This window comes from Ramlibacter sp. (assembly GCF_035554825.1).
Lineage (GTDB): Bacteria > Pseudomonadota > Gammaproteobacteria > Burkholderiales > Burkholderiaceae_C > Ramlibacter.
In genome coordinates this window covers 1-52,430 of sequence record NZ_DATMHS010000063.1, presented here as the reverse complement: position 1 = coordinate 52,430, position 52,430 = coordinate 1, and the positions used below count along the sequence as shown (strand labels likewise).

Genomic DNA, 52,430 nt, shown 5'->3' with positions numbered 1-52,430 from the left:
CCTGCAGCGCGTCGCCCGCGAGCAGGGCCTGCGCCTGGCCGAACTTCACGTGCACCGTGGGCTTGCCGCGGCGCAGGACGTCATCGTCCATGCACGGCATGTCGTCGTGCACCAGCGAATACGCGTGGATCAGTTCCACCGCGCAGGCGGCGCGCACGGCGGCATCGGCGTTGCCCCGCACCGCTTCGCAGGCGGCGAGCACCAGCAGCGGCCGCAGCCGCTTGCCGCCATCGAGCACCGCGTAGCGCATCGCCTCGCCCAGGCCGGCCGGCGCATCCGCGACGACCCACCGCGACAGGGCGTCCTCCACGCGCTGCAGCCGCTGCGCGCTCCACGAGCGCAGATCGAAAGTTTCGAGCGGCGCGTTGTCGCCCGCGGCGGTACGGAGGCGCGCGCTCACTCTTGCAGCCACGGCTTGAGCGTGCCTTCGTCCAGGACCTTGATCTGGTCTTCCACGGCCTGCAGCTTGTCGCGGCAGAACTGCAGCAGCTGGGCGCCGCGCTGGTAGCCGGCCAGCAACTGCTCGAGCGGCAGCTGGCCGGATTCGATGCGGCCGATCAGCTGTTCGAGCTCTTCCAGCGCGGCTTCGTAGGTGGCGGGCGTCGGTGCGGGCTGGGACATCTTGGAGACTGGGGGGAAACACACGATTCTAGGCCGTCCGCCATGGCCGGGCCGCGATCGGGACACTGCGGCGCGGCACGGCCTTGAGAGCCCGTCCGCAGCCCCCAAATATGACCCCGAGGGTACAATCCGTCTCCCTTCCTTCCGGGCCCGCGCCCGGGTTCCCGTCCCTTTCACTTTCGCGCGCTCCCTCTCCGGACGAAGCGCTTCCCTGCCCCTTCATAGGGGGAGTCTCTAGGTCAGGACACCATGTCTGATTTAAGTCTTCAACTGCAGCAGGCCGCAAGCCAACTTCCAGTTTCCAGCTATTTCGACGAGGCGCTGTTCAAGCGCGAGATGGAGATCATCTTCCAGCGCGGGCCCCGCTACGTGGGGCACCAGCTTGCCGTTCCGAACGTGGGCGACTATCACGCCCTGCCCCAGGAGGGCGGCGGCCGCGCGCTGCTGCGCACGGCCAACGGGGTCGAACTGATCTCGAACGTCTGCCGCCACCGGCAGGCCGTGATCCTCAAGGACCGCGGCTCGATCCAGACCGGCGCCTCCGGCGGCAACATCGTGTGCCCGCTGCACCGCTGGACCTACAGCGGCGGCAGCGGCGCGAAGGCCGGCACGCTGCTGGGCGCGCCGCACTTTCCGCAGGACCCGTGCCTGAACCTGAACAACTACCCGTTGCAGGACTGGAACGGTCTGCTGTTCGAACGGACCCCGGGCAGCCCGGACGTGGCAGCCGACCTGGCCGGCATGGGCCCGCGCGCGGAACTCGATTTCACCGGCATGGTGCTGGATCGCGTCGAGCTGCACGAGTGCAACTACAACTGGAAGACCTTCATCGAGGTCTACCTGGAGGACTACCACGTCGGCCCGTTCCACCCGGGCCTGGGCAGCTTCGTCACGTGCGAGGACCTGCGCTGGGAGTTCAAGGAGAACTTTTCGGTGCAGACGGTGGGCATCGCCAACCGCCTGGGCAAGGCCGGCAGCCCGGTGTACGAGCGCTGGCAGAAGGCGCTGCTGGCCTATCGCGAAGGGCGGCAGCCGAAGTACGGCGCGATCTGGCTCACCTACTACCCGCACATCATGGTGGAGTGGTATCCGCACGTGCTCACCGTGTCGACGCTGCATCCGGTCTCGCCGCAGAAGACGCTCAACATGGTGGAGTTCTACTATCCCGAGGAGATCGCCGCTTTCGAGCGCGAGTTCGTCGAGGCGCAGCAGGCCGCCTACATGGAGACCTGCGTCGAGGACGACGAGATCGCCCTGCGCATGGACGCCGGTCGCCACGCGCTGTGGAAGCGCGGCGACGACGAGTTCGGCCCCTACCAGAGCCCGATGGAAGACGGCATGCAGCACTTCCACGAGTGGTACCGCGGCCGCATCGGCGCGAACGCGGCGCGGTTCCTGGTGTGACGCCCGACCTGCCATGAGGGCCCGCTGATGCAGGCCCTCTGGATGGTGCTCGCGTCGTTCTTCTTCGCCGCGATGGCGGTGTGCGTGAAGTACGCCTCCGCCTGGTTCAACGCGGCCGAACTCGTCTTCTACCGGGGCCTGCTCGGCATCGTCTTCATGTGGGCGTTCGCGCGGCACCACCGCGTCGCGCTGCGCACCTCGCATCCCGGCATGCACGCCTGGCGCTCGGTCGTCGGCGTGCTGTCGCTCGGCGCCTGGTTCTACGCCATCGCCAAGCTGCCGCTCGCCACCTCGATGACCCTCAACTACATGAGCAGCGTCTGGGTCGCGCTGTTCCTGGTGGGCGCCATGCTGCTGTCGTGGCGGCCGGGCAGCGGCGAGCGCGGCCCCCGCCAGGGACCGCTGCTGCTGAGCGTGCTCGCGGGGTTCGCCGGGGTGCTGCTGCTGCTGCGCCCGACGATCGAGCAGAACCAGCTGTTCGCGGGCGTCGTCGGGTTGCTGTCGGGCCTGACGGCGGCGTTCGTCTATCTGCAGCTCATCGCCCTGGGGCGGATCGGCGAGCCCGACACCCGCACGGTCTTCTACTTCGCCGTCGGCTCCACCATCGCCGGCGCGCTGGCGATGCTGGCCACCGGGGTCTCGCCCTGGAGCTGGCGCGGCGCGGCCTGGCTCGCTCCCATGGGCCTCCTGGCGTCGCTCGGCCAGCTGTGCATGACGCGCGCCTACAGCCGGGGTTCGACGCTGGTCGTGGCCAGCCTGCAATACACGGGGTTGCTGTTCGGCGCGTTCTTCGGCGTGACGCTGTTCGGCGACCGCATCACGGCCTCCGGCTGGGCCGGCATGGCGCTCATCGTCGCCAGCGGCGTCGGCGCGACCATCCTGCGTGCCCGCGCCGCGCCCGAGGCGGACCCGGCGCCACTGCTCCCCGACAATTTCCCGCACGCAGAGGTCGCGGAGGGTTCGCGGAGAACGCAGAGAAGAACCTGAAGGCCGTTGGTTTGCCTTCCTCTGCGTCCTCTGCGTCATCGTTGCGCGCTCTGCGTTCAAAATTCGGGGCGCGCACCGCCGCTCCGATTCGGCCACGCGCGGGATAATCGCCCTCTCATGGACGCAAGGGCCAACGCATGTACACCACGCTGATCTCCGTCGACGAACTCAAGCGCCTGCAGGCGAGCGGGGCGCCGCTGATGATCTTCGACTGCAGCTTCGACCTGATGAACCCGGCCGCCGGCGAGGAGCAGTACCGCCAGGCCCATATTCCCGGCGCCGTCTACGCCAACCTCGACACCGCGCTCAGCGACCAGGGCGTCGTCGCGCCGGACGGCACGCATCACCCGCATCCCGACGCCGCCTCCGGCGGCCGGCACCCGCTGCCCAGCCGGGAGCGATTCGCGATGTGGCTGTCCAGCGTCGGCTTCGCCAACGAGATGCAGGCAGTGGTCTACGACCGCAACAACGCCAATTACTGCGGCCGCCTGTGGTGGATGCTCAAATGGGCCGGCCACGAGGCCGTGGCCGCGCTCGACGGCGGCCTGCAGGCCTGGCAGGCGGCGGGCGGCGCGGTGACCGACCGCGAGGAGCCGTCGCACTTCCAGTCCAATTTCAAGCTCGGCCCCGAGCTGCGCCGGCTCGCCACCACGCGCGAGGTGCAGGCGGGACTGGGCCAGGCGACGCAGACGCTGATCGATGCCCGGGCGCCGGCGCGTTATCGCGGCGAGACCGAGCCGCTCGATCCGGTGGCCGGCCACATCCCCGGCGCGCTGAACCGGCCGTTCGGCCAGAACCTGGGGCCCGACGGCAGGTTCAAGCCGGCTGCGCAGCTGCGCGAGGAGTTCGACGGGTTGCTGCGGGGGCGCGATCCGCGCGGCGTGGTGCACCACTGCGGCAGCGGCGTGAGCGCCGTGCCGAACGTGCTTGCCATGGAAATCGCGGGCTACGGCCCCACGGCGTTGTATGCCGGGAGCTGGAGCGAGTGGTGCCGCGATGCGTCGCGGCCGGTGGAAAGGGGCTGACGCCGCCTCTCATGCCGCGGGTCGCCCCGGTGCGAGGGCCGCCCGCGCGTTCGCGCGCCCGGACTGCCGCCCGGAAGGATAAGCCGGCCACCGGCGAGACGCCATGGCCGGCCCGCATCACTTGGTCGTCGTGGTGGACGTCGTCGTGGTGGTGGTCGAGCCGGTCACGCCACCGGTGCTGGACGAATCGGTGCTGCCGGTGGTGCCCGTCGCGCCCATCGAGCTGGTGCTGCCCGGGGCCGTCGTGCCGGTCGAGGAGCCGCTCGCGCCAGCCGTGGTATCGGTGCTGGACGTGCCGCCGGTCGTGCCGGCGGTGGAGGGGGCCGTCGAGGGCGCCGTGGAAGGAGCCGCCGGCGTGGTCGTCGTGCTCGACGTCGTGCTGCTTTCGGTTGTTTCCTTCTTGGTGCAGGCGCCCAGCGACAGGGCGGCGACGATCGCGAGCGCGGCGGCCGCGCTTTGGGTCAGAGACGTTTTCATCAGGGAAACTCCTTGAGGGTCATGTTCGAGGGAAAGTGGAAGGGGCAGCCTGCGCTGCCCTATGCCGAACTTTAGGCAAGCGCCGAGCCCAGCTTGTCGGTACCTGATGATGGTCGGTGTAGGACAAGCGCAGAGGCACGGGCGGCCGCCGGGACGGCCGCGCTGGCGGCCATCGCCGAGGCAGCTCAGCGCTGGCTGCCCCGCTCGCGGTCGGTCTTCTGTTCCTGCTTCATCGCGGACTGGGCCGCGTTGCCGCGCCCGCCGGTGCCGCTGGCCGCGGTGCCGGCATCTTCGTCCTGCATGTCCGCATTCGGCGTTTGCTTGTTCCTGGTGTCGACTTCCCTGGCGCTGGCGGGTGCCTCGCGGCCGCCCGAGCGGGATGAGCTGGCTGGTTTCATGTCGGTCTCCTTGAGAAGGGTTCCACTCTAGGCACGGCAGCGGCGTGCGCTGTCATCCCTGGCGCGGCCCGCCTGTAGGAGAGCTGCCACTGCCGCGCTCGCGCCCGGCAGCGGGGTCGCGCCTGGTCGCCGACCGCCGCCCGCGCAGGGCGCGCTCGTAGCCGGCCATCAGCGGCGTGACCGAGACCCCGTGGACGACGATCGAGGCCACGACCACCGACAAGGTGAGCGCCGTCAGCGCATCCACCAGTTCCGGGGACAAGCCCCGGTTGATGGCGAACATGAGGTAGTAGAGCGAGCCGATGCCGCGGATGCCGAACCAACCGATCAGCCAGCGCTGGCGCCGCGAGCTTGACGAGCCCACCAGCCCGAGCGCGGCGCACAGCGGCCGGATGCCCGCCAGCAGCAGCGGCACGAACCACCACACGGCATGCTCCCACCGCACCGCCCACAGCAGCGCGCCGATGGTCACGACCATCGCCAGTTCGCCGATGCGTTCGAGCTGCTGGTTGAAACCGAGGACGGCCTGCGCCATGTAGGCCGGCGCGTGCCGGGGGTCGACCGCGATCGCGTCCGCCACCGAGCGGTCGGGATCGGCCTGGGCCTGCTCGACCGCCGGCTGCACGCTGCCGCCGCGGGTCTGCGATTGCTCCAGGTGGCGCAGCGCCACGCCGGCCGCGAACACGGCCAGGAAGCCCGAGCCGTGCAACGCCAGCGCCGCGCCGTAGGACAGCGCGATCAGCCCCAGGGCCAGGAAATCGTCCAGGCCGACCGCCTCCTTGTGCTCGCGCCTGAGGTAGAGCACCAGGCGGCCGGTCGCCACGCCGAGGCCGGCGCCGACCGCGATGCCGGCGGCGACCGCCCACACCACGTCGACCGCCAGCCAGCGCCAGCCCCAGGTCCCGATGTCGTGCAACCCGAGCAGCCCGAGGCCCAGCATGACGAACGGGAACGCCGAGCCGTCGTTGAGGCCGCCCTCGCCGGTCAAGGCGAAGCGCAGCTTGTCGCGGTCGCCGGGCCGGTGCAACTGCACGTCCGAGGCCAGCACCGGATCGGTCGGCGCCAGGATGCCGCCCAGCAGGACGGCCGCGCCCAGCGGCAGCCCCAGCAGCAGCCAGGCGACGGCGGCGATCGCCAGCACCGTCAGCACCATCGAGGTCAGCGCCAGTCGCAGCGGCAGCAGCCAGCGCCGGTCGCGCAGGCCGGGACTGAGCTTGAGCCCGGCCGTGAACAGCGAGGCCAGCACCACCACTTCGGTCAGCCGCTCCAGCAGATGGGTGTGGGCCCGCGGATCGACGGCGAGCAGCCCCAGCCACAGCGGGCTCACCGCCAGGCCGACCAGCAGGTAGAGGATGGCCGTCGACAGCGGCAGCCGCGACAGCACCGTGCCGCTGAGCGCGACGAAGATGAGCAGGAGACCGACGACGACGGACCAGAGGGCGAAGGACATGCCGGACATTGTCGGCAGCGCCCGGCCGCTCGTGCGGCCGAGCCGCGACCGTTACACGAAGGAACGCCGCGGCGCTGCGGGATCAGGCGGGCTGCCTACAGGCAGCCCAGGGCGCCGTGCAGCGCCTTGCGGAAGCTCGGGAACTTGTGCACGTCGCCGTGGCCAGCCCCCTCCACGCACAGCAGCTGGGCGCTCGGCGCCGCCGTGCGCAGGGCGTGGCTGTGGTGGATGCCGATCAGCTCGTCCTTGTCGCCGTGGATCAGCATCAGCGGGCCCTTCAGCTGCGCGGCATGTTCGGCGGTGTGCAAGGGATAGCGCAGGACCTGCCGCGGCACCCAGGGATACAGCTCGTCGGCCAGCGCCCGCATGCTGCTGTAGGGCGACACCAGCATGGTCAGGTCGGGCGCGCGCCCGCTGGCGCACAGTTCGGCGGACAGCCCGGCCGCCAGCGCGGTGCCCAGCGACTGGCCGGCGATGACCACGCGCTTGCCTTCGTACTGCGAGCCGTAGTGCTCCCAGACGGCGCGCACGTCCGAGCGCAGCTGGGCCTCGCTGGCGATGCGGCCGCTGCTCTTGCCGTAGCCGCGATAGTCGAACATCACGACGTCGAAATTGACCGACCGGAAAGCGTCCAGGTCGACCAGGCAGTCGCGCAGGTTGCCCGAGTTGCCGTGCAGGAAGAACACGACGCCGCGCGGCTGCGGCAATCGCAGCTGCGCGGCCGACAGGCGCGCGCCGGGCACGTCGATCCACTGCTCGTGCACGTCGGGATCGTCGATCAGCGCCTCGTCGGCCGGCAGCGGCGTCGGCTCGAACAGCAGGCGTTCCTGGCGGAACCAGAGCCAGCCGATGGCGGCGGTGTAGACCGCGCCGACCGCGGCCAGCACGCCCAGGGAGAACAACGCGTAGACCATGGTGCCCTCCCTTTTCATGATCACTGCTTCTTGCCGTCCGGATCGGACGGGCCGTTGCGGTCGGACAGGCCGGCGCCCGGCGGACCCAGGGGCGCGCTGTCGCCGCCCTGCGCCTTCCAGGTGCCGCCGGCGCCCGTGGCCTTGCCGCGCGGATGCACCATGTCGTCATCGTCGAGGTTCACGGAACCGCCGGCCATGGGCTTGTCGTCCGCCACGCCGTGGTCGCGCTCATTGACCCCGCTGGGCGCGACCAAGTCCGGCTGGTCGTCGCTCGTCAGGCCGATCTTGCCGGGGCCGTCGCCGCGCTCGTCCCGGCGGGCCGGATCGGAAGCGCGCGCGCCGCTCTTGTCCGGCGCGCCATCGGCGCCGGGGCGCTCGCGGTCCGCGGGCGCGGCGCCGTTGGGAGACTGGGTCTGGTTCGCCATCGCGTGTCCTTTGCTTGGTTCGCCTTGGAGCGGCGTTGACCAAAGCATGCGCCCGCGCGGCAGCTCAGCGCTGTAGGAACCGGACGTCGCGCGGCGTAGGAACCCCGCGCCGGCCGAGGCAGGCGCGCGGCTAGAGAAAATGCCCGAATGCCGCCAGCGCGTGCTCGTGCAGCTTCTCGGTGAAGGGCCGCGATTGCCAGGCCTGCAAGGTGACGCGGCGCGACTGCCGCAGGTCGGCCTCGAACACCTGCGTCTGCCGCGCCGCGAAGCCGGCGTCGTAGATGTTCAGGTTGGCCTCGTCGTTCAGGCGGAACGAACGCACGTCGAAGTTGGTGGAGCCGACCGAGGTCATCAGGCCGTCGATGACCATCACCTTGCAGTGGAACATCGTCGGCTGGTACTCGTGGATCGCGACGCCGGCTTCCAGCAGCTCGCCCCACAGGCCGCGCGACGCGCGCCGCACGGTGGCCGTGTCGATGTGCTCGCCCGGCACCAGGATGCGCACCCGCACGCCGCGCTTGGCGGCGGTGACCAGCGCGCGCCGCGTGATGTCGTCGGGCACGAAGTAGGCGTTGGCGATGTCGATGCTGCGGGTGGCCGCGGTGATCGCCAGCAGCATCATCATCAACATGCTTTCGCTGCCGCCGTTGGGCGAGCTGGCGAACATCTGCGCGTGCTGGTTGCCCACCGGCTGCAGCGCCGGGAAGTAGTCGGCGCCGTGCAGCACCTTGCCGGTGGTCTTGGCCCAGTTATCGAGCATCACGCTCTGCATCTGCGCCACCACCGGCCCCTCGACCCGGAAATGCGAGTCGCGCCAGTGCTGCGGGTCCTGCGCGTTGCCGGTCCAGGGCGGCGCGATGCCGACCCCGCCGGTGAAGCCCACCTGGCCGTCCACGATCAGCAGCTTGCGGTGGGTGCGGTTGTTCAGCCGGTCCAGCGTGTACCAGCGCAGCGGGTGGTACTTGCGCACCTCGACCCCGGCCGACTTCATCTTTTCCACCAGCGCGTCGTCCACCTTGGCGCTGCCGACCCAGTCCAGCAGCACGTGGACCTTGACGCCGCTGCGCGCCCGCTCCGACAGCGCCTCGGCGAACTCGTTGCCGATCTCGCCCGACCAGTAGATGAAGGTCTCGAACAGCACGGTGCGCTTGGCGCCGCGGATCGCCTGCAGCATCGCCGGGAAGATCTGGTCGCCGTTGATCAGCTCGGTGGCCGTGTTGCCGGGCACGATCGACGGGCCCATCAGCAGGCCCATCGCCCGCAGGAACTGCGGATCGTCGACCGTGTAGAGATGCTGGATGTCCGTTTCGACCTTTCGCTCGGGCCCGCTGAAGTTGATGAAGATCAGGCCGACGAGGAGCGTCGCGAGAACGGTGGCGAGGATCACTTGTTTTCTGGTCACGTGTTTGGGCTGGAGCGCATGCCGCGGATGCTACCCGGCGGCGGCCGGTTCGTGTGGTCCCGGCCGGCCCGCTGCTGAGTCGGGCCGCGGCGCCGCGCCACAATGCGGGTTGCAACCACCGGGAGCCGAGCATGAGCAGCGATCCGTCCGTTTCCGCGTACCTGATCTCCAGCAGCGACGCCGGCGTCAGCGCCGCGTTCACGCGGTTGGCGCAGGCCGACCTCGATCCGGGCGAGGTCACGGTGCGCGTGCAGTACGCGAGCGTGAACTACAAGGATGCGCTGGCGGCGACCGGCAAGGGCCGGATCATCCGGCGCTTTCCGTGCGTCGGCGGCATCGATGCCAGCGGCGTGGTGGTGGCCTCGGACGCGCCGCAGTTCAAGCCCGGCGACGAGGTGATCGTGCACGGCCACGGCTTCGGCGTGTCGCACCACGGCGGGTACGCGACGCTGGCGCGCGCGCCGGCCGCCTGGGTGAACCGGCTGCCCGCCGGCATGAGCCTGCTCGACGCCATCACGCTGGGCGTGGCCGGCTACACCGCGGCCCTGGGCATCGACGCGATGGAATTGAACGGGCTGCATCCGTCCAAGGGCAAGGTGCTGGTGAACGGCGCCACCGGCGGCGTCGCCAGCGTCAGCATCGACCTGCTGGCGCAGCGCGGCTACGAGGTGGTGGCCGTCACCGGCAAGCCGGCGCAGGCGCCCTATCTGCGCGAGCTCGGCGCCAGCGAGGTGATCGCGAGCGCCGACCTGCCGTCGGGCACCAGGCCCCTGGAGCCGGCGCTGTGGCAGGGCGCCGTCGATTCGCTGGGCGGCGCGCCGCTGTCGATGCTGACGCGCAGCGTGCGCAAGGACGGCGTGATCGCGGCCATCGGCAACGCGGCGGGGCTGGAGTTCACCACCAGCGTGATGCCATTCATCCTGCGCGGCGTGCGCCTGCTGGGCATCAATTCGGACAACGACCCGCCGCTGCGCGAACACGTCTGGCAGCGGCTGGCGACCGACCTGCGGCCCCGGCACCTGGCGCGGATCGCGCACGTGGTCCCGTTCGAGCAGCTGCCGCAGGCGATCGACGCCGTGATCGGCGGCCAGGCGCGCGGGCGTACCGTGATCCGCATCGGCGGCTGACGGTCAGCGCCGCGGGCCGGACTGCCCGGGTTCCAGGTAGAGCTCCCGCAGCCGCTCGCGCTGCGGCTCGCGCAGGTTCAGGCCGTCGCGGAAGTAGCCTTCGATGTCGCCGTAATCCGCCGCCACGGCCTCGAACGCCGCCTGCAGGAAGTCCGGCTGCACTCGCCACAGCACCATCTGCACCTCGGGCGCGAGGCCGTGGGGCGAGGCCTGCATCGGCTTCAGCCGCTCGTTGGTCAGCAGGTAGTCGCGCATGACCTCGTCGTGCGGCACGCCCAGGCTGCGCAGCACCAGCGCCGCGGCAAAGCCGGTGCGGTCCTTGCCCGCGGTGCAGTGGAAGACCGTGGGCACGTCGGACGCCAGCAGGTGGGCGAACAGCTGCGCGAACCGGTGCGTGTTGTGCCGCACGAAGCCGCGGTAGGTGTCCTGCATGTGCGCCACCACCTCCCCCGGGGTGAGGCGGTGACCGGCGGCGATCAGGTCGCCGAGCTTGCGCACGATGGTCGGCTCGATCGACAGCGCGTGCACCGCGACGTCGTCGAGCGCGCAGGGCGCCGTGGTTCGCTCTTGCTCGCCGCGCAGGTCGAGCACCCGCCGCACGCCCAGCGCGCGAAGGCGCGCCATGTCCTGCGCCGTGAGCGCGCCGAGGTGGTCGGCGCGGAACAGGCGGCCGGCCACGACCGTGGCTCCGGACGCGGTGCGATGGCGGCCCAGGTCGCGGAAATTCGTCGCACCCGACAATCGATCGCTCAAGCCGGACTCCTTGCCGAAGACGACCTGCCCGGCCGGGCAGGATCGTTCCGGCTGGCATTGTCGGCGATCAGGCCTTCACGCCGGCGATGCTGCCCAGGTAGCGTTCCAGCACCGTCATTTCGTCGCCGCTGGGCACCCCCTTGCCGGCGATCACGGCAAAGACGTTGCCGCCGAACCCGTCGTTCGGGTAGTAGTTGCGGAAGCCCCAGCCGATCAGCAGCTGGTTGAACTGGCTCTTGGCCAGCTGGTCCCCGGCGCTGCCGGCCTCGCTGCCGTTCACGCGCAGGCGCTGCGCCCCCGGCTGGGAGCTGAACGCCAGCACCGCCGGCTGGTTGGCCGCGAGGGCCTGGGCCGCCGTCAACTCCACGGTGTGGCCGTTCGCGTCGATCCAGCGCGCCTGCGGCCGCCCGCCGCTGAGCGCCAGTTCCGCAGTCTGGTTGTCCTCGGCTTTCGATGCCTGGAACACCACGCCGGTGTTGCCGGCCGCGGGGACGCTGACGGCGGCCAGCGCGAAGTGGCCCTCCTCGATGCCGAAGGCGATCCTGTTCTTCGGCTTCTCCTGGATGCCCGGCTGGCTTTCCGACTTCTTGCACCAGAAGCCGAAGGTGTTCTCGGCCGAGTGGTCGCTGGTCTTGCGGCCGTTGACGACGCGCATGACCGGCACCTTCATCGTGCCGCTGGGCCCCATCTCCTTGTTGATCCAGTTGATCATCTCCATCGCGTTGCCGGGGCTCGAGCCGTAGCCCGAATCCGCCACGGCCCGCACCGCCGCGCCCTCGCCGGCCGGCCCGCCCAGCATGTAGTCGGTGTGGCCGTCGGCCAGGTCCCATTTCGAGGCCCCGTACTTGGCCAGGATCGCCATGGCCGCATCGGCCAGGCTGGTCGCGGCGTAGGCCACCGGGTCGGTCAGCGAAAACACCTTGCGCGGCGGCGGCACCTGCCCGCCCAGCTGGCCACCGTCCTCGACGGTATAGGTGAGCGTCGCGACCGAGTTGGCGGCCGGCGTGAACGTGAAGCTGTCCTGCCCGTTGGCGCCGGCCGGGATCGTCAGCACCGTCTTGCTGAACGTGCCGCCGTTGCTCGACGCGACCGTCACCCGCACCGGCGCGCCCAGGCTGCCGCGGGCATAGACCGTGATCTCCACCGGCGCGCCCGGCGCCGCGGCGCCGCCGGCGTCGTCGAACAAGGCGGCCTGGGTCAGGCCGGCGGCCGCCTTCAGCACGCCGGCCACGGCCGGCTCGAGCGTCCGGTTCTGGTGCCAGCCGGGCACGTTGTTGATGGCGTAGTTGCGGATCGGCCAGTGATTGCCGCCCATCCAGGTGTAGATCTCCACGCCTTCCTGGCGCGCCAGCGCGACGGTGCGGCGGAACATCTCCTCCCAGCGCGGATCGTCGATCGGCATGCCGATCTCGGTCAACGCCAGCTTGACGCCCTTGCTCTTGGCCCAGTCGGTCGCCATCCGCAGCCGCTCGGCCCCGGTGTCCATGTCGATCGCGCGGCCGCCCTGGCCGGCGCTGAAGTTCTTGCCCTGCTCGGTGTCGAAATCGAAGGCGAAGCCGTTGCTGTGCGAATCCAGGTACAGGTGCACCTCGTAGACCAGGTTGGCGCCTTCCAGCGGCCAGCCCGGATTGAGCTTGCCGAGCGTCATCGCCGCTTGCCACTCGTTGCCCGCCACGTAGATCGGATTGACCGTGTCCACCGCCCGGATGGCGGCGATCGCCGCCTTGGCGAAGGTCGGCCAGATGGTCAGGTCCTCGCCCCCGGCCGAAGCCACGGTGCCGCCGGGCACGGGCAGGTCGTGCGGCTCGTTCATCAGGCCGTAGCCGCCGAAGCCCGGGTGGTCCTTCAGCTTCCTGGCCGCGCGGGTCCAGAAGTCGGTGTAGTTGGCCACCTTGAGCGTGGCGCCCGGCGCCAGCGCAAAGATGCGCTCCTGCACCTGGCTGGCGTCGGTGGTCCACGGCCGCACCAGGCCGTCCTTGGCCACCGTGAGGCCGACCACGGAGCCGTCTTCCTGGTACACGAAGTCCTGGTAGCGGCAGTAGTTGTGCAGGTCGACGATGCAGGTGATGCCGGCCGCCGCGTGGGCGTCGAGGACGCCCATGATGTAGGCCTCGTAGCCGGCGTGGAATTCGCCGGGCTGGCCGATGGCGGCCCGGGCGGCGTCGTTGGCCACGGTGTCGTGCAGCATCGGCTGGAGCAGTTCCCACTGGATCGGCAGCCGGTTCCTGGTGTAGCCGATCGATGCCAGGTAGGCGGCGTCGGCCGCGCGCGGCACCGTGAAGTTCAGGTTGGGCATGCTGCTCTGGCCGTAGCGCAGCACCGGGCGCGCCCACTCCATGCCCGAGAGATTGGTGCCGATCGTCGGGCCGCTCGCCCGCACCCCGGCCGGCGCATCGCGCTGCGCGGCGGCCGCAGTGGGGGCCGCATTGGCTGCCGGGCCATCGGCTGCCGCGCCGGCGTCGGACGAGCCGCCACCGCCACCGCCGCATCCGGTCAGGGCCAAGGCAGCGGCAGCAGAGGCTGCCTGCGAAAACTCGCGTCGTTTCATTCGTTCATCCCCAGTGTTGATTCGGGCAACCCATCGCCCGGATGGGTGCCGCTCGCCGGGCGGCGCCGCGACGAGTCGCGGGGCCCGGCAGGCTGTGCAGGTCGGCGTCCCGTCCTGCGGCGTGGCTGAGGTGTGGCCTCAGCAGTGACGCGGATGTTAGTAGGACTGCGCCGACAAACGAGCGGGCAAGGGGACTACGAAACGTAAGGCAGGGGGCGCGACTTTTACCACCGTAAATTGTCACGGAATGAAGCTGATGCACGGGCGCAACAGTCCCGGCGCGGCCGCCGGCAAGCACAACCGTGCGGGTTCCGTATGGATGAGGCAGCTCACCGGCCACCGGATCCGTGAACTATTCGCAGCGGGTTTTCCCTGGCACGACGGCAGCTCGGCTGTCACGAACGACATTGCTTGTGACAGTCGTCTACGTCTGATTACGGGATGGGGTGTCGCGGAACCGCGCCGGGCGGCGCGGCGGCGGACTTCAGGGATCGTTGTACTTGCGGCTGCTGCCGCGCGCGCGCTCGACGGGGTACTTCTGCGCGTTCAGCTCGAGCTTCTCGCGCGCGGCCTGCGCGAGGTCGATCTGCAGCTTGTCGGTCAGCTGCAGCAGGTACAGCAGGACGTCGGCCGCTTCGTGGCTGACGGCGGCCAGCTTGTCGGCCGGCAGCTGCCGGCTCTGGTCCTCGGTCAGCCACTGGAAGTGTTCGAGCAGTTCCGCGGCTTCGACCGCCAGCGCCGAAGCCAGGTTCTTGGGCGAATGGAATTGCTCCCAGTCGCGGGCCGCGGCGAACTCGCGCAGGGCCCGGCTCAGCGATTCGATGGTGGCGTCCATGGGCAGATTCTGCCCCGGGGTCTGCCGCTTGGCGGCGGCGGTGGCGGCCCGCCGGCGGCGGGCCCGGCGCCGGTCGTGCGGTGCCGGGGATGAAAACAAGGATGCCTGGCGGCTTGCGCGCGCCAGGCATCCCTGGATCGGGCCGGCCTTACTTGCTGCTCTTGCTGCCGCTGGACTTCTTCTCGCCGCCCTGGCTGCTGCGCTTGCTGGTGCCGCGAGCGCTGGCGCGCTCGCCTGGCGCGGCGCTGTGCTGGCTGCCGGCCTTGCCGCCCTTGCCGGCGGGTTCCGAGCGGCTCATGCCGCTGCCGGAGGACTTGGATTCACGCGATGCCATAGAAGATGCTCCTTGGTGTGGCGCGGACGCGGCGAATGCGCGCGGCCGCAGGGCGACTCTAGAAGCGGCCCGGCACGTTTCTGTCGGCTGTGTTTGCGCCTGCATGTAGGAAGATTGACGACGCGGCTGCTTCATCCCGCGAGCTGCTGCGCCGACTGCAGGTCGCGGCGCAGCACCGGCAGCGTGCGGTCGATCCACAGGGCCAGCTCGCCGTCGCGCGTGGCACGGCGGGTGCGTTCGAGCAGCGCGATGTGCGCGGCCTGGTCCTCGATGCCGACCACGCGCACGTAGGCCGCGTCGAAATCCGGGCTCGGCTTGAGGGCAGCGAGCCGCCGCAGCTTGGTGGCCTTGTCGGCCGCGAGCTGCCCGGGCACGGCGATGCCGCGGGCGCGCATCAGCGCGGCCAGCTGCTCGCGCGACTGCCGCCGGTGGTCGACCACGGCTTGCGCGAAGCTGCGCACCCGCGGGCTGGTGGCGCGGCTGGCGGCCAGCCGCGAGACCTCGATGTCGTACAGCCCCGCGGCGGCGACGCGCGCCATGACGCTGCGCTCGCTGGACGGCGGCTGGCTCGCCACGACGGCGTGCGGCACCGGTTGCTCGGGCATCGGCGCGCAGCCGGCGACGAAGGCGCCAGCGGCGAGCCAGCACGCGAGGAACCGTGGACGGTGGGTTCTGGCGGGCATCGGGGCCGGCGCGGGCGGCCGTCCTGCCTGGGTCATGGGCTGCTCCGGATCGAAGACGTGGACGACAACCACTGTAGGGCGGCGCGCCGCGGCGCGTGTAGTCGCGGCGTGGCCGCAGCCGTAGGACGGCGTCGGCAGGTGACCGGCGCCGCGTCAGCGCCAGGCGGCGCGGGCGCGGGCGCGAACCTGCATCAGCGGCGCGCCGGCGACCGGACTGCCGGCCGTGCCGGGGGCGGCTTCCGGCCAGGTCGTGCGCTCGAACTGCTCCGCCATCGCGTCGGTGATGAACCGGCTGCGCGCGGCGTAGACATGCCGGTCGCCGCCGCCGGCCTGCTGCGTGACGTAGAAGCGATGCGGCACGATCAGGTGCAGATGTTCCCTGGCGCGGGTCATCGCCACGTACAGCAGCCGCCGCTCCTCCTCGAGCTCCTCGGCCGTGCCGGTGGCCATGTCGCTCGGGATGCAGCCGTCCACCACGTTCAGCAGGTGCACGCAGCGCCACTCCTGGCCCTTGGCGCTGTGGATGGTCGACAGGATCAGGTAGTCCTCGTCGAGCAAGGGCACCCCGGCTTCGTCGCTGGTCGCCTGCGGCGGGTCCAGCGTCAGCTCCGTCAGGAAGCGCTCGCGGGTGGCATAGCCGGCCGCCAGCCGCACCAGCTGGTCCAGGTCGAGCTTGCGCACGTGCGCGTCGTCGTGGATGCGCTCCAGCTGCGGCAGGTACCAGTCCCTGGCCAGTTCGAGGTCGGCCGGCCAGGTCGACGCCGGATCGCGCAGCCGCGCGTAGAGTTGCGCGAAGCCCTCCCAATCGTCGCGCGCGGCCGGCGGCGGCACGAAGTTGCGCAGCGTCTCGCCCGGCGCCGCGGACTGCGCCATCGCATCGAGCAGGCGCGTCGCCGTCGCCTGGCCGACGCCGGGAATGAGCTGGGTGACGCGGAATCCGGCCAGCCGCCCGCGCGGGTTCTGGGCGAACCGCAGCACGGCCAGCAGGTCCTTCACGTGCGCCGCTTCCAGGAACTTGAGGCCGCCGAACTTCACGAACGGGACGTTGCGGCGCGCCAGCTCCAGTTCCAGGGCCGCGCTGTGGCTGCTGGTGCGGAACAGCACCGCCTGGCTCTTGAGCTTGTGGCCGGCCTCGCGCTGGCGCAGCACCTGGTCGGCCACCCAGCGCGCCTGGGCCGCCTCGTCGGGCACCAGCAGCAGTTGGGCGCGCGGGCCGCCGGCGCGGTCGGTCCAGAGATTCTTGGTGTGCCGCTCGCGGGCCGCGCCGATCACGGCGTTGCTGGCGTCGAGGATCGCCTGGGTGCTGCGGTAGTTGCGCTCCAGCGTCACGATGCGCACCGGCTCGCCGCCCGCCGCGTCCGCCGGCGCGAACTGCCGCGGAAAGTCGAGGATGTTGCGCACGGTGGCGCCGCGAAACGAGTAGATGCTCTGCGCATCGTCGCCGACCACGGTGACGCCCTCCCCGCCCGGCTTCATGGCCAGCAGGATCCGCGCCTGCAGCGCGTTGGTGTCCTGGTACTCGTCGACCAGCACGTGGTCGAAGCGCGCGCCGACTTCGGCGGCCAGCGCCGGCTCGCCCAGCATCTCGGCCCAGAACAGCAGCAGGTCGTCGTAATCGAGCACGTTCTGCTGCTGCTTGGCTTCGACATAGGCGCCGAACAGGCGCTTGAGTTCGGCCTCCCACTGGCTGCACCACGGATACAGCTGCTGCAGCACGCGATCGAGCGGATCGCCGGTGTTGAGGACGCGCGAATAGATCCCCAGGCAGGTGCCCTTGAGCGGAAAACGGCTCCTGGTTTCGGCCAGCCCGATCTCGTGCCGCACCAGGCCCATCAGGTCCTCGGCGTCGCCCCGGTCGTGGATGGTGAAGGATTCGTCCAAGCCGATGCGCTGCGCGTATTCGCGCAGCAGCCGCGCACCGATGCCGTGGAAGGTCCCGCTCCACGGCAGCTGCGGCAGCGCCTGCGACGGCGCCATCCGCAGGGCCCGCTGCAGCACGCTGGCCACGCGCCGCTCCATCTCCTGCGCCGCCCGCCGGCTGAACGTGAGCAGCATCATCCGCTGCGGGTCGGCCCCGTGCCGGATCAGGTTGGCGACGCGATGCGCCAGCGTGTTGGTCTTGCCGGAGCCGGCGCCGGCGATCACCAGCAGCGCGCGCCGGTCGTGCGCCTGCTCGCCGGTGCCGTGGCACACGGCGGCGAGCTGCTGCGGGTTCAGTTCGGCGAGCGGATCGCCGTCGGCGGCGGGAGAATGATCGGACTGCATGGCGGGTGACCGCTGTATATTAATCCAGTGAGCAACATCCTCGTCGGCACGGCCTCCTGGACCGACAAGACCCTGATCGACTGCGGCCGCTTCTATCCGCCGGGCTGCAGGAGCGCCGAGGCGCGGCTGCGCCACTACGCCACCCGGTTTCCGATGGTGGAGGTCGACTCCAGCTATTACGGCATGCCCACGCCGGCCAACGCGCAGCTGTGGGCCCAGCGCACGCCGGCGGACTTCGTGTTCAACGTGAAGGCGTTCCGGCTGTTCACCGGCCACCAGACCGATCCCGGCGTGCTGCACAAGGACCTGCAGGAGGCGCTCGGCCCGAACCGGCCCCGGGTGCTGTACTGGCGCGACACGCCGGCCGAGATCCGCGAGGAGCTGTGGAAGCGCTTCATCGAGGCGCTGGCGCCGCTGAAGGCGGCGGGCAAGCTCGGCGCCGTCCACTTCCAGTTCGCGCCGTGGCTGCTGCGCAACCGCGAAGGCATGGCCCACGTGCGCCACTGCGCCGAGCGCATGCCGGACCACCTGCTGGCCGTGGAGTTCCGCAACCGGAGCTGGTTCGAGGAGCGGCACGCGGACGCCACGCTCGCCTTCGAGCGCGAGCTGGGCCTGGTGCACACCGTCGTCGACTCGCCCCAGGGCTTCGCCAACTGCGTGCCCTGCGTCTGGGCGGTGACGAATCCCGCGCTGGCCATCGTCCGGCTCCACGGCCGCAACGCCGCGACCTGGAACATCAAGGGGGCGGCCAGCGCATCCAGCCGCTTCGACTACTGGTATTCGCGCGAGGAGCTCGGCGCGATGGTGCCGGAGATCCGGCACCTGGCGGGCCTCGCGCGCCACGTGCACGTCGTCTTCAACACCAACTACGAGGACCAGGGCCAGGCGAGCGGGCGGATGATGCAGGAGCTGCTGGCGTAAAGCCGAGGTCAACGGAGGTAAGCAGACCTTGCCCGGCCGCCGGCGACTAGACTCTGCCCGATGAAATTGCTTTCCTCCTCGACGAAACGGTCCGTGGCGGCCGCCCTCATCCTGTCGGCGGCTGCCTTCGGCGCGACCGCGGCGGCGCAACTGCGGGCCCCGCGCGGTGCGGCGTCGGCGCCGGCGCCGGCCGCTTCCCAGCCGGCCGGCGCCAGCGCCGAGGACGCCGCGGCGAATGCGCAGAAGGCGGCGGGCGGCGCGCTGGCCGCCGCCGGGTGGCTGGTGCTGCTCGACCGGCGCGATTGGGGCCGCGCCTGGGAAACCTCCAGCGGCGTCTTCCGCAGCACGGTGCCGCTGGCGACGTGGATGGACGGCATCCCCAAGGTGCGCGAGCCGCTGGGCAAGCTGGTGGAGCGCTCCCAGGCCGAAGCCGTCTACAAGACCACGCTGCAGGGCCGTCCCGACGGCGAATACGCCAGCGTCATCTTCGACTGCAAGTTCGAGAACAAGCAGGTGCAGGAGATCGTCACCACCGTGCGCGAGCCGGACGGCAAGTGGCGCGTCACCGGCTACTCCACCCGCTGACCCCGCCCGGCCGCGGCGCTGCCGGGTGGCGCCCGCCGCGCGGCGGCGGCGCGGCGGCGCGTGCCCGCGGACAGCCGCTGCGCCTCGGCGAGCTGGTAGCGCAGGGCCGGCAGCGTCCGCGCGATCCACGCGCCCAGGGCCGGGTCCTGCACGGCGCCGCCGGCTTTCTCGAACACCTCGACTTCGTCCTGCTGCGCGCCGACGGCGACGGCCTCCAGGAATTCGCGATCGAACTTCGCGCCTTGCAGCCGTCCCAGGCGCGAGAGCGCGCGCCGCTGCGTGTTCTCCAGCATGGGCGCGGCCATGCCGCGCTGGTGCAGCAGGCGCAGCAACTCGTCGGCGGCGGCGCCGTGATGGGCCATCAGGTTGGTGGCCAGGGAGCGCACGTGCGGATCGCCCGAGCGGGCCAGCGCCAGGCGCGCGGCCTCGGCCTGGAACCGGCTGGCCGCCGAGGCGTCGCGCAGGAAGCGGCGCTCTTCGCGCTCGTGCGGCTCGAGCCGGCGCGCGCCGGCCACGGCGCCCGGCGCGAACATCGGACGCGCCTTGGCGGGGGGCGAGCCGGGGCCGCCGGCGCCGCGCGGCGCAGCCGGCACCGGACGGCCGTATTCGGCTTCCGTTTCGGCGCGCGCGGCCACTGCCCACAGCAACGCCGCCGCGGCGGCTCCCAGGCACCAACCCACACGCTTCATGACTGCCCCTCCGCGGCATGGCCGGCGTCGTCGCACCTGGCCCAGCCGTATCGTCGGCCACCGGGACGGCGGCGCGCTGTCGGCGCAGGCGCCGCCGCTCCGTAGGACAGCCGGCCCCGCGCTCAGCTGCCGGTCTTGTTGCCGGTCTGCGTGCCGGTGGCTGCGCCCTTGGGCGTCGCGGTGCCGACGTCGGGCGCTGCGCCAGCGGCCTTGCCGGCGTCCGGCCGGTCCGCGCCGCGATGGCCCATGGCCGCGCCACCGCCTTTGCCACCAGCGGGGGGCAGCTGCTGCGCGGCGGCCAGGTGCTCGCGCAGGTGCGGCAGCGTCTTGTCGACCCAGGCCTTGAGCTCGGGATCCTTCACGGTCTTGCTGGCCTTCTCGAATTTCCTGATGTCCTGCTGGTGGTCCTTGATGCCGATCTCGCGCACGTAGTGCCGGTCGAATTCGCTGCCGCTCAGCTTGGCAAGCTTCGCGATGTCGCGCCGCTTGGCGCGCGGCGGCGCCGCCGGCAGCTCCACCTTCTTGCCGTTGGCCAGCTGCACCAGCTCGTTGTTGGCGGCCGAGTGCTGGTCGACCAGCATGCCGGCGAAGCTCTTGACGTTCGGATCGCTCGCCTTGCTCGCCGCCAGCTGCGACGCCTGCACTTCGAACATGCCGCCCTCGGCGGCCTCCTGGATGAACTTGCGGTCGGCCCGAGCGAGCCGGTCGTCCTTGCGGGTCTCCGCGTTCCTGGTGCCGGTGCCCGCCTGCGCCGCGGGTGCGGAGCGGCCCGCGGTCGCCGACGAGCCGGTGCCGGTGCTGCCGCCGGTCTGCGCGACCGCGAGGCCGAACGGCAGGGCGATCGAAGCGGCCAGCGCAAGGGTGCGCATCGAAGATGTCTTCATTGGATCTCCTGGGGATGAAAAAGGGCGGTGCCGCAAGCGGCCCGCCCCGGAGCACGAACTGCCGTCAGCGCCTATTTCTTCGTCGACGACGAGCTGCCGGTGCTGCTGCCACTGGTTCCACTGCTGCTGCCACCCAGCCCGCTGCTGCCGGTACTGCCGGTACTGCCGCTGCTGCCGGCGCTCATCGCACTGCCGGTGCTGCCCATGCCGCTGGAGCCGCTGCTGCCCGCGGTGCCGGTGCTGCCGCCGGTGCCCATCGTCGACGACCCGGTGTTCTGGCCCTGGCCGCCGCTGCGGCTGTTGCGCCAGCTGTTGAATTCGTCGGAGAATTTCTTGTAGCGATCCTGGCGCCACGAGTGGTAGTCGTTGTCCAGGTTGCGCATCTGCTCCTCGCGCCACTGCTGGTAGTCGTGATCGTGGTGGCCGGGGCTGCCGGCGCCGTAGCTGCCGCCCTGCTGCTGGCCGGCGCCCTGGCTGCCGCTCCAGGTCCCCGAGGCCCCTTGCCCGTAGCTGGTGCCGCCTTGTCCGTAACCGGCGCCGCCGTAGCCGCCCTGGGAGCCCATGTGCTGGCCACCGCCATAGCCGCCCTGCGAGCCCATGGACTGGCCGCCATAGCCGCCCTGCGAGCCCGTGTACTGGCCGCCGTAGCCGCCCTGCGAGCCCATGTGCTGGCCGCCGCCATAGCCGCCTTGCGAGCCCATGTGCTGGCCGCCGCCGTAGCCGCCCTGCGTCCCGCCCATCTGCTGGCCATACGGGTCGTGGCCACCCATGCCGCCCTGCCCGCCGTAGCCGCCCTGCATGCCGCCATAGCCGCCGGTCTGCTGGCCGCCGCCCCAGCTGCCTTGCTGGCGCTGGCCGCCCCACTCGCCGCCGCCCGCGCCGCCCCAGGTGCCGCCCTGGCCACCCCAGCTGCCCTGGCCGCTCTGGCCCGACTGGCTGCCATAGCCCTGGCCGCCGCTGCCGTAGCCCTGGCTGCCGTAGCCCTGGCCGCCGCTGCCGTAGCCCTGGCTGCCGTAGCTGCTGCCACCGGCGCCGCCGAAGCCGGACGACTGCATGCCGCCGGCATTGCGGTTCCAGCCGCCCTGGCTGCCGAATTCGCCGCCCTGGCCGCCGTATTCGCCGCCGCGGCCCTGGCCTTGCCCGTACTCGCCGCCGCTGCTGGTGCCACGCCCGTAGCCGTGGCTCTCGCCGCCCCCGCCATAGCCGCCGTAACCGCCGGACTGCTGCGAGCCGAACTCGGACCCGCCGCCGCGCTGGCCGTAGCCCTGCGAGCCGCTGTGCTGCGAGCCGCCCTGGCTCCAGCTGCCGCGCGATTCGCCGCCCGCGCCCTGGCCGCCCTGGCCGCCCTGCCCGCCCTGGTGGCCTTGCTGGCCCTGCTGGTCACTGCCGCCACGGCCCTGCCGCTGGTTGTCGTCGTAGTCGTGTGATGCCATGTACTGCTCTCCTTGTTGACGTCGCTTGTGTCTGAACCGGTGGACAACGCGCCCTGCCGGGCCGTCGCCCCGACACGGTAGGCCGGCGCGATGAGCCTCCGTGTCGGACGACGGCGACATCGTGTAGGACTGCTCGGCATTGCCCGCGGCGCATTTCTTCACCCGGGCTTCGCACTGGGCACAAGCGCCGTTTACGCGGCCGCACAACGATGAGCCATCCCGAACAACAGGAGGTACCCGATGAACAAGACAGTCTGGATCGCGGCCGCCCTCGCCTCGGCCGGCGCGCTGACCGCCACGCCCGCCGCGGCCGCCACGTCGGTCGACGTGCAGATCGGTATGCCGGCGCAGGTGTATGTCGCCCCGCCGCCGCCGGCACCGCTGGTGCAGTACACGCCGGCGCCGCGGCGCGGCCATGTGTGGGTGCCGGCGCACTGGGAATGGCAAGGGCGCCGCCACGTGTGGGTGGACGGGTACTTCCTGCGCGAGCGCGCCGGCTACGTCTACCAGCAGCCGCAATGGGTGCGGTACGGGGATCGCTGGGGCTATCGCGACGGCAGCTGGCATCGCCGCGGCGACCGCGACCACGACGGCATTCCCGATCGCTACGACCGCGACCGCGATGGCGACGGCGTGCCGAACCGGTTCGATCGGGCGCCCGGCAATCCGTATCGCCGCTGACGCGCGGCGCGCTCAGGCGGGCTGCTCGCGCTCGCCCGGCGCGGCGGCCGCCGCCTGGTCGCGCAGCCGCCTGAGGTGATCGTGCTGCCGCTGGGACTGCTGGTACTCCCGCTGCACGGCGGCGTGCAGGTCCGCCGGCAGGTTGCGCTGCAGCGCGCCCCGCAGCCGATCGACGACCTCGTCTGCCCCGCGCTCGCATTCGGCCAGCAGCGTGGCGTTGCTGGCGCCGCCGAACAGTCCGCGGATCTGCAGCCAGACGCGCTGCGCGGCCCCGGCGACGGTGCCGCCTTCGGCCACCGTGCCACCGAGCTGCTCGATCCGCCCCTGCCACTGGACGGCGGCGGCGTCGCATTGCCGCGCCAGCTCCTCGAACAGCGCCACCAGCTCCGGCGAGCCGGCATGCGCCGCCGCTTCGCGGAAACCGAGCTGCGCGTCGCGGGCGGATTCGAACAATCCCTCCAGCGTCGCACGCACGTCCTCGGCCGCAGCCGTGCCGTCGGTCACGAACTTCGCCGACTCGGCCCGCTGCCAGGAGGCGCGCGCGGCGGGCCGCGCCTGCTCCCAGGACAGCTGCGAGATGCCCTTGCGGACCAGCCATTCGTTGGCGAGCACGCGCTCGGCCGTGTCGAATTCGCCGCCGTACAGGTGATAACTGACCCACCCGAGCTCATACGCGGTGCTGTAGTCGGCGAAGCTGCGCGATGGATCCCAGTACGGTTCGCCCGCGTGGGCCGCGAGCCAGTACTCGCCTTCGCTGAGCGGATACGCCGCATGGCCGGGATCGCCCGGGCGCACCTGCGCGCCCGCCACGACGTCAGCCGGCGGCGCCCGCTCCGGGACCGCCCCGCCGCCTGCTCGCGACGCGGCTGCGTCTGTGTGTTCGGCCATTGCAACTCCTCGCACCGTTGGGGATGCACGGATCGTGGCCGGGCCTGCAGCCGGGCGCGTCGGCGGCCGCCAGCCAAGCGCGTAGGAGGAGGCCGACGATGGCGCTTCACGCGCAGGCGCCGAATCGCGCGCCGGGACCTCAGTGCGAGTGGAACAGGCTGCTGAGGCCCGTTACGAGGGCGATGCCCACCAGCAGCCAGAAAATCTGCGCCAGCGTCTCGCGGGCCGTCAGCCGCTTCTGCAATTGCGGAATCAGGTCGGCCAGCGCAACGTAGATGAAGCTGCTGCTGGCCACGGCCAGGAAGTACGGCAGCCACCCGTGCAGCCGGTCGACCAGCCACCAGCCGACCAGCCCGCCCAGCGGCGTGACGGCGCCCGCCAGCGACACCTTGATCAGGGCGACGCGCCGGTTGCCGCTGCTGGCGCGCAGCACCGCCAGGTCGCCGATGTGGTGCGGCACCTCGTGCGCGAGCACCGCCACCGCCGCGACCAGCCCCAGCCGCAGGTCCGCGACGAAGGCCGAGGCGATCAGCACTCCGTCGCCGAAGCAGTGAACGCTGTCGCCGGTGAGCACGGCCCAGCCGCCCGAGCGCAACGGCCGCGGCTCGTCATGGTGCTCGTGCGCGCCGTGCTCGTGGTCGTGGTCGTGGTCGTGGTCGTGGTGGTGCTCGTGCCCGTGGTGCCACAGTTCCGCCTTGTCCAGGAGGAAGAAGAACACCAGTCCGAACAGCAGCACGGAAAACAGCGCCTGCGGCCCGGCCTCGCTCTCGAAGGCCTCGGGCAGCAGGTGCATGAAGGACGTGGCGAGCAGCGCGCCGGCGGCGAGACTCAGGAGGTGCTGCGGTCCCACGTGCGTGGCGGCACCGGCGCCGCCCTGGACGCGAAAGCCCAGGCGCATCAGCCCGGCGGCCAGCCACACGCTGCCGATGCCCGCGGCCAGCGTCGCGATCAGGATGGAAATCAAGGTCATGGCGAACGGGCGGGCGCGCTGCGCGGGCCGCCCCGGGATCCCTCATGGGCCGGCATTGCAGGTTGCCGGTTCTGCGGCGATCTTAACAACGGCCGCCGCGGCCGCCCCCGGCCCGCTCAGCGCAGTTCGTCGAGGTGCCGGGTGGCGTAGGCGTACAGGTCCAGCCGGTTCGAGAGTCCGAGCTTGCTGTAGATCGACGTGAGATGGTTGCGCAGCGTGTGCTCGCTGATGCACAGGCGGTCGGCGATCACCTTGCCCGGCGCCGCCGCGTCGCTGGCCACGGCGGCGATCGTCTGGCGTTCGCGCAGCGTGAGCGTCGCGATCTTCGAGCGTTCGGGATCGTCTCGGGCGGCGGCCTTCTGGCGCGCCATCTCCATGAAGATGCGGCTGGTGGCGCCGCGGTCGATCCACAGCTCGCCGTCATGCACTTTCACGATCGCCTTGAGCAGCGCCTCGGGCGGCTCGCCGGTGCGGATCACCCCGCGCACGCCGGCCATCACCGCGCTGTCCACCCAGGCGTGGTCCGCCGACCCCGTGATCAGCAGCACCTTGGCCGCCGATTTGGCGCAGAAGCTGGCCATGTCCTCGGTCCGAAGCCCGTCCGCCACCAGGACGACGACTTCCACCGGTCGTCGTTCGAGCTGCATGAGCGCCTCCTCGATCCGCGAGGCGCTTCCGACGACCTCGAACTTCGGATGCGCCGACTCGAGGAGTCGCTCGAGGCCCCACCCGACAAGGGGCAGGGCGACCACGAACACGGGGATGGAACGAGCACCGTTGTTGTTCATTGGCAGGCTCAGTCGTGGTAACGGGAAGCGTCATGGTATGGACGAACACCTTGGTTCGTCAGTTCGTGTCACGAGATGTTGCAACTTCGTACGCAAGCATGCGGTTTGGGCGCCACTCAGCCGTGCGCGGGTGCAGCGCGCGGCAGCGCGGTCCCGGGAGCTTTGTCCCACCGGCAGCCCCCACCGGCGGGCACGGGCAACCAGAAAAAAGGGCGAAACCACCCGCGACCGCGAGCCGGTGGCGCTGCAGACTTGGTCGCATGTTCGAAGAGCAACGCATCGACCCCCGTGAACGGCTGGCGCTGCCGCTCACGCTCGGGGACGGCTCGTCAGCCGTCACGCGCGACATCAGCGCCACCGGGCTGTTCTTCGAAATCGACGGCGAGCACGCGATGCAGGGCCCGGTCGACTTCGAGCTCGAGCTGCCCGAGGTCTCGATGCGGTTCACCTCATCCGGCGTGATCGTCCGGCTGGAACGCCGCGACGGCAAGACCGGGGTCGCCGTCCGGCTGATCGACCCCCGCCTGGAATACGTGGACCCCGGCGGATAGCGAACTTGTCCCGGCCGGGCGCGGCGTTTGTCCTGCCGAAATCGGGAGAACGAACCCATAGGCAAACCGCCGGCCCTGCGCCCATATTTTTCCTCCACGCACCCGACCACCAACCAACGAGAAAGGCTTGTCGATGAATACCGCATCCGCCGACTGGCTTTGGCATCTCACGGGGCCCGACCTCGGCGACGTGCGCAACGTCGTGCTGCTGCTGCTGCTGCTCGTGGCGGCGGTGATCGACGTGCGCACGCTGCGCATTCCGAACTGGCTGACCGTCACCGGCGCCCTGATCGGCCTGGCGCTGAGCGCGGCGGTGCAGTGGCAGGTGCTCGGGGTGGCGTGGGCGGTCGACGGCGCGCTCTGGTCGCTGGCGGGCCTGGCCGCCGGGCTGGCACTGATGCTGCCGTTCTACGCGCTGCGCGTGATGGGCGCCGGCGACGTGAAGCTGATGGCGATGGTCGGGGCGTTCCTGGGGCTGCCGCAGATCGTCCCGGCGGTCATCTGCGTGTTCATCGCCGGCGGCGTTGTCGCACTGGCGGCGGCCGCCTGGCGGCACTCGCTGGGGCGGGTGGCCTCGAACGTCTTCGGGATCGTGCAGTCGATGGCATTCGCCGTCCTGGCGGGAGTACGCCCCGCCCCCGCCATGCCGCCGGCCGGCTCGGTGGGGCGCCTGCCATACGGCATCAGCATCTGCGCCGGAACGTTGGCATGGCTGATCGCCAGCCACCTGCGCCTGGCCTGACGATTTTTTTGGGGAGAGTTTCCATGAGGAACATGAAGGCAATCGGTTTGTTGATCCTCGCGCTCGTCACGGGACTCGCGGCGGCCGTCTATGCGGCCGGCTGGGTGGCCCAACGCGGCAGCCTCGCATCGACCAAGGTCGTCGTCGCCGCCGTCGACATCGAACTGGGCAGCCGGGTTCTTCCGCAAATGCTCACGGTGGCCGACTGGCCGACGGGCTCGGTCCCCGCCGGCACGTTCAAGGATGCCAAGGAGTTGCAGGACCGCGTCGTGAAGACCAGCGTGCTGCGCGGCGAGGCCATCCTCGAGCGCAAGCTGTCGCCGGCCGGCACCAAGGGCGGCCTCTCGGCGGTGATCGCCGAGGGCAAGCGCGCCATGACCGTGCGCGTCAACGACGTGGTGGGCGTGGCTGGCTTCGCCCTGCCGGGCAATTACGTGGACGTGATGGTCAACACGCAGAAGGAACACGGCAAGGATGGCCAGGTCAGCATGACCGTGCTCGAGCAGGTGCTGGTGCTCGCCGTGGCCCAGGAAGCCGGGCGCGACGAGACCAAGCCGAAGGTGGTCAGCGCCGTGACGCTGGAGCTCACCCCGGCCGACGCCGAAAAGCTGGACCTCGCGCGCAGCGTCGGCAGCCTGTCGCTGGTGCTGCGCAACCAGCTCGACAAGCAGCCCATCATGACGACCGGCGTCACCCGCGCCGAACTGCTCGGGATCAAGCAGCCGGCCGCCCCCATGGTCGTCAAGGCACCGCCGGCCGTGATCCGGACCCGGGTCATGGGCGCCCCTGCCGCCATGCCGCGACCCGAGCCGGCGCCGATCTGCGTGGAGGTCATCCGCAACGGGACACGCGCGAACAACTGCTTCTGACGCACCTGCGCCAAGAACAAGAACATGTCCAGGGAGAAAACAATGAAGAACCCCCCATCGGGCCGAGCGGCGCTGTGCGCCGCCGTGCTCCTCGCCCTCGCCACCTCGGCCGCGCCCGCAGCCGCCCAGTCCGGCCCGACCGCGGCCGCAAGCAGCCCGGGCCCAGCGGCCAGCCAGCCGGCGCGCCAGGCCCGCACCGGTCCGGCCCGCGGCGCCACCGGCAGCTCGCTCGCCGGCGCGCCGCCCGGCCAGCCCGCGGGCCGGCCGTGCACTTCGGTCAGCGTCGACCCGCCGACCTATCTCACGCTCGGCAAGTCGCGCGTGGTGCGGCTGGAAGCGCCCGCCGCGCGGCTGGTGGTCGGCGGCCAGTCGGCCAGCCGGGCCGGCATGCCGCTGCCGGTCAACCCCGAACAGGCCGGCGCCGCGCCCCGTGGTTCCGCCGGCGCTGCCGCCGCCGCTCGCGGCACGGCGCACGACGGGGTGGCCGACACCGAAATCACGCTGCTCAGTCCGCACGAACTCTTCCTGCTGGGCCGGCGCACGGGCTCGATGAACGTGGTGGTGCAAAGCACCGACGGCCGCTGCGTGGTCAAGGACATCGTGGTGGCGATCGATCCGGACACGCTGCAGGCCAAGCTCGCGGAACTGATGCCCGAAGAAACCGCCGTCAAGGTCCGTGGCGCCGACACCTCGCTGGTGCTCACCGGCATGGTCAGCGACTCGGTCAAGCTCGACCAGGTCCTCACGGTGGCGAACTCGTACGCCGACAGCAAGAAGGTGGTCAACCTGCTGCGCGTCACGGCGCCGCAGCAGGTGATGCTGGAAGTGAAGATCGCCGAGGTCAGCAAGAGCCTGCTCGACCGCCTGGGCCTGGACTTCTCCCGCGCGTTCACCACCGGCGCCGGCGTCACCAACGTCATCTCCGGGATCATCGGCGGCGGCCTGTCGGTCCTGAGCCACTCCCACGGCCTGCCGCCCGGCGCGGCCGGCACCAGCAGCAACACCACGCTGGGCATCGATGCCAACAAGAAGGACGGGGTGGTCCGGATCCTGGCGGAGCCCAACATCGTGGCGATCAGCGGCCAGTCGGCCAGCTTCCTGTCCGGCGGGAAGATCTTCATCCCCGTGGCACAGGACCGCAACGGCGGCGGCACCACGATCACGCTGGAAGAAAAGGAATTCGGCGTCGGGCTGAAGTTCACCCCCACGGTGCTCGACGGCCGGGTCAACCTGAAGATCCTCTCGGAGGTCTCCGAGCTGTCGCAGACCGGCACCCCGTTCACCGCGATCGGCGGCGCCGTCGCCATCCTGCCTTCGATGGCCACGCGCAAGGTCGACACCACCGTGCAACTGGCGGACGGCCAGAGCTTCGCGGTCGCCGGCCTCATCAAGAACAACTTCACCGAGGCCCTCAACAAGTTTCCGGGCCTGGGCGAAGCGCCCGTGCTCGGCGCGCTGTTCCGCTCGTCCGAGTTCCAGAGCGACCAGACCGAGCTGATGTTCGTCGTGACGCCGCGCCTGGTGAAGCCGTTCATGGCGCCCGTGGCGTTGCCCACCGACAACCATGTGACCCCGAGCCGCTCCGACGTGATGCTGATGGGAACAGGCGAAGGCCAGCCCCTGCCGCAAGCGCCGGCTGTCATCGCACCCGCACCGGCCGTCGCGCCGGCGCCCGCCACCCGCTGAAGGAACCGCCATGAAATACGCCTGGCTACCCATCGTGGCGCTGCTCGGGGGCTGCGCCGCCTCCGTGACGCCCAACTACGACCTGCGCTTCGGCGACGCCGTGCGCGCCGCGCGGCTGGCGCAGACCATCAATCCCGCCGGCGTCAGCGACCCGAACGCGGTCGCCGGCATGGACGGCAAGAGCGCGCGCGAGGCCGCGATCCGCTACCAGGACTCGTTCAAGGCGCCGCCGCCCGTGGTCAACGTCATCAACATCGGCGGCGCGATCAGCGGCGGCCAGTAGCCGCCGCGGCGCCGAGACGATCGCACCAGCCATCCTGTTTCACAACGCAGTGCCGGCACGGCCGGCGGAAAGGAGCGACTGACCATGTCCTAGCCCAGACCTTCCGACGATCCAAGCAGTCGCCAATTTTTTTCAACCATTCATTTTTTTCGAGGTGAATCATGGACAAATTGATGCAAAGCCTGAAGACGTTCGCACGGGAAGACGATGGCTCCCAGGTGATCGAGTACGCGCTCATCATCGCCGTCGTTTCGATCACGCTCGTGGTTGCCCTGCGCAACCTGACCGGCTCGAACTTCAGCGCGTTCATCGGCCGCGTCGGCACCTGCCTGACCGACGGCGCGAACTGCGTGTGACGTGCGCGTGAGGGGAGAGGCGTGGCGCGGTGCGCCGCCTTTCCCCGCACGAGCGAAGAGCTTGCCATGGGCAGCGTCATCCGGCTCCAACGGCAGCGGGGCGCCATCATTCTCACGGTCTGCATGGCCCTGCTGTTCCTGCTCGGGTTCATGGGGATCGCCGTGGACCTGGGCCGCCTCTTCATCGTCCGCAGCGAACTGCAGACCGCCATGGACAGTTGCGCCCTGGCGGCCGCCCAGGAGCTCGACGGCGTCGGCTCCTCGATCAACGGCGTCAGCGATTCGATCTCGCGCGCCCGCAGCGCCGGCATCACCGCCGGCAACCTGAACCGCGTCAACCTGCAGTCGCCCGACTGGAGCGCGCAGGGACAGATCACCGAGGCCGACCTGACCTTCATGGCCGCCGACCTGACGCCGACCACCGTGCCGTCGTCCGCACGCTACGTGGAGTGCCGCCACCAGCAGCCCAATGTCAGGATGTTCCTGCTGCAGGCCATGGGTGCGTTCATTCGCGACGCGAGCGCCTTCCCGGCGACCCGCAACGTCCTGGCCCGCGCCATCGCCACCCGCGGCAGCTCGCAGACCACCTGTCCCCTGCCCCTGGCCCTGAGACCCAAGACGGGCGGCGTCGCGCCCGACTACGGTTTCGCGGTCGGCGAATGGGTCACCCTGCTGATGGGGCCGGGGGAGGCCGGCAACGGCGAGATCGGCTGGGCCAACCTCGACGGCAGCAATGCGGCAAACGAGACCGTCGCGGAAATGAACGGCAAGTGCGGGACCCGCGTCGGTGACCACCTCGGCACGCCCGGCGTGCAGGCCAACGTCGTCGACGTCTGGAACGAGCGGTTCGGCATCTACAAGAACACCGTGGATCCGGCCACGCATCGGCCCGACATGACGGGCTATGCCTACACCACCCACAACTGGCCGGACGCGCGCAACGCATACGACGGCACGCCGAGCTCGGACCCGACCGGGACGGCGGGCAACTTCGTCGCCAAACGGCTGGCCTTCGCCTCCTGCGCCAACACCGACACCCGCACCAACGTGCAGGGGCTGCACGTGTGCGAGACGATCATGGCGCTCTCCCTGAACAGCTTCCAGAAGATCGCCGCCCCCGGGCCGACGGCGAGCGGCGGCCACCGCGACTACGGCATCAGCCGGCGCATCGCGCTGGTGCCGGTGGTCAACGGCAGCAACGACGTCATGGATTACGCCTGCATGCTGATGCTGCAGCCGCTGAGCATCCCGATGGCGCCGGTGCAGCTGGAATACCGGGGCAATGCCGGCACGCCCGGCAGCCCGTGCGTGACCACCGGCTTTCCCGGCGGCGTGGCCGGCCCGCTGGTTCCGGTGCTCGTTCGATGAGGAGCAGGCCGATGAAGAACCAACGCGGTGTCGCCCTGGTCGAATTCGCACTGGTGCTGCCGTTCCTGCTGCTGCTCACGTTCATCGTCACGGAGTTCGGCCGGGCCATGTACCAGTACAACGCGCTCACCAAATCGGTGCGCGACGCCACCCGCTATCTCTCCACCCAGATGCCGGGCACCCATGTGACCGAGGCGAAGAACCTGGCCGTGTACGGCAACCTCACCGGCAGCGGGACGCCCCTCGTGCCCGGCCTCACGATCGCGAAGGTGCAGGATCCGACGTGGCAGACGGTCAGCGGCACACCGACGATCAACACGGTTCGCATCACGATCAGCGGCTACACGTTCCAGCCGCTGTTCTCGGGGGCGTTCGGCGCCACCTTCTTCGGCGGGGAATCGATCACCTTCTCGCCGATCAGCGCCACGATGAGGACCTACCTATGAAATCCCGGCAACGCGGCGCGACGGCGATCGAGTTCGCGCTCGTGATCCTCATCTTCTTCACGTTCTTCCTGGGACTGCTCGATTTCGCGCGGCTGCTCTTCACCTGGAACGCGGCCAGCGAAGCAGCCCGCGCCGGCGCCCGGTACGCCGTCGTGTGCGGCGCGACCGGCGGCGCCGGCGATGCGCAGGTGCTCGCGCGAATGAAGGTTCTCCTGCCGGAGATCACCGACATCGACGTGACCTGGAGCCCGCCCAGCTGCGACCCCACGACGTGCATCGGGGTCACCGTCACCGTCCAGGGCCTGGACTTCCGGTGGATCTCGCCGATCGCGGGTCTGGCGACGCCGATCGCACCGCTGCTGCTGCCCCAGTTCAAGACCTTCCTGACGCGCGAAGTGATGCACCAGGACCCCAACAGCGACGCGATGTGTTCATGAAGCCAGGAGGAGCCCGATGAAAGTTGCAGTCATTTCGCCGAACCCGCAACACCTGCAGCAGCTGGGCGTGCTGCTCGATGCCGGGGGGCACACTGCCGTGCTGTTCGACGGGGGCAAGACCCGCATGCGGGCGGTCGCCGAGGAGGAGCAGCCGCAGCTGATGCTGGTGGACGGCATGTGCTGCGACGCCGACGAGCTCGCGCCCGTCGAATACGTGACGACGCACCACCCGGGAACGGCCGTCATCCTGCTGTGCGCGACCCAGACCCCGGAATTCCTGCTCAATTCGATGCGCGCCGGCGTGCGCGAGGTGCTCCCCTCGCCCGCGCCGGCCGCCGCGGTGCAGGCGGCGGTCGAACGGGTGGAGGCCAAGCTCGCGGGGGCGCGGCTGGGCCGCCAGGGCAAGGTCCTCGCCTTCGTCCCGTGCAAGGGCGGCAGCGGCGCCACCTTCCTGGCGACCAACCTCGGCTACCAGCTGGCCGAGACGCGCTCGGTCCTCCTGATCGACATGAACCTGCAGTTCGGCGATGCGCTCGCGTTCGTGCACGACGGCAAGGCCGCCTCGACGCTGGCCGACCTGGCCAAGGACATCGGCCGGCTGGACGCGTCGCTGCTGGCGGCCAGCACCGTGAAGGTGACGCCGAATTTCAGCGTGCTCGCCGCGCCGGACGACCTGGCCCAGGCCATGGAGATCAAGCCGGAGCACATCGACCAGATCGTCGCCGTCGCCGCCGCCAACTACGACTTCGTCCTGCTCGACATGCCGCGTGCGCTCGACACGATCGCCATCCACGCGCTCGACCGGGCGCACCGCATCTACGCCGTGCTGCAGGCGGGCCTGACGTCGGTGCGCCATGCCGCCAAGCTGCTGGAAGTGTTCCGCTCGCTCGGCTATGGGCCGGAGAAGACGGAGCTGATCCTCAACCGCTACGAGAAGACCAACGAGATCGGCGTGGAGGAAGTGCGCCGCTCGGTCGGCAACGTACGCGTCAACACCGTGCCCAACTCCTACAAGGAGGTCAACGCCTCGATCAATCACGGCGATCCGCTCGTGAAGGTGTCGCGCACCAACACGGTGGCGCGCCACCTGGCCGACCTGGCGGCGGCGCTGAGCCCCAGGCACGAAGAAAACCGCGGCCTTCTCGGCCGCCTGTTCCGGAGAGCATGAACATGGTCCCAGCATCGGTCATCAGCCTGGAACGCGAGCGCGGCTCGCTGCGCGACAAGCTCAACGTGGCATCCGGCGGCGAGGGCGCGCCGCGCACCCAGCACGCGGTCGGCGGCGATACCTACAAGGCGCTCAAGAGCAGGATGCACTTGAAGCTGCTGGAGCTGTTCGACCTTGCCGCGCTGGAAACGCTGGCGCCGGACGTGCTGCGCCAGGAAATCGCCGTGATGGTGGAACGCCTGCTGCAGGAGGAGCAGGCGGCGGTCAACGACGTCGAGCGCGGCTCCCTCATTCGCGACATCCAGCACGAGATGCTGGGTTTCGGACCGCTCGAGCTGCTGATGGCGGACCCTGCCGTGTCCGACATCCTGGTGAACTCCTACCAGCAGATCTACGTCGAGCGGCGCGGCCGCCTCGAGCTGACCAACGTGACGTTCACCGACGAGAAGCACCTGCTGCGGATCATCGACAAGATCGTGTCGCTGGTGGGCCGTCGCATCGACGAGTCCAGCCCGATGGTGGATGCGCGGCTGCCGGACGGATCGCGGGTGAACGCCGTGATCCCGCCGATCGCCATCGACGGGCCGATGATGTCGATCCGCCGTTTCGCCCATACCCCGCTGCAGATGGCCGACCTGGTCGGCGACGCGCTCAAGACCCTGACGCCGGAGATGGCGGCGCTGCTCGAAGGCCTGATCCGGGCCAAGGTCAACATCCTGATTTCGGGCGGGACCGGCGCCGGGAAGACGACGCTGCTGAACATCCTCTCGAGCTACATCCCCGACAGCGAGCGCGTGGTGACGATCGAGGACGCCGCCGAGCTGCAGATGCAGCAGCCGCACGTCGTGCGCCTGGAAACCCGGCCGCAGAACATCGAGGGTCGCGGCGAGGTCACCGCCCGCGCGCTGGTGCGCAATGCGCTGCGGATGCGGCCCGACCGCATCGTGATCGGCGAGGTGCGCGGCGGCGAGGCCTTCGACATGCTGCAGGCGATGAACACCGGTCATGAAGGATCGCTCACGACGATCCACGCCAACACGCCGCGCGACGCGATCGCGCGGCTCGAGAACATGATCGGCATGGCGAACCTGAACCTGCCGCACAAGGCCGCCCGCCAGCAGATCGCCTCGGCCATCACCCTCGTCGTGCAGGTCCTGCGGCTGGTCGACGGCCGCCGCAAGGTGGTCAGCATCCAGGAAATCACCGGCATGGAAGGCGAGGTGGTCACCATGCAGGAGATCTTCGGCTTCAAGCAGACCGGCCTGGGCGCGGACGGCCTGGTGCAGGGCTATTTCCAGGCCTCCGGCGTCCGGCCCAAGTTCATGGAGCGGCTGCGCACCTACGGCGTGAGCCTCTCCGACGCCATGTTCGACCCGCTGCGCCGCCAGCACTGAGCGGAGGCTGCCATGCTCTCGATCCTCGGCAACAACTTCATCGTGCTCACCGTGCTGCTGTTCATCACGGTGCTGCTGCTGCTCGAAGGCCTCTACCTGCTGTGGCGGGCGAACCATGGCCCGCAGGCGACCCGCCTGCAGCGGCGGCTGCAGGACCTGGCGACCGCCCGCCGCGCCACCCAGAACGCCCAGCTGCTCAAGCAAGGGGCATTGAGCGACGCGCCGGCCATGCAGCGGATGCTCCAGGGTTTTTCCAGGATGCGCCTGCTCGAGCGGACGATCATGCAGTCGGGCCTGAACTGGACGGTCTCCCGGCTCCTGACCGGCTGCGCGGTGCTGGCGCTGGCCGGCTGGGTGGCCATGAGTTCGGTCGCGCATGAGACGGCAACGATGTCGGCACTCGCGGCGCTCGCCGCCGCGTCCCTGCCGCTGCTGTACCTGCACCGCCGCCGCAAGCAGCGCCTCGCCCGGATCGAGGCCCAGTTGCCGGAGGCGCTGGACCTGATGTCGCGGGGGCTGCGCGCGGGGCACGCCTTCTCCTCGGTGCTCAAGATGGCCGGCGAGGAGCTGGCGCAGCCGGTGGCCGGCGAATTCCGCGGCGTGCACGAGGAGGTCAACTTCGGCATTTCGCTGCAGCAGGCCCTGACCAACCTGAGCGAGCGCGTGCCGATCACCGACCTGCGCTATTTCGTCGTGGCGGTGCTCGTCCAGCGCGAATCGGGCGGCAACCTGACCGAAATCCTGGACAACCTGAGCCGGCTGCTGCGCGAGCGCGCCAAGCTGCTGGGCCGGGTGCGGGTGCTGTCCGCCGAGGGCCGCATGTCCGCCTGGATCCTCGTGATCATGCCTTTCGCCCTGGCAGCGGCGATGAACCTGGTCAACCCCAAGTTCATGAGCCTGCTGTGGACCGATCCCATCGGCATCTCGCTGATCAAGTTCATGCTGGCCCTCATGGTGTTCGGCGTGCTCGCCATGCGGCAGATCATCCGCATCCGCGTATAGGAGTCCGACATGGTCATTCTGATGACGTTGATCTTCATCGCCGTGGCCTCCGCGCTCGCCGGCGCCTACGTCTGGCTGGCGCCCAGCCGCACCCGCCAGCGCCTGCAGACGATCGCGCCCGCCGCCGCCCCGACCGAGTGGCGCGAGACCGTGGTGCGACTGGCCGGGCCGCTGTCGCGCCTGTCCGCCCCCGAGGGCGATTGGGAATCGTCACCGCTGCGCCTGCGGTTCATGAATGCCGGCATCCGCAGCGAAGACGCCCGGCTCATGTACTTCGGCGCCAAGACCGTGCTGCCGGCGCTGCTCGCGTCCGGGACCTACTTCGCGCTGCGCGCCTTCAACGAAGCGCACACGCTGACACTGCTGATGTGGGTGCTGCTGGCGGCCCTGGTCGGCTGCTATCTGCCGAACCTGCTGCTGCACCTGAAGCTCAAGGACCGCCAGCTCGAGATCTTCCACTCCTTTCCCGACGCCGCCGATCTCATGCTGGTGTGCATCGAAGCCGGCCTGGGGCTGGACGCGGCCCTGACGAAAGTGGCCGACGAGATCAAGCGAAAGAGCATGGCCCTCGCCGAGGAGCTGCACCTGACCACCCTCGAAATGCGCGCCGGCGGCACCCGCGAGAAGGCGCTGCGCAACCTGGCGCTGCGCACCGGACTGGAGGAGATCGGCACGTTCGCGACGATGCTGACGCAGGCCGACAAGTTCGGCACCAGCGTCGGCGATTCGCTTCGGGTGTTCTCCGACGACCTGCGCCACAAGCGGCAGATGCGCGCCGAGGAACGCGCCGCGAAGATCCCGACCAAGATGCTGGTGCCGCTGGTGCTCTTCATCTTTCCCTCGATCATCATGGTGATCCTGGGCCCGGCGGTGATCACGATCGTCCGCACCATCCTGCCGCTGCTCGGCAGCAGCAGGTGAGCCCGTGATCGAGGCACCCGAACTCACCCTCGGTGTCCGGCCCCAGCCGGCAGTGGGCGCCGCGCGCGGCGCCTGGCTCTTCTCGTGGCCGCTGTTGGTCGGCCTCGCGAGTTTCTTCTACTGCTTCTTCCACAGCGACAAGCTGCTGCGCGACGGCGACACGTTCTGGCACGTGGGGGCCGGGCGCTGGATGTTCGAGCACGGCCGCGTCCCGGACGCCGACCCCTTCTCGCACACCATGCCGGGCGCGGCGTGGACGGCCCACGAATGGCTGTCCGAGGTCATCCTGGCGGCGGTGCACCAGGCCGGCGGCTGGACGGCGCTGGTCGCGCTCACGGCGGGCGCCTTCGCCCTCACCGTGGTGCTGCTGACGCGCGCGCTGCTGCGCTGGGTCGAGCCGGTGTACGCGCTGCTGTTCGCGGGGCTGGCCGTCGGCATGGCGGCGTCCCACGTGCTGGTGCGGCCGCACGTGCTGGCGATGCCGTTGATGATGGTCTGGGCACTCGGGCTGGTCCGCGCCGCCGAGGCCGGCCGCTCGCCCTCGCTCTGGCTGCTGCCCGTGATGGCGGTCTGGGCCAACCTGCACGGCGGCTTCACGCTGGGCCTGGCGCTCGCCGTCGCGTTCGCGCTCGAGGCATCGATCGCGGCCTGGCGCGGGCCCCGGCTTGCTCCCACCGTCCGTTCCTGGGGACTGTTCGTGCTGCTCGCCGCTGCCAGCGCGCTGGTCACACCCAACGGCGTCGGCGGCATCCGCTTCACCTGGCAGGTCCTGGTCGAAAGCGGCTATGCGTTGCAGCGCATCGGCGAATGGTGGTCGCCCGACTTCCAGACCTTGCAGCCGCTGGAACTGTGGCTGCTCGGCGGACTGGCCATGGTGATGCACCAGGGGTTGCGGCTGCCGCCGCTGCGCCTGGCTTTGCTGCTCGGCCTGCTGCACCTGGCGCTCAAGCACATGCGCTATGTCGAACTGCTCGGGCTGCTGGCGCCGCTCCTGGTCGCGGCGCCGTTCGCCGCGCAGTGGCGCGCGCGCGCGCGCGGGGCCGGCCAGGCACCGATGCTCGACCGCTTTTTCGAGCGACTGGCTCGACCCGCGGGCGTCGCAGCCATGGCGCTGGCGGCCGCGCTCGTCGCCGGCGTGCCGGTGCTCGTCGCGCGCGTGCAACCGGTCGTCCCGCCCGCGCTGGTCGCGCCTGCCGCCGCCGTCCGGGCCGTGCAGGACGCGGGCATCCGCGGGCCGGTGCTGAACAACTACAGCTGGGGCGGCTACCTGGTCTACCTGGGCATCCCGCCGTTCATCGACGGGCGGGCCGACATGTATGGTGACGCGTTCCTGAAGCAGTACATGGAGGCGCTGGAACTGCGCACCAGCGACGGCCTGGAGCGGCTCGTGGACCGCTACCGCATCGGGTGGACGCTGCTGCCGGCCGGCACGCCCGGGATCGCCTTGCTGGACCGCCTGCCCGGGTGGCGCCGCTTCCATACCGACGAAATCGCCGTGGTCCACGTCCGTGCGGCCATGCCCACGCCCCAGGGAGGACAGCCATGAGCCGAGCCGACCTTCTCACCTGCCCGATGCTGTCGATCGTGGTGCCCTGCTTCAACGAGGAAGCAGTCCTCGGGCAGACCTACGCCCGGCTGGCCGGCCTGCGCGAGCACCTCGTGCGCGGCGGCCGGATCTCCGCACGCAGCGAGATCATCTTCGTCGACGACGGCAGCCGCGACGGAACCTGGCGCCTCATCGACGGCTGGGTGCGCGAGGCGGGCCCGGTCGTCGGCGTGAAGCTGTCGCGCAATTGCGGGCACCAGAACGCCCTGCTGGCCGGCCTCACCTCGGCGCGCGGCGACGCCGTCGTCACCATCGACGCCGACCTGCAGGACGACGAAGGAGCGATCGAGCGGATGCTGGCGGCCTTCGGCGAGGGCGCCGAGGTGGTCTACGGCGTGCGCGAGCGGCGCGACGCGGACACCTGGTTCAAGCGCAATACCGCGCGCCTGTTCTACCGCACCATGCACGCGCTGGGCGTCCAGACGGTCTGCGACCATGCCGACTACCGGCTGCTCAGCCAGCGTGCGATCCGCTACCTGAGCGAGTACAAGGAGGCCAACCTCTTCCTGCGCGGGGTCGTGCCGCTGCTCGGCCTGCGCAGCACGGTGGTGCACTACGACCGTCGGGCGCGCCTGGCCGGCGAGTCGAAGTACCCGCTGCGCAAGATGCTGGAGTTCGCCATCGACGGCGTGACGTCCTTCTCGACCGCGCCGCTGCGCGCCATCGCACTGCTCGGCTTCGCCTTGTCGCTCCTGTGCGTGCTCCTGACGGTCTGGGTGCTCGCCGCCAAGTTCCTGACCACCGACACGGTGCCGGGCTGGGCATCGACCATCCTGCCGATCTACTTCCTGGGCGGCGTGCAGCTGCTCTGCGCCGGCGTGCTGGGCGAGTACGTGGGAAAGATCTACACGGAAGTGAAGCGCCGCCCGCGCTTCTTCATCGAGCAGGTCGCCCAGCCGCAGCCGGCGCAGCCGGTGGCCGCCGCGGCGCGCCCGGTGCGATCGCGCGCCCGCGGGCGGCGGCAGCATGCGGCGGCAGCCGTGTCCGCGCTCGAGGCGAGGTAGGCCATGCCCACGGGAGTCCCCATCGCGCACCGGCCCGGCGCCGACGCCACGAGCCACCGGCTGCGCGACGACGCGGCCCTGCGGGCGGAATTCGACCTGCTGGCCGACGAATACGAAGCCGTCCACGCCGCCAACGTCGCGATCACCGGCGAGCAGCCGGCGTACTTCGCCGAATACAAGGTGGCCGACCTGGGGCGGCTGGCGCGCGCCTCCGCGCTGCGAACCGGACGGATCCTGGATTTCGGCAGCGGCATCGGCAACTCGGTTCCGTTCTTCCGGCGCTACTTTCCGGACAGCGAACTGCACTGCGCGGACGTGTCGTCGCGCAGCATCGACGTCGCTCGCTCGCGCTTTCCCGGCCCCGAGCGCCACCTGCGCATCGATGGCGCCATCCCCCTGCCCTCCGCCAGCCAGGACGTCGTTTTTTCCGCCTGCGTGTTCCACCACATCCCGCACGCCCAGCACGAGCACTGGCTGGCCGAACTGCGCCGGGTGACGCGGCCCGGCGGCGTGCTGGCCATCTACGAACACAACCCGCTCAACCCGCTGACGGTGCACGCCGTGCGGACCTGTCCGCTGGACGTGAACGCCCGGCTGCTGCGCGCCGGCGCGTTGCGCGCCCGCGCGCTCGCGGCGGGCTGGGAGCGCCCGCGCATCGAATACAAGCTGTTCTTCCCCGCATCGCTGCGGCGCCTGCGCTGGCTGGAGCCGCGCCTGCATTGGCTTGCCCTGGGGGCGCAGTACCGGCTGACCGCGCGCCGCCTGCCATGAGCGGCCTGCTGCGCCAGTCGATCCGTTTCGGCGTCGTGGGCGCCGTGAATACCGGCGTGGGCCTGGCCGCGATCTACGGGCTGATGTTCTTCGCCGGCGCCGCGCCGGCCGCCGCCAACCTGGCCGGCTACCTCCTTGGCATGGGGGTCGGCTTCGGCCTCAACCGCTCCTGGACCTTCGCCTCCGGGCGCCCGGTGGCCGATCTCCTGCCGCGCTACGTGCTGGTGCTGGCACTCGCGTACCTTGCCAACCTGGCGGCGGTGCTCGCCGCCACGTCGCGTCTCGCCTGGAATCCCTACCTGGCGCAGCTGGCCGGGATCGCGCTCTATACGTTCGTCGCGTTCCTGGGGTGCCGGCGGTTCGTGTTCGCACGACGCGTGGCCGCCTAGCGGCTCGGCGCCGCGCCGCTTGCGCGCTGCAGCACCTTGCCGACCAGCTTCCAGATCAGGACCGTCGCGGCGATCGCGAAGTAGCCGTCGACGGCGTAGTGCCAGCCAAGGTGCACCGATCCGAAGAGGACGACGCCGGCGAACGCCGCCGCCAGCCAGCCCAGCCGCTGGTGGATGCGGCCCGCGAGCAGGGCGAACATGGCGGCGTTGGCCAGGTGCAGCGAGGGGAAGGCCGAGATGCCGGAGCCCACGCCCACCGCACCGGATACGTACGAGTTCCAGAGCGCGGCCGCCCACTCGCGGCCGATCGAGTGCTGCGCCAGGTACTGCACCAGCGCGCTGAACCTCGGATCGCCGGTGACCTGCTCGTAGTACACCGGGCCCGCCGACATGACGGCACCGGCAGCCAGGTTGCCGAGCACGGGATACATCCACAGGAAGGTCCAGACATACTGGGCGCGCACCTCGCGCAGCCGGGGCAACAGCAGCACGGCGAGCAGGCAGCCCGACAGCAGGATGCCCCAGAAGCCGAAGTACAGGCGTTCGAGGCCGGCCGTCCAGGGCGCGGGCAACAGCGCGCTCGTGTAGCGCCAGGGGTCGCCGCCGTGCAGCCAGGCGTCGGCATGGGCCAGGGCGGGATCGGCAAAGAACGGGATCATGTCGCTCAACATCGTCTTGAGCGACGTGAACACGCCCAGAAACACCGACAGGCTGGCGAACAGCAGCAGGCCGGCGACGGTGTGCGGTCCGAAGCAGGCGGCCAGGAGGCCGCGGAAGGTGCGCAGCGGGCTGCGCGAACCGAGCGACCACAGCCCCGCGCCGGCCACCAGCAGCAGCAGGACGCGCGGCAGCGCGCTGACCAGCCCGAGGTAGCTGAATGGCGCGAACTTCGCGGGCACGCCGGCGGCCAGGCTGACCGCGAGCGCGAGCATGGCGTACACGGCGACGAAACCGTGGAAGCACAGATCGCGGCGCAGGCACGTCGCGTAGGCGCCGCGGCCGACGCGGGCGGCGAAGTCAAGCGCCAGCCCGGGCAGCAGCCGAACGCTCACCGCGTCGCCGGCGCCGGTCTGCTGTGGTCCTTTGGTCAACGGCATGTCGTGTCCTCGCGGCAAGGCCATCGGGCGTCCCGCGGCGCGCGCCCCATGGGGTGCGGGACGTCGCGCCGATCGGCCCCTGCCAATTGGACGCCGGGGGCGCGCCAGGCGCACCAGCGCTCTGTCCCGTCCGGCCTAGGAGAAAACGCTGGTTTTTGTCTGGCGTGGCGCGCGCCGGACACCGTCTGTTGCAGTGCCCGCTGCGCCAGCGCCGGCGACCGGATAATGAAACCCGATATGCCGGTCAGCTCTTCATTCGCCCTGGCACTCGCCACCGCCGCCGCGGCACTGGCCGGTTGCGCCGCGCGCCCGGACACGGCCTCGATGGGCATGGGTGAGTCGCGCTGCCGCGCCGCCGGCGCGCAGGCGGTTCTCGGGCGCCAGCTGGACGCGGTGACCGCGGCCGAGGCGCTGCGCAGCTCCGGCGGCCTGCGCACGCGGGTGATTCCCCCGGGGGGCATGGTGACCTTGGATCACGATCCGATGCGCCTGAACATCGAAGTCGACGACCGCGGCACGATCCGCCGCATGCGCTGCGGCTGAGCCGGGCGCGAGGACCCGGCTAGAAACTGCCGGCCCGCCCTCGCTGGTCGGGAACCTGCTGCAGCGAATGCCGGTTGGCGTATGCATACAGATCCACCCGGTTCGCCAGGCTGAGCTTGCTGTAGATCGAGGTCAGATGATTGCGCAGCGTGTGTTCGCTGATGCACAGCCGGTCGGCGATGACCTTGCCCGGCGCCGCCGCATCACTGGCCACCGCAGCGATCGTGTGGCGCTCGCGCAAGGTCAGCGTCGCGATCTTGGCCCGCTCCGGATCCCGGCGCTCCGCCGCCTTCTCCCGCGCCAGCGCCAGGAAGATCCGGCCGGTGGCGCCGCGGTCGATCCAGAGCTCGCCCTCGTTCACCTTGGCGATGGCCTTGAGGAAGGTCTCGGGCGAGTCGCCGATGCGCACCACGCCGCGCAGGCCGGCCACGATCGCCCGGTCGAGCATGCCCTCGTCGCGGGAGCCGGTCACGAGGATCAGTTTCACGGGCGAGGCCGCGCAGAAGGTCGCGATCTGTTCGGGAGCGACATCGACCGCCAGCACGACCACGTGCGCGGCGCGGCGCGACTCCATCGTGCGGGCCTCGTCGAGACTGTCGGCGCCGCCGGCGACTTCGCATCGGGGGTGGGCCGTCTGCACCATTCGTTCGAGGCCCCAGCGCAACAGGGGCACGCCGATGATGAAGACGCGAATCGGATCAGTGCAAGTCGCCATGAAGCCGCTCCCGAGTCTGACGGTGGGGAGGGGACTGTAATGAACTTTCGCGCGAACCGGCGGAAAGCTCGCCGCACCGGTCCAAGCCGGCGCCTGGCGCCCGGCAGGCAGCGGTTTGCGCCGGCCGAAGTGCGCACGCCGACGCAGGCGCGTCTCGTTTAAGAGACGGCTCAGCCGGAATTTCGCGCCTTCCGGGCAAGTTTCCATGGGCATCGCATGGTCTTTGGGCGACCACGGTCGGGCACTTTATGGGCTCGGCCCCATTCAAATAGTCACAACTGATACACAAGTGAACCAGTCAGTGCGCCTTCTCCCAGTTCTCCGCGACGCCGATCTCCGCCAGCAGCGGGGCCCGCAGTTCGGCGACGCCGGCCATCAGGCGCGGGATCTCGGAGCGCACCCACTCCACCTCATCCTCGGGCACCTCGAACACCAGTTCGTCGTGCACCTGCATGATCATCCTGGTGCGCCGCTGCTGCGCATCGAGCACGTCCTGCACCTTCACCATGCTCAGCTTGATGAGGTCGGCCGCCGTGCCCTGCATCGGCGCGTTGATGGCCGCCCGCTCGGCGCCGCCGCGGCGCGGACCGTTCGGTGAATTGATCTCCGGCAGGTACAGCCGGCGGCCGAACACGGTCTCGACATAGCCGCGGCTCTTGGCCGAGAGCCGGGTCTCGTCCATGTACTGCTTGACGCCGGGATAGCGCTCGAAATAGCGCTGGATGTAGTTCTTGGCCGCGGCGCCGTCGATGCCCAGGTTGCGCGCCAGCCCGAAGGCGCTCATGCCGTAGATCAGGCCGAAGTTGATGACCTTGGCGTAGCGCCGCTGCTCGCCGGTCACCTGGTCGGGCGCGACCCCGAACACCTCCGACGCCGTCGCCCGGTGCACGTCCATGCCCTCGCGAAACGCCCGCAGCAGGGCTTCGTCCTCGGACAGGTGCGCCATGATGCGCAGCTCGATCTGGCTGTAGTCCGCGCTGGCGATCAGGTGCCCGGGCGGGGCGATGAAGGCCTCGCGGATGCGGCGGCCCTCGCTGGTCTTGACCGGAATGTTCTGCAGGTTCGGGTCGTTGCTGGACAGGCGCCCGGTCACCGCCACCGCCTGCGCATAGTGGGTGTGGACGCGGCCGGTGCGCGGATGCACCATCTGCGGCAGCTTGTCGGTGTACGTGCCTTTCAGCTTCGACAGGCTGCGGTGCTCCAGGAGCTTGGCCGGCAGCGGATAGTCCTCGGCCAGTTTCTCCAGCACTTCCTCGTCGGTGCTGGGCACGCCGCTGGCGGTCTTCTTGACGACCGGCAGGCCCAGCTTGGTGAACAGGATCTCGCCGATCTGCTTGGGCGAGCCCAGGTTGAACGGCTGGCCGGCCAGATCGTGCGCCTCCCGCTCCAGCTGCATCATGCGCTGGCCGAGTTCGGCGCTCTGGCGCGCCAGCATGGCGCCGTCGATCAGCACGCCGGTGCGCTCGACCCGGTACAGCGCCTCGCTGCTGCGCATCTCCAGGTCGTAGATGAAGCGCAGCTTGCCGTCCGCCTGCACCTTGGGCCACAGCGCCAGGTGCACGTCCAGCGTCTGGTCCGAGTCCTCGCACGAATACTCCGCGGCCTTGTCGACCGGCACCTGGGCGAAGGGGATCTGGTGCGCCCCCTTGCCGGCGATGTGCTCGTAGTCGATGCCGGTGCGGCCCAGGTGGCGCTCGGCGAGGCTGGCCAGCCCGTGCGGCTTGTGCACTTCCAGCACATAGCTTTGCAGCATCGTGTCGTGCGCATAGCCGCGCACTTCGATGCCGTGGTTGGCGAACACGTGGCGGTCGTACTTGATGTGCTGGCCGAGCTTGGCCCGGGCGGCGTTCTCCAGCCAGGGTTTCAGGCGGGCCAGCGCTTCGTCGCGCGGCAGCTGGTCCGGCGCGTCGCCGTAGCTGTGCGCCAGCGGCAGGTAGGCGGCGACGCCGGGCTGCACGCTGAACGACAGGCCGATGATCTCGGCCTGCATCTCGTCGAGCGAACTGGTCTCGGTGTCCAGCGCCACCAGCTCCGCCGCCTCGATCCTCGCCAGCCACTCGTCGAACTGCGGCCAGGTGAAGATCGTGTCGTACTGCAGGTTGGTCGCCTGCGAGCGGCCGGAGAGGTCGGGGTCCTGGAACTCCGGGCGCCCGCCGGCGCCGAGCCTCTTGCGGCTGCGGTGCTCCTCGATCAGCTCGGGCGGCACGTGGTGGACCTCGAGCTGCCGGGCCAGGCCCTTGAAGCCGTAACGCTCGTAGAACGCCTTGAGCTCGTCGGTGTGCTGGCCGTCGACCACCTTCAGGTCCTGCAGCGCCGGCAGGCCAGGGATATGGTCCTTGAGGTCGCAGTCCTTGCGGATGGTGAGCAGCTCGCGGCCCTTGGGCAGCCATTCCAGCGCCCGGCGCAGGTTCTCGCCGACCGCGCCCTTCACTTCATGGGCTCGCGCCACCAGGGCGTCGAGCGATCCGTATTCGTTCAGCAGCTTCACGGCCGTCTTCGGCCCGACCTTGTCGACGCCCGGCACGTTGTCCACCGAGTCGCCGACCAGGGCCTGGTAGTCCACCATCAGGCGCGGCGGCACGCCGAACTCCGCCTCGACGCCGGCGGCATCGCGCCTGCGGTCGTTCATGGTGTCGATCACCACCACGTGGTCGTTGACCAGCTGGCTCAGGTCCTTGTCGCCGCTGGAGATCACCGTCTCGATGTCGCGCTCGGTCGCCATGCAGGCCAGCGTGCCGATCACGTCGTCGGCCTCCACGCCCGGCACGCTCAGCACCTTCCAGCCGAGCAGCCGCACCACCTCGTGGATGGCGTCGATCTGCGTGCGCAGGTCGGGCGGCATCGGCGAGCGGGTCGCCTTGTACTCGGGATAGATGTCGTCGCGGAAGGTCCTGCCCGGGGCGTCGAAGACGCAGGCGACGTAGTCCGCGCGCACGTCGCGGCGCAGCTTCTGCAGCATGTTGATCATGCCGCGGATCGCGCCCGTGGCCGGGCTGGTCGGATCGCCGGGCACCGCCCGCAGGTCCGGCATGGCGTGGAACGCGCGGTACAGGTAACTGGATCCGTCGACCAGCAGCAGCACCTCGCGGCCCGTGTGCTCCGTGGCTTGCTCTTGGCTCGTGTCGTCGCTCATGGCGGCGATTGTGCCTGCGGTGGAGCACCCGGCCGCGGCGCCGGCGGCAACGGCGCGAAGCTCGCCCCACGCCCTACAATTGCCCCATGCAACCGCGACTTCTGCTCCTCTGGGCCGCCCTGGCGGCCAACGTGGCGTTCGCCCAGGCGCCGGCGGCGCCGCTGGTGCAGGAATCGCCGGCGCTGGAAGGGCGCAAGAACCAGAAGGTCGAGCGCATCCACGTCGAAGACAAGGGCGTCGCCATCGACGAGGTCCGCTATGGCGGCCAGACCCAGAGCATCACGGTGCAGCCCAAGGCCGGCGTGCCCGAATACGAGATCCAGCCGACCGACCTGGGCCGCAGCCGCCCCGCCGACCACCGCGACGGCATGAGCAGCGCGACCGGCCAGCGCGTCTGGAACGTCTTCAAGTTCTAGGACATGGCAGTCTTCACGGAAGTCTCGGAGGGCGAGGCCGGCGAACTGGTGCGCCGCCTGCAACTGGGCGAACTGCGCGAGCTGCGCGGCATCCAGGGCGGGATCGAGAACACCAACTACTTCCTCACCACGGAGCAGGACGGCGCGCGGCGCGAATACGTGCTGACCCTGTTCGAGCGGCTGTCGTTCGGGCAGCTGCCGTTCTACCTGTACCTGATGAAGCACCTGGCGCGCCACGGCATCCCCGTGCCCGAGCCGCATGCGGTGCCGGGCACCACCGGCCAGGACGATCCCGACGGGCAGCTGCTGCACAAGGTGTGCGGCAAGCCGGCCGCCGTGGTCGACCGGCTGCGCGGCGCCAGCGTGCTCGCCCCGGGTCCGGCGCACTGCGCCGCCGTCGGCGCGATGCTGGCGCAGATGCACCTGGTCGGGCGCGACTACGGGCGCCACCAGCCGAACCTGCGCGGGCTCGCGTGGTGGAACGAAACGGTGCCTGTGGTGCTGCCCTACCTCACCGAGGCCCAGGCGGCGCTGCTGCGCAGCGAACTCGCCTTCCAGAACCATGTCGCCGCCAGCTCGCTGCATGCCGCGTTGCCGCGCGGTCCGATCCACGCCGACCTGTTCCGCGACAACGTGATGTTCGAGGACGGCCGGCTGACGGGCTTCTTCGACTTCTACTTCGCCGGGGTCGACAGCTGGCTGTTCGACGTGGCGGTGTGCCTGAACGACTGGTGCATCGACGACACCGGGGCGCACGACGAGGCCAGGGCCGGCGCGTTCCTCGCGGCCTACGGCCGGGCGCGGCCCTTGGCCGCCGCCGAGCGCCGCCTGCTGCCCGCGATGCTGCGCGCCGGCGCCCTGCGCTTCTGGATCTCGCGCCTGTGGGACTTCCACCTGCCCCGCGAGGCGTCGATGCTCCAGCCGCACGACCCGTCGCACTTCGAGCGGGTGCTGCGCGCGCGGGTCGCGCAGCCGGTCGCCGTCTAGCCACTGGCGCCCATGAAACTCAACATCGTTCCCGCCCGCACCGGCCTCACCTGGATGCGGCTCGGCGTCAAGACGTTCTTGCGGCAACCGCTGGCGCTGGCCGGGCTGTTCTTCCTCTACATCGCCGCGGGCGCGCTGCTCTCGCTGGTCCCATTGGTCGGTCCGGTGCTGGCGCTGGGCATCGTGCCGGCCGCCACGCTGGGGCTGATGGCGGCGACGCAGGAGGCCGACAAGGGGCGCTTTCCGATGCCCACCGTGCTGGTGAGCGCGTTCCGCGCCGGCCGCCAGCGGCTGCGCGCGATGGTGATCCTGGGCGCGCTGTACGCCGCCGCCTGCCTGGCCGTCATGGCCATCACGCAGATGGTCGTGGAGGTGCCGCGTTCGCCCGAGGCGAGCGGCACCGCGGCCATGATGACGCCCGAATACCGGCTGTCGATGCTGCTGGCGATGACGCTCTACCTGCCGGTGTCGCTGATGTTCTGGCACGCGCCGGCGCTGGTGCACTGGCATGGCATCTCGCCGGCCAAGAGCCTGTTCTTCAGCACCGTGGCCTGCCTGCGCAACTGGCGCGCCCTGACGCTGTTCGGGCTGGCCTGGCTCGCCCTGCTCATCGCCGCCTCCACGTCGATGGTGCTGCTCACCGTGGGCACCGGCAGCCCGCAGCTGGCGGGCGCCGCGCTGATGCCGCTGGCGCTGATCTTCACGGCCATGTTCTCGACGTCGATCTACTTCACCTTCCGCGATTCGTTCGTCGCGACGCCCGAGGGCGGGCCGGGAGAAGCCGTCGAAGAGCCGTCCTGACCGGGGCGCTCAGGCCCCGCCGGGCTGCTCCAGCCGGTTGGCGAGCTCGAGCAGCTGCGGCCGCACCTCGCCCAGCAGGAAGGCCGGCGACAGGTTGAAGCCGGGTCCGCCGCAGTTGATCGACATCACCGAGCGGCCGCCCGGCGCGTGAAACGCGATGGCGATGGCATTGACGTCCTTTTGCCAGTCGCCGAAGGACGTGCAGCACCCGAGCTCCTGGTATTGCGCCAGCGCCCGCTCGATGCCGGCCTGCAGCTGCGGCCAGGCCTGCGGATGGCGGTCCCGGATCCGGTCCATCAGCACCGAGCGCTGTGCTTCGCTGCAGCGCGCGAGGTAGGCGCGGCCCATGGCCGTGGTCGCCACCGGGATGCGCGAGCCGACGTCCAGGCTCAGCGTCAGCGCCGACTCGCTGCGGCAGTTCTCCACGTAGATCATGCTCAGGCGGTCGCGCATCCCCAGCGACACCATGGCCTGCGAACGGTCGGCCAGTTCCTGCATCAGCGGCCGGGCCATCTGCCGCACATCCATGCGGGCCAGCATGGTGCTGCCCAGCGCCAGCACGGCGCTGCCGAGGCGGTAGCCGGCGTTGCCGTTGCCGTCCTCCGCGTGCTCGAGGTAGCCCTGCTTCGTGAGCGTGTAGGTCAGGCGGGAGATGGTCGACTTGGGCAGGCCGCAGCGGCGCGCCAGTTCCTGGTTGCCCAGCATCCGGTCGCGCGAGCGGAAAGCGCTGAGCACGTCCAGGCCGCGGGCGAGCGCCGTCACGAAATGGCGGTCCGGCTTCGCGTTGATCGGCCGCTTGACCGGTGCGGCGGCATCGGGGGTGCTGGGGCGGGTGGTGACGGAACGGAGGTTCTGCATGACGGAAATGGAAACGGGGTGGCGGCGCGGCGATCCGACGGCCCTCGCCGCGCCCGCAGCGTCGATTGTGCAGGGTCCGGGGGGCCAGCCGCCTGTTCCGGAGTGCAGAACCCGGGAATGGTGCCGGCGGCGGACTGCCCTTCGGGGCAGATCGTCCCTGCCGGCGTTGCGCTCCACACACGGCCGTCGCTCGAGCGACCCGACGCTTCGGCAACCCACCCGAGACGTAATTTCTGTTGCCTGCCTGTGTACTTTGATCTGGGTCATCTTGCGCCCTCGGCCGCGGGCTATTTCTTGATCCGGACCGGGCTTGCGGCGTGCGCAGCAGTGGCGGACGCGCGCTCGGCCAGGGCACCGATGACGAGCACCGTTCGCGACGCCCGCGGGCGCGCCGCCGATTCACCAAGGCGAGGCCCGTCGAGCGATCCGTCGGCGTGCCCGTCAAGAACACGTGGAGTGGCAGATGAAAACAAGCACCTTCCTGATTCGCTTCTTCATGCTGGTGGCCACGAGCCTCGCCATGGCAGGTTGCGGCGGCGGTGGCGGGGGCGACGGCGGTGGTGGCGGCGGCATTCCCGCGCACGCGCCGGCCATTTCCAACATGACGTACGCCCCGCCGACGGCGGTCGCGGCGCCGAACGGCACCGTGACCATCCACGGCACGGTCGCCTTCACCGATGCGGGCGGAGACATCGCCTCCCTGCGAATGGTGAGCAGCGGCGGCGCCGATCTGACGGTGCCCACGCCGGCGCTCAGCGGCATCAAGAGCGGGACGGCCATCGGCTCATTCGTCGTTTCGGTCGACCAAGTGGGCAAATACACGTTCGAGGTCTGGGCGGTCGACAGCGCCGGACGGACCTCGAACCGGCTGGCCGGGACCTTCGAGGTGCTGCCGCCGGTCCAGTCCACCCACGCCCCCTCGATCGCCAACCTCAGGTACACGCCCGCGGCGGCGCCGCAGGCATGGAACGGCAAGGCGAGCGTGACCGGCGCTTTCGACTTCAGCGATGCCGGCGGCGATATCGCTGCGTTCCGGCTGGTGACCGGTGCCGGCGCCGATGTCACGCTGCCCGCGCCGTCGCTGGCCGGCCTGAAGAACGGAACCGGCACCGCGACCTTCGTCGTCTCGCTGGACCAGGTCGGCAAGTATCCGTTCGAGGTCTGGGCCATCGACCGCCTGGGCAACTATTCGAACCAGCTGTCCGGCGTCTTCGAGGTGCTGCCACCGCCATCGGACACCTGGGTCAGGCTGGGCGTATCGCCGCCCAACACCCTGTTCGCCATCGGTTCCAACGGCCACCAGTACGTCGCCGTCGGCGCGGGCGGCACGGTCATGACCTCCTCCGACCTGAACAGCTGGACGGCCCGGACCTCCGGCGTGGGCCATGTGCTTCGCAGCGTCGCCTCCTCGCCGGCGCGCTTCGTCGCGGTCGGCGACAACGGGAGCGGCGAAGCGATCGTGATCGGTTCCGCCGACGGGGTGGCATGGTCGGTGCAGTACCGCAGCACGACCGCGTCGTCACGACTGGCCAAGGTGATCTGGACCGGAACGCAGTTCGTGGCCGTCGGCCAGGAAGGCCGTGCCGGCGCAGGCGGCATGTACGCCCTGGTGCTGACCTCGCCGGACGGGATGACGTGGACCCAGCGCGCGCCGCGGACGATCGAACTCGGCGAGACGGGCTTCCCGGTGGAAAACAACATGACCTCGGTCGCATCGTCCGGCACCCTGCTCGTCGCCCTGGGCCTCGCGCCGCCCTTCGATCCGGCGGCCTGGCGTTCGACCAATGCCGACGCATGGACGCGGGCGGGCCTGCCCGCCGCCGCCGCCGTGGCGTTCTTCGCGCCGAGCGACATCGCCTGGGGCGGCGGGCGCTTCGTCGCGGTGAGCCCGGTGCCCGACGCCAGCGGCCACGCCCCGACGTTCGCCTCGACCGATGGCGCCAATTGGCAAAGCGGCGCGACAGGGTCGAGACTGCCGCCGATGAATGCCGTGGCGGCGGGCCCGGGCGAGTACCTCGCGGTCGGCCCCTCGTACCGCATGCATTCGACCGACGGGCTGGCGTGGACCGTGTCGCCCATGACCGGCTGCGGCAACGGTGTGCTCTGGGACGGCGCGCGCTACGTGTCGGTGGGGGCTTCGATCTGCAGATCGCCGTGACGCTGCCGGCCCGTGCGGCACCGGGGCGCTGAATCCGGTGTCAGCGCGCCCACATCAGCCACAGCACGCCGACCCCGGCCGCCCAGACCAGCACGAGCAGGATCGCCAGCACGGCGAGGAACCGCAGCAGCCAGGCGCGCGGCCGGCCACGCAGCTGGTACAGCGTCCAGCCGGCGGCGGCGACGCCGACCAGCACCCCGGCGATCTGCCACACGATCGCCCCGCCGGGCGCGAACTTGTCCAGGCCCGGCAGCAGGAAGGCGCTCAAGGCGGCGAAGACCGCGACGGCGGCGCTGGCCGCCGGCGAGCGGCGCAGACCGGGTCGACTGCGCGCCGGCCCGCCCATCTCAGGACACCGGCGTCAGCTTGGCCACCGCCAGCGCCAGCCACTTGACGCCATGGCGGGGGAAATTGATCTGGGCGCGGGCGTCGTCGCCCTGCCCCTCGATCGACAGCACCGTGCCTTCGCCGAACTTGGTGTGGAACACCTTCATGCCGTTCCTCAGGCCGTGCGAAGGCGCGGCCTTCTGCGCCGGCACCGGCGGACTGGCGAACGAGTCCTTGCCGAAACCGCTGGCGTAGCCGCCGCCGCCGCGCGTCGTCGGGTAGCCGGCGCCGTACCCGAACGCCGAGCCGCCGAAGCTCTGGTGCTTGGGCGTCAGCCACTTCAATGCGCCTTCCGGCAATTCGTCGAAGAAGCGGCTGCGCACGTTGTAGCGCGTCTGGCCGTGCAGCAGGCGCGTCTGCGAATGGCTCAGGTACAAGCGCCGGCGCGCGCGCGTGATCGCCACGTACATCAGCCGCCGCTCTTCCTCGAGGCCGGCGGGATCGGACATCGAGTTCTCGTGCGGAAACAGGCCCTCTTCCAGTCCGCTGATGAACACGCAATCGAATTCCAGCCCCTTGGCCGAGTGCACCGTCATCAGCTGGATCGCGTCCTGGCCGGCCTCGGCCTGGTTGTCGCCCGACTCCAGCGCCGCATGGGTCAGGAACGCCGCCAGCGGCGACAGCGTCTCGCCGGTTTCCGCGTCCGGCGGCACGTAGTCGGGCGCCGGCTCGTTGATTTCGGGCAGGCTGGGATCGAGGCCCTGGCTCGCCGGCGACTGGCGCAACGGGCCGGGACCCAGTTCGTCCACCGGCATCGCCACAGCATCGCGGCCGAAGCCTTCCTGCGTGACGAAGCTCTCGGCGGCGTTCACCAGTTCCTGCAGGTTCTCGATGCGGTCGGCGCCTTCGCGCTCG

55 protein-coding genes are annotated in these 52,430 nt (G+C 70.5%); 30 read left to right on the top strand and 25 right to left on the bottom strand.

The window, feature by feature from the left end; all coding sequences use genetic code 11:
• On the bottom strand, nucleotides 1-343 hold a 343-nt coding region (locus VNT59_RS07420; RefSeq protein ID WP_325497689.1), incomplete at its 3' end, for a polyprenyl synthetase family protein.
• Between the two features lie 53 nt (nucleotides 344-396).
• Nucleotides 397-621, bottom strand: coding sequence for an exodeoxyribonuclease VII small subunit (locus VNT59_RS07415; RefSeq protein ID WP_325497688.1), 225 nt, complete (start codon nucleotides 619-621; stop codon nucleotides 397-399).
• Between the two features lie 249 nt (nucleotides 622-870).
• Here VNT59_RS07415 and VNT59_RS07410 point away from each other — a divergent pair, with 249 nt between their 5' ends.
• The 4 genes from VNT59_RS07410 to VNT59_RS07395 all read left to right on the top strand — a co-directional run bounded on the left by VNT59_RS07410 (nucleotide 871) and on the right by VNT59_RS07395 (nucleotide 4,530).
• Complete coding sequence (locus VNT59_RS07410) at nucleotides 871-2,025, top strand: aromatic ring-hydroxylating dioxygenase subunit alpha (RefSeq protein ID WP_325497687.1); 1,155 nt, start codon at nucleotides 871-873, stop codon at nucleotides 2,023-2,025.
• Nucleotides 2,026-2,052: 27 nt separating this feature from the next.
• Nucleotides 2,053-3,012: a DMT family transporter gene (locus VNT59_RS07405; protein ID WP_325497686.1), complete on the top strand. Its 960-nt coding sequence runs from the start codon at nucleotides 2,053-2,055 to the stop codon at nucleotides 3,010-3,012.
• A gap of 137 nt (nucleotides 3,013-3,149) precedes the next feature.
• Nucleotides 3,150-4,037 carry a sulfurtransferase gene (locus VNT59_RS07400; RefSeq protein WP_325497685.1) on the top strand — a complete coding sequence of 296 codons (888 nt, stop codon included), beginning with the start codon at nucleotides 3,150-3,152 and terminating at the stop codon, nucleotides 4,035-4,037.
• Between the two features lie 103 nt (nucleotides 4,038-4,140).
• Nucleotides 4,141-4,530 carry a hypothetical protein gene (locus VNT59_RS07395; RefSeq protein ID WP_325497684.1) on the top strand — a complete coding sequence of 130 codons (390 nt, stop codon included), beginning with the start codon at nucleotides 4,141-4,143 and terminating at the stop codon, nucleotides 4,528-4,530.
• Nucleotides 4,531-4,699: 169 nt separating this feature from the next.
• Here the strand turns inward: VNT59_RS07395 and VNT59_RS07390 are convergent, their stop codons facing one another.
• The 5 genes from VNT59_RS07390 to VNT59_RS07370 form a co-directional block, all read right to left on the bottom strand.
• Complete coding sequence (locus tag VNT59_RS07390; protein ID WP_325497683.1) at nucleotides 4,700-4,912, bottom strand: hypothetical protein; 213 nt, start codon at nucleotides 4,910-4,912, stop codon at nucleotides 4,700-4,702.
• Between the two features lie 52 nt (nucleotides 4,913-4,964).
• Entirely contained in the window at nucleotides 4,965-6,362 is a 1,398-nt protein-coding gene (locus VNT59_RS07385) for a cation:proton antiporter (RefSeq protein WP_325497682.1), read from the bottom strand.
• A 95-nt stretch (nucleotides 6,363-6,457) separates the two neighbouring features.
• On the bottom strand, nucleotides 6,458-7,294 hold the full coding sequence (locus tag VNT59_RS07380; RefSeq protein ID WP_325497681.1) for an alpha/beta hydrolase: 837 nt from the start codon (nucleotides 7,292-7,294) through the stop codon (nucleotides 6,458-6,460).
• A 2-nt stretch (nucleotides 7,295-7,296) separates the two neighbouring features.
• Entirely contained in the window at nucleotides 7,297-7,701 is a 405-nt protein-coding gene (locus VNT59_RS07375) for a hypothetical protein (protein WP_325497680.1), read from the bottom strand.
• A 130-nt stretch (nucleotides 7,702-7,831) separates the two neighbouring features.
• On the bottom strand, nucleotides 7,832-9,103 hold the full coding sequence (locus VNT59_RS07370) for a phospholipase D-like domain-containing protein (protein WP_325497679.1): 1,272 nt from the start codon (nucleotides 9,101-9,103) through the stop codon (nucleotides 7,832-7,834).
• 131 nt (nucleotides 9,104-9,234) lie between these two features.
• Between VNT59_RS07370 and VNT59_RS07365 the strand changes: the two genes are divergently transcribed.
• Entirely contained in the window at nucleotides 9,235-10,230 is a 996-nt protein-coding gene (locus VNT59_RS07365) for an acryloyl-CoA reductase (RefSeq protein WP_325497678.1), read from the top strand.
• A gap of 3 nt (nucleotides 10,231-10,233) precedes the next feature.
• Here VNT59_RS07365 and VNT59_RS07360 read toward each other — a convergent pair whose 3' ends face one another.
• The 6 genes from VNT59_RS07360 to VNT59_RS07335 all read right to left on the bottom strand — a co-directional run bounded on the left by VNT59_RS07360 (nucleotide 10,234) and on the right by VNT59_RS07335 (nucleotide 17,648).
• Entirely contained in the window at nucleotides 10,234-10,983 is a 750-nt protein-coding gene (locus tag VNT59_RS07360) for a tyrosine-protein phosphatase (protein ID WP_325497677.1), read from the bottom strand.
• Nucleotides 10,984-11,050: 67 nt separating this feature from the next.
• The gene (locus VNT59_RS07355) at nucleotides 11,051-13,486 is read right to left on the bottom strand and encodes a cellulase family glycosylhydrolase (RefSeq protein WP_325497676.1); all 2,436 of its coding nucleotides are present in this window, start codon (nucleotides 13,484-13,486) and stop codon (nucleotides 11,051-11,053) included.
• Nucleotides 13,487-14,015: 529 nt separating this feature from the next.
• The gene (locus VNT59_RS07350; protein ID WP_325497675.1) at nucleotides 14,016-14,366 is read right to left on the bottom strand and encodes a nucleotide pyrophosphohydrolase; all 351 of its coding nucleotides are present in this window, start codon (nucleotides 14,364-14,366) and stop codon (nucleotides 14,016-14,018) included.
• A 148-nt stretch (nucleotides 14,367-14,514) separates the two neighbouring features.
• Nucleotides 14,515-14,700 (bottom strand): hypothetical protein, encoded by a 186-nt coding sequence (locus VNT59_RS07345; protein ID WP_325497674.1) that lies wholly within the window; start codon nucleotides 14,698-14,700, stop codon nucleotides 14,515-14,517.
• Between the two features lie 131 nt (nucleotides 14,701-14,831).
• Nucleotides 14,832-15,419, bottom strand: coding sequence for a DUF4142 domain-containing protein (locus VNT59_RS07340; RefSeq protein WP_325497673.1), 588 nt, complete (start codon nucleotides 15,417-15,419; stop codon nucleotides 14,832-14,834).
• 117 nt (nucleotides 15,420-15,536) lie between these two features.
• On the bottom strand, nucleotides 15,537-17,648 hold the full coding sequence (locus tag VNT59_RS07335; RefSeq protein ID WP_325497672.1) for an ATP-dependent helicase: 2,112 nt from the start codon (nucleotides 17,646-17,648) through the stop codon (nucleotides 15,537-15,539).
• Between the two features lie 27 nt (nucleotides 17,649-17,675).
• Here VNT59_RS07335 and VNT59_RS07330 point away from each other — a divergent pair, with 27 nt between their 5' ends.
• Together VNT59_RS07330 and VNT59_RS07325 are read left to right on the top strand one after the other, a co-directional pair.
• Nucleotides 17,676-18,569: a DUF72 domain-containing protein gene (locus tag VNT59_RS07330; protein WP_325497671.1), complete on the top strand. Its 894-nt coding sequence runs from the start codon at nucleotides 17,676-17,678 to the stop codon at nucleotides 18,567-18,569.
• A 60-nt stretch (nucleotides 18,570-18,629) separates the two neighbouring features.
• Complete coding sequence (locus VNT59_RS07325) at nucleotides 18,630-19,154, top strand: DUF4019 domain-containing protein (protein WP_325497670.1); 525 nt, start codon at nucleotides 18,630-18,632, stop codon at nucleotides 19,152-19,154.
• Here the strand turns inward: VNT59_RS07325 and VNT59_RS07320 are convergent.
• The 3 genes from VNT59_RS07320 to VNT59_RS07310 all read right to left on the bottom strand — a co-directional run bounded on the left by VNT59_RS07320 (nucleotide 19,139) and on the right by VNT59_RS07310 (nucleotide 22,160).
• Nucleotides 19,139-19,843 carry a DUF4142 domain-containing protein gene (locus VNT59_RS07320; protein WP_325497669.1) on the bottom strand — a complete coding sequence of 235 codons (705 nt, stop codon included), beginning with the start codon at nucleotides 19,841-19,843 and terminating at the stop codon, nucleotides 19,139-19,141. The two genes, VNT59_RS07325 and VNT59_RS07320, sit on opposite strands and share 16 nt — an antisense overlap.
• Before the next feature lie 122 nt (nucleotides 19,844-19,965).
• Nucleotides 19,966-20,727 (bottom strand): DUF4142 domain-containing protein, encoded by a 762-nt coding sequence (locus VNT59_RS07315; RefSeq protein WP_325497668.1) that lies wholly within the window; start codon nucleotides 20,725-20,727, stop codon nucleotides 19,966-19,968.
• A gap of 71 nt (nucleotides 20,728-20,798) precedes the next feature.
• Nucleotides 20,799-22,160 carry a hypothetical protein gene (locus tag VNT59_RS07310; RefSeq protein WP_325497667.1) on the bottom strand — a complete coding sequence of 454 codons (1,362 nt, stop codon included), beginning with the start codon at nucleotides 22,158-22,160 and terminating at the stop codon, nucleotides 20,799-20,801.
• A gap of 240 nt (nucleotides 22,161-22,400) precedes the next feature.
• On the opposite strand from VNT59_RS07310, the gene VNT59_RS07305 reads away from it, so the two are divergent.
• On the top strand, nucleotides 22,401-22,841 hold the full coding sequence (locus VNT59_RS07305) for a hypothetical protein (RefSeq protein WP_325497666.1): 441 nt from the start codon (nucleotides 22,401-22,403) through the stop codon (nucleotides 22,839-22,841).
• A 12-nt stretch (nucleotides 22,842-22,853) separates the two neighbouring features.
• On the opposite strand, the gene VNT59_RS07300 is transcribed toward VNT59_RS07305, so the two are convergent.
• From VNT59_RS07300 to VNT59_RS07290, 3 genes are all read right to left on the bottom strand, one after another.
• Complete coding sequence (locus tag VNT59_RS07300) at nucleotides 22,854-23,729, bottom strand: PA2169 family four-helix-bundle protein (RefSeq protein ID WP_325497665.1); 876 nt, start codon at nucleotides 23,727-23,729, stop codon at nucleotides 22,854-22,856.
• A 139-nt stretch (nucleotides 23,730-23,868) separates the two neighbouring features.
• Nucleotides 23,869-24,699: a ZIP family metal transporter gene (locus VNT59_RS07295; RefSeq protein WP_325497664.1), complete on the bottom strand. Its 831-nt coding sequence runs from the start codon at nucleotides 24,697-24,699 to the stop codon at nucleotides 23,869-23,871.
• Between the two features lie 116 nt (nucleotides 24,700-24,815).
• Nucleotides 24,816-25,487 carry a response regulator transcription factor gene (locus tag VNT59_RS07290; RefSeq protein ID WP_325497663.1) on the bottom strand — a complete coding sequence of 224 codons (672 nt, stop codon included), beginning with the start codon at nucleotides 25,485-25,487 and terminating at the stop codon, nucleotides 24,816-24,818.
• Nucleotides 25,488-25,747: 260 nt separating this feature from the next.
• Between VNT59_RS07290 and VNT59_RS07285 the strand changes: the two genes are divergently transcribed.
• From VNT59_RS07285 to VNT59_RS07205, 17 genes are all read left to right on the top strand, one after another.
• Entirely contained in the window at nucleotides 25,748-26,038 is a 291-nt protein-coding gene (locus tag VNT59_RS07285; RefSeq protein WP_325497662.1) for a PilZ domain-containing protein, read from the top strand.
• Nucleotides 26,039-26,171: 133 nt separating this feature from the next.
• Nucleotides 26,172-26,780 (top strand): A24 family peptidase, encoded by a 609-nt coding sequence (locus tag VNT59_RS07280; RefSeq protein ID WP_325497661.1) that lies wholly within the window; start codon nucleotides 26,172-26,174, stop codon nucleotides 26,778-26,780.
• A gap of 23 nt (nucleotides 26,781-26,803) precedes the next feature.
• Complete coding sequence (gene cpaB / locus VNT59_RS07275) at nucleotides 26,804-27,649, top strand: Flp pilus assembly protein CpaB (protein WP_325497660.1); 846 nt, start codon at nucleotides 26,804-26,806, stop codon at nucleotides 27,647-27,649.
• Between the two features lie 42 nt (nucleotides 27,650-27,691).
• Nucleotides 27,692-29,335: a type II and III secretion system protein family protein gene (locus VNT59_RS07270; protein WP_325497659.1), complete on the top strand. Its 1,644-nt coding sequence runs from the start codon at nucleotides 27,692-27,694 to the stop codon at nucleotides 29,333-29,335.
• A gap of 10 nt (nucleotides 29,336-29,345) precedes the next feature.
• Nucleotides 29,346-29,618: a hypothetical protein gene (locus VNT59_RS07265; protein WP_325497658.1), complete on the top strand. Its 273-nt coding sequence runs from the start codon at nucleotides 29,346-29,348 to the stop codon at nucleotides 29,616-29,618.
• A gap of 161 nt (nucleotides 29,619-29,779) precedes the next feature.
• Nucleotides 29,780-29,974, top strand: a complete 195-nt coding sequence (locus VNT59_RS07260; RefSeq protein ID WP_325497657.1) for a Flp family type IVb pilin — start codon at nucleotides 29,780-29,782, stop codon at nucleotides 29,972-29,974.
• Between the two features lie 66 nt (nucleotides 29,975-30,040).
• Nucleotides 30,041-31,342, top strand: coding sequence for a pilus assembly protein TadG-related protein (locus tag VNT59_RS07255; RefSeq protein WP_325497656.1), 1,302 nt, complete (start codon nucleotides 30,041-30,043; stop codon nucleotides 31,340-31,342).
• Nucleotides 31,343-31,353: 11 nt separating this feature from the next.
• Complete coding sequence (locus tag VNT59_RS07250) at nucleotides 31,354-31,788, top strand: TadE family protein (protein ID WP_325497655.1); 435 nt, start codon at nucleotides 31,354-31,356, stop codon at nucleotides 31,786-31,788.
• Entirely contained in the window at nucleotides 31,785-32,225 is a 441-nt protein-coding gene (locus VNT59_RS07245) for a TadE/TadG family type IV pilus assembly protein (protein ID WP_325497654.1), read from the top strand. The genes VNT59_RS07250 and VNT59_RS07245 overlap by 4 nt, the downstream gene beginning before the upstream one ends.
• 16 nt (nucleotides 32,226-32,241) lie before the next feature.
• A complete protein-coding gene (locus VNT59_RS07240; protein ID WP_325497653.1) occupies nucleotides 32,242-33,393 on the top strand; it encodes an AAA family ATPase in 1,152 nt (383 codons plus the stop codon).
• Nucleotides 33,390-34,787 carry a CpaF family protein gene (locus VNT59_RS07235; protein ID WP_325497652.1) on the top strand — a complete coding sequence of 466 codons (1,398 nt, stop codon included), beginning with the start codon at nucleotides 33,390-33,392 and terminating at the stop codon, nucleotides 34,785-34,787. The genes VNT59_RS07240 and VNT59_RS07235 overlap by 4 nt, the downstream gene beginning before the upstream one ends.
• 12 nt (nucleotides 34,788-34,799) lie before the next feature.
• Nucleotides 34,800-35,789, top strand: a complete 990-nt coding sequence (locus VNT59_RS07230; RefSeq protein ID WP_325497651.1) for a type II secretion system F family protein — start codon at nucleotides 34,800-34,802, stop codon at nucleotides 35,787-35,789.
• A 9-nt stretch (nucleotides 35,790-35,798) separates the two neighbouring features.
• Complete coding sequence (locus VNT59_RS07225) at nucleotides 35,799-36,710, top strand: type II secretion system F family protein (RefSeq protein WP_325497650.1); 912 nt, start codon at nucleotides 35,799-35,801, stop codon at nucleotides 36,708-36,710.
• A 4-nt stretch (nucleotides 36,711-36,714) separates the two neighbouring features.
• Nucleotides 36,715-38,256, top strand: coding sequence for a hypothetical protein (locus VNT59_RS07220; RefSeq protein ID WP_325497649.1), 1,542 nt, complete (start codon nucleotides 36,715-36,717; stop codon nucleotides 38,254-38,256).
• A complete protein-coding gene (locus tag VNT59_RS07215) occupies nucleotides 38,253-39,320 on the top strand; it encodes a glycosyltransferase family 2 protein (protein ID WP_325497648.1) in 1,068 nt (355 codons plus the stop codon). Before VNT59_RS07220 ends, VNT59_RS07215 begins: the two co-directional genes overlap by 4 nt.
• Nucleotides 39,321-39,323: 3 nt before the next feature.
• On the top strand, nucleotides 39,324-40,091 hold the full coding sequence (locus VNT59_RS07210; protein ID WP_325497647.1) for a class I SAM-dependent methyltransferase: 768 nt from the start codon (nucleotides 39,324-39,326) through the stop codon (nucleotides 40,089-40,091).
• Complete coding sequence (locus VNT59_RS07205; protein ID WP_325497646.1) at nucleotides 40,088-40,480, top strand: GtrA family protein; 393 nt, start codon at nucleotides 40,088-40,090, stop codon at nucleotides 40,478-40,480. The genes VNT59_RS07210 and VNT59_RS07205 overlap by 4 nt, the downstream gene beginning before the upstream one ends.
• Here VNT59_RS07205 and VNT59_RS07200 read toward each other — a convergent pair.
• Nucleotides 40,477-41,577: a phosphatase PAP2 family protein gene (locus tag VNT59_RS07200; RefSeq protein ID WP_325497645.1), complete on the bottom strand. Its 1,101-nt coding sequence runs from the start codon at nucleotides 41,575-41,577 to the stop codon at nucleotides 40,477-40,479. The two genes, VNT59_RS07205 and VNT59_RS07200, sit on opposite strands and share 4 nt — an antisense overlap.
• A gap of 225 nt (nucleotides 41,578-41,802) precedes the next feature.
• Between VNT59_RS07200 and VNT59_RS07195 the strand changes: the two genes are divergently transcribed.
• Entirely contained in the window at nucleotides 41,803-42,120 is a 318-nt protein-coding gene (locus VNT59_RS07195; protein WP_325497644.1) for an I78 family peptidase inhibitor, read from the top strand.
• 19 nt (nucleotides 42,121-42,139) lie between these two features.
• On the opposite strand, the gene VNT59_RS07190 is transcribed toward VNT59_RS07195, so the two are convergent.
• Together VNT59_RS07190 and polA are read right to left on the bottom strand one after the other, a co-directional pair.
• Nucleotides 42,140-42,835: a response regulator transcription factor gene (locus VNT59_RS07190; RefSeq protein WP_325497643.1), complete on the bottom strand. Its 696-nt coding sequence runs from the start codon at nucleotides 42,833-42,835 to the stop codon at nucleotides 42,140-42,142.
• 298 nt (nucleotides 42,836-43,133) lie between these two features.
• Nucleotides 43,134-45,968, bottom strand: a complete 2,835-nt coding sequence (polA, locus tag VNT59_RS07185) for a DNA polymerase I (RefSeq protein WP_325497642.1) — start codon at nucleotides 45,966-45,968, stop codon at nucleotides 43,134-43,136.
• Nucleotides 45,969-46,054: 86 nt separating this feature from the next.
• On the opposite strand from polA, the gene VNT59_RS07180 reads away from it, so the two are divergent.
• Genes VNT59_RS07180 through VNT59_RS07170 form a run of 3 tightly spaced genes read left to right on the top strand, consistent with a single transcriptional unit; the run spans nucleotide 46,055 to nucleotide 48,172 of the window.
• The gene (locus VNT59_RS07180) at nucleotides 46,055-46,384 is read left to right on the top strand and encodes a hypothetical protein (RefSeq protein ID WP_325497641.1); all 330 of its coding nucleotides are present in this window, start codon (nucleotides 46,055-46,057) and stop codon (nucleotides 46,382-46,384) included.
• A 3-nt stretch (nucleotides 46,385-46,387) separates the two neighbouring features.
• Nucleotides 46,388-47,371 carry a homoserine kinase gene (locus tag VNT59_RS07175; protein WP_325497640.1) on the top strand — a complete coding sequence of 328 codons (984 nt, stop codon included), beginning with the start codon at nucleotides 46,388-46,390 and terminating at the stop codon, nucleotides 47,369-47,371.
• Between the two features lie 12 nt (nucleotides 47,372-47,383).
• Nucleotides 47,384-48,172 (top strand): BPSS1780 family membrane protein, encoded by a 789-nt coding sequence (locus VNT59_RS07170; RefSeq protein ID WP_325497639.1) that lies wholly within the window; start codon nucleotides 47,384-47,386, stop codon nucleotides 48,170-48,172.
• A gap of 9 nt (nucleotides 48,173-48,181) precedes the next feature.
• Here the strand turns inward: VNT59_RS07170 and VNT59_RS07165 are convergent, their stop codons facing one another.
• On the bottom strand, nucleotides 48,182-49,030 hold the full coding sequence (locus VNT59_RS07165; protein WP_325497638.1) for an IclR family transcriptional regulator: 849 nt from the start codon (nucleotides 49,028-49,030) through the stop codon (nucleotides 48,182-48,184).
• A gap of 463 nt (nucleotides 49,031-49,493) precedes the next feature.
• Here VNT59_RS07165 and VNT59_RS07160 point away from each other — a divergent pair, with 463 nt between their 5' ends.
• Nucleotides 49,494-51,188 (top strand): hypothetical protein, encoded by a 1,695-nt coding sequence (locus VNT59_RS07160; RefSeq protein ID WP_325497637.1) that lies wholly within the window; start codon nucleotides 49,494-49,496, stop codon nucleotides 51,186-51,188.
• Nucleotides 51,189-51,228: 40 nt separating this feature from the next.
• Here VNT59_RS07160 and VNT59_RS07155 read toward each other — a convergent pair whose 3' ends face one another.
• Entirely contained in the window at nucleotides 51,229-51,456 is a 228-nt protein-coding gene (locus VNT59_RS07155) for a hypothetical protein (protein ID WP_325497636.1), read from the bottom strand.
• Nucleotides 51,457-51,535: 79 nt separating this feature from the next.
• On the bottom strand, nucleotides 51,536-52,430 hold an 895-nt coding region (locus VNT59_RS07150), incomplete at its 5' end, for a 3'-5' exonuclease (protein WP_325497635.1).

Coding starts and splice junctions, on each gene's coding strand:
- VNT59_RS07400 (WP_325497685.1), top strand. CDS start 3,150: ATGTACACCACGCTGATCTCCGTCGACGAACTCAAGCGCCTGCAGGCG.
- VNT59_RS07190 (WP_325497643.1), bottom strand. CDS start 42,835: ATGGCGACTTGCACTGATCCGATTCGCGTCTTCATCATCGGCGTGCCC.
- VNT59_RS07335 (WP_325497672.1), bottom strand. CDS start 17,648: ATGCAGTCCGATCATTCTCCCGCCGCCGACGGCGATCCGCTCGCCGAA.
- VNT59_RS07415 (WP_325497688.1), bottom strand. CDS start 621: ATGTCCCAGCCCGCACCGACGCCCGCCACCTACGAAGCCGCGCTGGAA.
- VNT59_RS07225 (WP_325497650.1), top strand. CDS start 35,799: ATGGTCATTCTGATGACGTTGATCTTCATCGCCGTGGCCTCCGCGCTC.
- VNT59_RS07300 (WP_325497665.1), bottom strand. CDS start 23,729: ATGGCCGAACACACAGACGCAGCCGCGTCGCGAGCAGGCGGCGGGGCG.
- VNT59_RS07240 (WP_325497653.1), top strand. CDS start 32,242: ATGAAAGTTGCAGTCATTTCGCCGAACCCGCAACACCTGCAGCAGCTG.
- VNT59_RS07205 (WP_325497646.1), top strand. CDS start 40,088: ATGAGCGGCCTGCTGCGCCAGTCGATCCGTTTCGGCGTCGTGGGCGCC.
- VNT59_RS07270 (WP_325497659.1), top strand. CDS start 27,692: ATGAAGAACCCCCCATCGGGCCGAGCGGCGCTGTGCGCCGCCGTGCTC.
- VNT59_RS07280 (WP_325497661.1), top strand. CDS start 26,172: ATGAATACCGCATCCGCCGACTGGCTTTGGCATCTCACGGGGCCCGAC.
- VNT59_RS07325 (WP_325497670.1), top strand. CDS start 18,630: ATGAAATTGCTTTCCTCCTCGACGAAACGGTCCGTGGCGGCCGCCCTC.
- VNT59_RS07380 (WP_325497681.1), bottom strand. CDS start 7,294: ATGAAAAGGGAGGGCACCATGGTCTACGCGTTGTTCTCCCTGGGCGTG.
- VNT59_RS07290 (WP_325497663.1), bottom strand. CDS start 25,487: ATGAACAACAACGGTGCTCGTTCCATCCCCGTGTTCGTGGTCGCCCTG.
- VNT59_RS07310 (WP_325497667.1), bottom strand. CDS start 22,160: ATGGCATCACACGACTACGACGACAACCAGCGGCAGGGCCGTGGCGGC.
- VNT59_RS07410 (WP_325497687.1), top strand. CDS start 871: ATGTCTGATTTAAGTCTTCAACTGCAGCAGGCCGCAAGCCAACTTCCA.
- VNT59_RS07320 (WP_325497669.1), bottom strand. CDS start 19,843: ATGAAGCGTGTGGGTTGGTGCCTGGGAGCCGCCGCGGCGGCGTTGCTG.
- VNT59_RS07375 (WP_325497680.1), bottom strand. CDS start 7,701: ATGGCGAACCAGACCCAGTCTCCCAACGGCGCCGCGCCCGCGGACCGC.
- VNT59_RS07230 (WP_325497651.1), top strand. CDS start 34,800: ATGCTCTCGATCCTCGGCAACAACTTCATCGTGCTCACCGTGCTGCTG.
- VNT59_RS07265 (WP_325497658.1), top strand. CDS start 29,346: ATGAAATACGCCTGGCTACCCATCGTGGCGCTGCTCGGGGGCTGCGCC.
- VNT59_RS07200 (WP_325497645.1), bottom strand. CDS start 41,577: ATGCCGTTGACCAAAGGACCACAGCAGACCGGCGCCGGCGACGCGGTG.
- VNT59_RS07315 (WP_325497668.1), bottom strand. CDS start 20,727: ATGAAGACATCTTCGATGCGCACCCTTGCGCTGGCCGCTTCGATCGCC.
- VNT59_RS07180 (WP_325497641.1), top strand. CDS start 46,055: ATGCAACCGCGACTTCTGCTCCTCTGGGCCGCCCTGGCGGCCAACGTG.
- VNT59_RS07365 (WP_325497678.1), top strand. CDS start 9,235: ATGAGCAGCGATCCGTCCGTTTCCGCGTACCTGATCTCCAGCAGCGAC.
- VNT59_RS07260 (WP_325497657.1), top strand. CDS start 29,780: ATGGACAAATTGATGCAAAGCCTGAAGACGTTCGCACGGGAAGACGAT.
- polA (WP_325497642.1), bottom strand. CDS start 45,968: ATGAGCGACGACACGAGCCAAGAGCAAGCCACGGAGCACACGGGCCGC.
- VNT59_RS07160 (WP_325497637.1), top strand. CDS start 49,494: ATGAAAACAAGCACCTTCCTGATTCGCTTCTTCATGCTGGTGGCCACG.
- VNT59_RS07340 (WP_325497673.1), bottom strand. CDS start 15,419: ATGACCCAGGCAGGACGGCCGCCCGCGCCGGCCCCGATGCCCGCCAGA.
- VNT59_RS07245 (WP_325497654.1), top strand. CDS start 31,785: ATGAAATCCCGGCAACGCGGCGCGACGGCGATCGAGTTCGCGCTCGTG.
- VNT59_RS07170 (WP_325497639.1), top strand. CDS start 47,384: ATGAAACTCAACATCGTTCCCGCCCGCACCGGCCTCACCTGGATGCGG.
- VNT59_RS07345 (WP_325497674.1), bottom strand. CDS start 14,700: ATGGCATCGCGTGAATCCAAGTCCTCCGGCAGCGGCATGAGCCGCTCG.
- cpaB (WP_325497660.1), top strand. CDS start 26,804: ATGAGGAACATGAAGGCAATCGGTTTGTTGATCCTCGCGCTCGTCACG.
- VNT59_RS07395 (WP_325497684.1), top strand. CDS start 4,141: ATGGCCGGCCCGCATCACTTGGTCGTCGTGGTGGACGTCGTCGTGGTG.
- VNT59_RS07195 (WP_325497644.1), top strand. CDS start 41,803: ATGAAACCCGATATGCCGGTCAGCTCTTCATTCGCCCTGGCACTCGCC.
- VNT59_RS07295 (WP_325497664.1), bottom strand. CDS start 24,699: ATGACCTTGATTTCCATCCTGATCGCGACGCTGGCCGCGGGCATCGGC.
- VNT59_RS07385 (WP_325497682.1), bottom strand. CDS start 6,362: ATGTCCTTCGCCCTCTGGTCCGTCGTCGTCGGTCTCCTGCTCATCTTC.
- VNT59_RS07390 (WP_325497683.1), bottom strand. CDS start 4,912: ATGAAACCAGCCAGCTCATCCCGCTCGGGCGGCCGCGAGGCACCCGCC.
- VNT59_RS07350 (WP_325497675.1), bottom strand. CDS start 14,366: ATGGACGCCACCATCGAATCGCTGAGCCGGGCCCTGCGCGAGTTCGCC.
- VNT59_RS07215 (WP_325497648.1), top strand. CDS start 38,253: ATGAGCCGAGCCGACCTTCTCACCTGCCCGATGCTGTCGATCGTGGTG.
- VNT59_RS07305 (WP_325497666.1), top strand. CDS start 22,401: ATGAACAAGACAGTCTGGATCGCGGCCGCCCTCGCCTCGGCCGGCGCG.
- VNT59_RS07235 (WP_325497652.1), top strand. CDS start 33,390: ATGAACATGGTCCCAGCATCGGTCATCAGCCTGGAACGCGAGCGCGGC.
- VNT59_RS07405 (WP_325497686.1), top strand. CDS start 2,053: ATGCAGGCCCTCTGGATGGTGCTCGCGTCGTTCTTCTTCGCCGCGATG.
- VNT59_RS07165 (WP_325497638.1), bottom strand. CDS start 49,030: ATGCAGAACCTCCGTTCCGTCACCACCCGCCCCAGCACCCCCGATGCC.
- VNT59_RS07210 (WP_325497647.1), top strand. CDS start 39,324: ATGCCCACGGGAGTCCCCATCGCGCACCGGCCCGGCGCCGACGCCACG.
- VNT59_RS07285 (WP_325497662.1), top strand. CDS start 25,748: ATGTTCGAAGAGCAACGCATCGACCCCCGTGAACGGCTGGCGCTGCCG.
- VNT59_RS07255 (WP_325497656.1), top strand. CDS start 30,041: ATGGGCAGCGTCATCCGGCTCCAACGGCAGCGGGGCGCCATCATTCTC.
- VNT59_RS07250 (WP_325497655.1), top strand. CDS start 31,354: ATGAAGAACCAACGCGGTGTCGCCCTGGTCGAATTCGCACTGGTGCTG.
- VNT59_RS07175 (WP_325497640.1), top strand. CDS start 46,388: ATGGCAGTCTTCACGGAAGTCTCGGAGGGCGAGGCCGGCGAACTGGTG.